Raw genomic sequence first — 56,177 nt, 5'->3', positions numbered from 1 at the left:
AAGGACAACGCGCTCTTCACAACAAATCGCCAGCCGCCGAACCTGCGCAGCAGCCTTGCCGATACGCTGATGGCGCAGATCGAATCCGGCGACCTGAAGCCCGGGCAGCGCCTGCCGACCGAGCAGGCGATCATGGTCGCGACCGGCGTCAGCCGAACGATCGTGCGCGAGGCGCTCGCCACCTTGCGCGCCAAAGGCCTGATCACTACGCATCAGGGCCTGGGCGCTTTCGTTTCGAACGATCCCAATCCGCGTTCCTTCTCCATCATTCCCAACGACCTGCAGTCGATCGACGAGGTTCTGCGCGTGCTGGAGCTGCGCATCGGGGTTGAATATGAAGCCGCCGGTCTTGCCGCGCTGCGGCGCACGCCGGAGGATATCGAGCGCATGCAGGACCGTCTCGATGCCCTCGACACGGCGCTGGAAAAGGGCGGATACGGCGCGCAGGAGGACTACGCCTTCCATCGGTCGATCCTGGTCGCGACACAGAATTCCTATTACAGCCGCCTGTTCGACACGTTCGGCGACATCATGGTGCCGCGCCAATGGGCGCGCCTCGACAAGATGACGAGCTTCGAGCGCAAGCGCCATGCCGCCCGCATGCGCAGGGAACATCACGCCATATTTGCCGCGATCCGCGACGGCAACGAAGCGGCCGCGCGCCGCGCCATCCGCACCCATCTATCGAAGAGCGCCGCGCGCTTCGAAGAACTGCGCGACGCGACAGAGCCATCCTGACCGTCTTCGTTACGTCCGCGGCTTCGGTTTCATCAACCGCCGCCAGGCGGCGTGATCCGTGCTGAGATCGATAGCTGCGTGCGCCGCCGGCAGAAGCGGTTTGCGCCGGCGCCGACCGAAGCGTCGTTTGAAACCGAGGATATTTTCGACGAAGCTCCTGGTGTAGAGGCCGGGCCCGCTTGAATAGATGCGCCATCCGCCGTCTACGGCGACCTTTCCCGCCTTGAGGCGCGCCCAATCGTCCGCCGCCTGATAGCGGTCAGGAAAGGCCGCGTCGCTGCTGCTGAAATAGGTGTTGCGCTGGCGCAGCGACGCATGCGGCAAGGCCGTCGTGACAGCGATCGGATTGACGACGGCAATCGCCTTCCAGAGCGCGTCCGCCGCAGCGTCGAGCGCAAGCGTTTCGCAATAACGCAAATGCGCATGCACATACATCAGTCCGATCTCGCGGCCGAAGAAGGAGGAGGATTCGGCCCGGCGGAACAGCGTTTCAGGCCCGCCGGCGTAGGTCGCGGGCTTTTCCATCAGCCGCACGCCGTCGGGGAAAAGCAGATGCTCCTCGATCAGCCGCATGTGATCGTGCCGCTGCGCCGGCGTGAACAGCTTGCCGAGCATCGCCTGCGTCATCGCGATCAGCGAGAAGGAGAGGCCGGTGCGCGTGTCGCTCGGATGCAGCAGCAATTCGACGCCGTCATGGGCGGGATCGAAGATGCCATAGCCGGCAACGACGCCGTCCCGCACCAGATGGCGGTTGAAATCCCGACGCATCGCCATCGCGATCTTGCTGAAGGACTTTGCCTCCTCGCCTCGGCCGAGGCGACGCACGATGGCGGAATAGCGGACAATCTGCTCGTAGAGCAGGGCGACGGTCCAGCTGCTGACCATCCAGTCGCGCAGATGCGGATCGGCCGGCTGCAGGGAATCGTTCCAGTCGCCCTCGCCATAACGGATCAGATGGGTTCCCGGGATGAAACGTTCGCGGACGGTATCGAGCAGCTTCTCGACATGGATGGCGATGGTATCGGTTTCCGGCGCCTTCTGCATGGTCTTTTCGTCGCGCCAGGATACCTTCTCGTCGAGAACGGCGAGGTCGCCCGTCGCTTCGACATAGTCGCAGAGCGCTTTCAGCGGCCAGACGATGATATCGCCGTGGCTGTCACCCGCCCGGATATTGGCATAGGGCTCCAGCATGAACCATTGCGGCCAGTCGCCTTTCTCACGATATTGCTCGCTGAAGACCGTTTTCAGTACCTCCTTGGCCTCGCGGTCGTGCTCATAGGCGAGCAGGAATTCGATCGGCCCCTGGCAGGCGTCGCGCGTGCCCCAGGCCGCACCGGTATATTGCTCCAGCCCGTGCGGCACGCTGAGATGCACGATGGCGTCATGGGCGAGCCAGGGCAGGAGGGTCGCCTGGGCGGCAAGATCGGGCGACGCGTTGTCGATCCCCATTTCGCGCACGGCCTTGCGCCAGAATGTCGATGCCGGCGCGAGCATGGCCTCATCGCTGACGCCGGCTTCATACCGTTGCGCCAGCCGCTCGGCGTCTTCAGCATCGGTCATCGAACCGACGACGGCGAAGGAGAGGGCCTGCGTCGGCCGGGAACGCAGCGCCACGAAAGCGCCGTTGCGCGCGAGACCATCGGTATAGAGCAGTTCGTCGCCGCCGATCTCGTCGATGGCATCGGGCGTCGAACTCACCAGCCAATAAACGGCATCAGGGTAACGCTCGCCCCAGAGCCAGGCGGCGTCGGGCCGGAAGGAGATGCGTTTGCGCGAAGGGTCGAAGTCGATCTGCCCGCCCGCGTCATATTCACGTTCGCCGAGCACGACATGGCCGAAGACCAGGAAGCGGCACGCCTTGCCGTGAACGGAGACGCTCCATTGCATTGCCGCATCCGCGCCGGAGGCGACGGCCGAGACGATGATCGTGCGCCCCGGGCATTGATAGATCCAGCGGCAGTCGCTCAGCCCCATCTCGAAGGCCGAGGGCACCGCCAGAAGCTGCCAGCCGACGCCGACATCGGCCATGATACGCAGCCCGCTGGCGCGCGTCAGATTGTAGGGATCGCGCGAGACGGAAAAGAGCTTGTGGAAGGAGGTGTTGCCGATCGTCAGCTGCGCGGCGAAAATGCCCTGCATCCAGCAGGTGGCGGCGAGTGTGGCATCATCCAGCAGCATGTTCTGGCCGCTTCGGACGATCGCACCGTGGCGCCGCGCGACGATCAGCTCCTTGTCGCGCAGCACGACGTGGCGGTTGAGCGCACCGTCCTGCACGAAAAACGAAAGCAGCTTTCCGTGGCCGCGCTCTTCCAGGCTGCGCTCGGGATAGAGCCGGTTGATCGTCTTTTTGTCGAGCGGCTCGGCCTCCAGCAGAGAAGCGTCCTGGAGCAGGCTGCGGACCGGTGCTGCCTTCTCCGGATGAGCGGCCGCCTCGTCCGGCAGCGCGATGCCGTCGAGCCGCGCAAGATCGGCATCGCTCGACGCCTCGGGATGATCGGCGGCGAACAGGGCGAAAAAACTCGCCGTCGCGCCATCGGATGCGAGCGAGAGCGGTCTCGATTGCAGGGCAGGGCAGGCCGTCTCCTGCTGCCGCCGTTCGCTCGGCAGCCGCGTGCCGAATGCACCGACCAGCAGGTCGTCGAGCCGATCCTTTGCCTGCACCAGCTGGATCGCATCGGTGGCATAGCCGACAGCCCCGTCGAGGCAGCCTTGCGCGAGCCAGGGGTTGCGGGCGCCTGATTGTTTGAGATTTTGCCGGTTTATCACAACGCAACCATAGGCCTTATGCTCGGCGATGTGGTGATCGACATATTGCGAGGCATAGGCCTCGCTGTTCATCAGAAAGCCGCGGTCGCCGAGGCCGACATCCTGGATCAGCACCAGATCCGCCGGCAGCGTTCCCTCTTTCAGATGCCGGATCGAGGCCCGCCAGAACCATGCCGTTTCAGAGCGGTGAAGCGCGAGGCGGACGTCATAGGCGACATCGCCTGTCTTGCCGCTCCACGAGAAGCTCGTCGCATCATAGGCGAAACTGCCTCTCGCACGCGGCCCGACGATCTCGACGACATCGGGGCGGGCGCCGCCGACGCGCAGGTAAAGGCGGCCGATACCGCCGATGAGCGGCGAGCCCTGGATCTGGTTGATCTGCACCGCTCCCTTGTCGTCGGCATATTCAATGGCAAACAGCGTTCCGTTCGGCAGCGCCGATATCGACAGGCCGGAACCGTTGCTGATCGTAAAGAGGCCAAGCTCTTCACGTCGTGGCATTTGCAAACTGCGCGTCCGGTTGGGGGCCATTGAGATCTCGTCGATTGATCAGAGGGAATCAGAGGATGGCGCAAAAAGATTGAGAGAAATCTTACCGGTGATCGGCAGATCGACAAGCGATCGTGGCGGTCTTCACCCCGGCGCCGGCCGCCTGGCGAAGGGCACCCACAACAGGGCGCAGCCGGTCAGGATGGCGACGACCATCCAGGCTTCGTTGATCGCCTGAACGATTGCCGCGGCTTGGATCAGCGGGTCGAGCAGCGCCGTGGTATCGGCGTCGAAGCTGCCACTATGTCCTGATATCGTCAGAAGCGGTGCGCCGACGAATGTCGCCGCCTCGATGTCGCCGGCCTGAAGGCGCGCCCACAGATCTTGGCCCAGCGGCTCCGAGCGGCTGTAGATGATGGTGTCGATCAGCGCGATGCCGATGGCGCCGCCGAGATTGCGCATCAGATTGAAAAGCCCGCTGGCATCGGGAATGCGGTCGGCCGGTAGCGTGCCGAGCGCCAGCCGCGTCGGCGGCAGCAGGCAGAACATGATGGCGACGCCGCGGACGATCTGCGGCCAGAACATCGCATCGTAATCCGAACGCGGATCCTGAAAGGCGCTCATGCCGACACCGGTCGCAAACAGGGCGAAACCGACAGCCGACAGCAGCCGCGCATCCATGCGCTTCTCCAGCGCGACCGCGACCGGAGCGGTGACCAGCTGCGCGATGCCGGTGACCAACATCGTCATGCCGATTTCGAGCGCATCGTGGCCCCTGACGAAGGCGAGAAAAACCGGCATCAGGTAGACCGAGCCGAACAGGCCGATGCCGAGCACGAAACTCAGGACCGAGCCGACGAGAAAGTTGCGATCGGCGAAATTGCCGAGATCGACGATCGGCCGGCGCCGGCGCAGCGTCCGGCCGATGAACGCGCCTCCCGCCACAAAACAGACCGCCAGCAGGCTCAGCACATAGGCCGACGTCCAGCCGCTGGTCGGCGCCTCTTTCAGGCTGAGTTCCAGGCTCGTCAGCGCCGTCGCCATCAGGAGAAGCGACAGGGCGTCGAGATGCCGGAGTTCGGACGGGTCGGCCGCCTGCCGCGGCAGGAAACGGGCCGCTAGGACCGCCGAGGCAATGCCCGGAAGGATATTGATCAGGAACAGCCAGTGCCAGGAATAGGTTTCGGTCAGCCATCCGCCGACGATCGGCCCGACGGTCGGCGCCAGCACCGCCAGCACGCCGGCGATGGTGGTCGCAAGCGCCTGTCGCTCGTTCGGGAAGAGGATGAACACGGCCGAAAACACCGAGGGGATCAGCGTCCCGCCGGAAAAGCCCTGAAGCACTCGCCAGGCGACGAGCGTGCCGAAACTGCCGCTGGCGGCGCAGCCGGCCGAGGCAATCACGAACAGGATGATGGCGGCAACGAACAGCCATCGCATCGTCAGGAGCCGCGTCAAGAGGCCGGTGAGCGGGATGGCGATCACTTCGGCGATGAGATAGGCCGTCTGTATCCAGCTCATCTGATCCGGATCGATGCCGAGCGCCGACTGGATGGTCGGCAGCGACGTCGCCACCACCTGAACGTCGAGGATGGCCATGAACATGCCGACGCACATGGCCAGGAAGCCGAGCCAGACGATGGCAGGCGTTCCGTCAGGGCGAGCAGCTTCAGGTCGTTCCGCCATGCGATGATCCCGCCAACGCCGCATCTTTCTGCATTGGTGGGAATATCTAGCGCATCGGCTGGAAAACCGGAATTGGTTTTCGGACCAAGGGGGATTGGAAATGTTGCGGCATCCTTGACCCGTCAATACACGCTAAGCGTTTGCATAGTATCAAAACGCAACCGAGCGTGGCCGGAAAGGCCAAGCTCGGTGCTCGACCGCGAATGTGGTCCGGGCGTTCTATGCGCCCGGCTCCCTTTGCATCGACCAGGATCAGCCGCGGAACAGCGACAGGATGTTCTGGGACGAGGAATTGGCGATCGACAGCGACTGGATCGCCAGCTGCTGCTGCGTCTGCAGGGCGGAAAGCTTGCTCGATTCCTCCTCCATATCGGCGTCGACCAGCCGGCCGACACCGGAGTCGATCGAATCCGACAGCGCACCGACGAAGTCTTCCTGCAGATCGATGCGGGTCGAGATCGAACCCAGTTGCGCACCGGCCGAGGTCATCGCCGAGAGCGCGGATTCGATGGTCGTCAGCGCCGACTGGATCTGGCCGGTGGTGAAGTTGGTGATGTCGAGCGAGTAGACGGAATCGCCGTTTGCATCGGCCGTTCCGAGGATACCCGAGGAGGTTTCGATCGACCCGCCGTTCATGCCGAACAGCACGTTGCCGGTGGAGCTGGTATCCAGAACGTAATCCGTCATCTTGACGGAAACGGCGCCGGAGCCGTCACGAACGAAGGAGGATACGACGCTCTTGGTGCCGTCAACGCCGGCGACCCAATTTTCACCCGAGAACGACGCCGACTGGGCAATGCTCATCAGCTGTTCCTGCAGCTGGCTGATTTCCTCCTGGACCTTGGATTTGTCGACGCCGTCTTCGGTCGCCGCCACCAGCTTGGCTTTGATCTCGTCGACGACGTCGATCGCGCTGTCCATCGCCGTGTAAGCCGTATCGACCTTTGCCGCGCCGAGGCCGAGCGCGTCGGAGACGGCAGACAGCGCCTTGTTGTCGGAGCGCATCGTGGTGGCGATCGACCAGTAGGCGGCATTGTCGGATGCGGTGTCGACCCGATAGCCGGTCGAGACGCTGTTCTGTGTCGTTTCGAGATTGGAATTGATGCTGCGCAGCGTCTGAAGGGCAGCCATTGCGGAATTGTTGGTATTGATGCTCGTCATTGGAGTTCGCCTGCTTCGGAGGTTGAATATGGTGAAACCCGGGACACATCCCGGCCGTGGCGAGCAGCCTCATGCTTATTGACCCCATGTTTGCGATCAATTCGCCATCGTTGGATTAATTATCGTACTTAAAAGTACCTTAATGGTTAACGCGGGGGCGCGAGCCGAAATTTTTCGGAATTGCGACACTTCGAAGAGAGGAGCCTGTCTGCCGATCGGCGGCGAGAATTGGTCTCGGGCTCGGCCGCAAAAATTCCGCGCCGCCGATTGACGCCCCGGCGAAAAACCGACTATCAATATTAAATCAATTTGATTGACTTCAAATCGCATTCCGATCCTCGAAGCCTGGTTTTCCCTGAAGGAAGAGTGATGATGTCGACACCGCGACCGAACGCCCTGCGGCTTGAAACCCTTTGGAACCCGCCGGCCGACGGCAAGGAATTCTCCTATGTCCTGCGCCTCAAGAACCTCGGCAGCGAACCGCTTTCGAATTTTTCCCTCTGCGTCAGCGGCCCGGGCCGCGTCGATCCGGCCGGGCGCGTCGAAGGCGCGACGGTCTCAAAGCGGCTTTCCAATTTCACCGAATTCCAGCCGCCGGCCGGTTTCGTTCTCGGCGCCGGCGAGACCTGGACGGTCTCCGTCTATGCGCTGAGCTGGCAGTTCCGCCACTGGACGGACGGGGCGACGAGCGCCTATCTCGCGCTTGCCGACGGCGGCACTATCGTGCTCGGCGTCGAGCCGACGCGCTCTTCGGTCAGCAACGCGACGCTGAAACGCGGCGCCGAGATCTATCCGGTTCCCGCCAACGCGCCCGTCCAGATCTCGGTCATCCCCTGGCCGAACCATGTCACGGTCTCCTCGCGCCGGCCGCTCCCGGCCGGTTTTGCGCCGCGGGCGCAGAGCAGCGAAGGGGAGGCGGCGGCGAAAGGCTTCGCGGCGCTGGTCGACCATCTCTTCGCCGTCGAAGGCATTGTGCGCAGCGAGGCGGAAGGCGCAGTGCCGGTCATCCTGAAGGATGCCGCCGGCTTCGGCCCCGAAGCCTATCGGCTGAGCTTCGACGAGGAGACCCTGACGGTCGAGGCGAGCAGCCGCACCGGCTTTCTCTATGGCCTCGTCACACTCGGCCAGATCTGGCGCGGCGCCAGGCTGCATCCCGGCGTCTTCCAGTTTCCCGCATCCGGCGAGATCGTCGACGAGCCGGCAATGGGCTGGCGCGGCCTGCATCTCGATGTCGCCCGCCAGTTCTATGGCGCCGCCGAGGTCAAGAAGCTGCTGGCGGTGCTCGCCTGGAACAAGCTCAACCGCTTCCACTGGCACCTTTCCGACGACGAAGCCTGGCGCGTCGAGATCGACGCCTATCCCGCCCTGACCGAGATCGGCGCCTGGCGCGGCCACGGCCTTGCCGTGCCGCCGCTGCTCGGGTCTAGCCCGGCCCGGACTGGCGGCTACTACACCAAATCCGTGATCCGCGAGATCGTCGCCCATGCGAAGAGCTTCGGCGTCGAAATCGTGCCGGAGATCGACATGCCCGGCCATTGCTACGCCATGCAGCAGGCGATACCGGAGCTGCGCGATCCGGCCGAGAAGGGCAGCTACTACTCGGTCCAGGGCTTTCCCGACAATTGCATCAATCCGGCCCGCGAGCAGACCTACGAGATCGTCGAGACGATCCTTTCCGAACTGATCGAGCTCTTTCCCTTCAAGGTCATCCATCTCGGCGCCGACGAGGTGCCGCTCGGCGCATGGTCCGGCTCGCCGGCAGCACTCGCGCGCCTGCGGGATGTCGCCGGCGACGCGGTTGCCGATGCCCATGCCAAGCGGCTGAACGTCGTCACCAACACGCACGGCGCCGACGATATCCACGGCTCGGGCGCAGCGATCCTGCAGGCGGCGTTCCTGGAGCGCGTCCAGCGTTTCCTGGCAAGCAAGGGCTGCATCACCGGCGGCTGGGAAGAGGCGGCGCACGGCGATGTCATCGACAAGGAGAAGAGCTATCTCTGCAGCTGGCGCAATGTCGAGGTCTCGGCCGAGCTCGCCGAACGCGGCTATCAAATGGTCGTCTGCCCCGGCCAGGTCTACTACCTCGACATGGCGCTGAGGCCCGATTGGGACGAACCGGGCGCCAGCTGGGCGGGGAATTCCGATGCGGAGAAGCTCTATAAGTTCGATCCGGTCGGCGGTTGGACGGCCGCCCAGAAGCAGAAGCTGCTCGGCATCCAGGCCTGCATCTGGTCAGAACCGATGACGGACCGCGCCGTCTTCGACCGCCTGGTTTTTCCGCGCATCTCCGGGCTTGCCGAAACCGGCTGGACGAAGCCACCCGCCAAGTCATGGGACCGCTTCAAGGCGCTCGCAGGGTTGATGCCGCTGCTTTATGGGCTGCAGGAGTCGTAAGGCATGTCTCGCAAAAGTGTGCTGCGGTTTTGCGATAAAGACATGCGTAAAAGCAAAACCTAAAACGTGACAAGCGAATCTGAAAGATCGCGACACGCTTTAGCACCGGCGTCACTGTCGCTGCCGGTAGGCAGAGGGCGTGAGACCTGTGCCCAGCTTGAAGGCCCGCGTCATGTGGCTCTGGCTGCTGAAGCCGCAGGCCGACGCGATCTGCGCGATCGGCTCCGCGCCTGACAGCATCGATTTGGCGCGCTCAACGCGACGGTGCGCCACCCAGCCATGCGGCGACACACCAAAGCTTGCCCGGAACATCCGCTGAAAATGAAAGGCGCTAAGCTGGCCGATATCAGCCAGATCCTGCAGGCGGATCGTCTCGCCAAGATGGGCCTCGATATAATCCAGGGTTCGGCGCCGCACATGCGGCGCGAGCCCGCCGCTGATCGTACAGGCACGCATGCCTCCATAACGCGGATCGACGAAGAGATCGTGGATCGCCTGCGTCATCGCTTCTTCGGCGAGCAGATGACCTCCCGCCAACATCGCTTCCGTCATCTGCCGAAGCCTGTGAGCCAGGACCGGTGCATCGTCGAAGGTCACTTCGGGAAGAGCCATGAGTCGCGCATCGCGGTCAAAGGTCTCGGCAAACATCCGCCGCATCTGATCGTCGGGAACATACAGATGGACGAATTCGAAGAAGTCGGTGATTTCCCATTCGGACGAGTACCCCTGCGGCATGATGCACAGCACACCAGGACGGCCGCGCGCGTCGGGGCCGCCATCCAGCCGCCGCGTTCCGGCGCCGCCGCTCAGATAAAGACTGAACGTATGACCGTCCGGCCGCTGATAGCTCATCCTGTCATGCGCATTGCTCCAGATGGCAGCCGATCGCCCGAAACCGAGATCGATCGACTGTGACATCCGCGCAGTGGGAGAGGCGGACAAAAACCTGAAAACCGAGAGGCGGCTATCGTTCACTCATTCTTTCTCACAGCTGGCCACGCGCTTAGAATAATACGGGGCGACCGCTGAGATGGCGAGAGGGAAGTCCGGGCACATCGATTTCATAGCAAGAATCTGCAAGAGACCCGCTCACGGTTTGCCTATTCGTGGAGAAAACGAGGATACCTCCATGGCAAATGCCGTTCTTTTCATCGCGACCGTCCTGATATGGGGGACGACCTGGATCGCCATCGCGATGCAGGTCGGTCCCGTGCCGGTGCTGGTCTCGGTCTTTTACCGATTTGCGCTCGCAGCGCTGATCTTCGTCGCCATCCTGGCTGTCATGCGCCGGCTCAAGCTTCCTGCCTTGCGCGATCAACCCTTCATCCTGGCGCAAGCGCTCTGCCTGTTCAGCCTCAATTTCATCTGTTTCTACAATGCCGCCGGCTCGATTCCGTCAGGGCTGATCTCGGTGATCTTCTCGCTCGCAACGATCTACAATGCCGTCAATGCGCGCCTCTTCTTCGGCGACCGCATTACCGGCCGCACGCTCATCGCAGCGGCGCTCGGCGCAACCGGTCTTCTCCTGCTGTTCGGAGAGGAGGTGGTCGTCGATTTCGATATGGGCACGTTGAAAGGGATCGGGCTTGCAGCGCTCGGCACGCTGTTCTTCTCGCTCGGCAACATGGCGTCGCGCCGCAACAGCGCGGCCGGCATCTCGCCGCTGACCGCCAATGCCTGGGGCATGACCTATGGCGCGATCATCCTCCTCGTGCTGATTGCCGTGACGCGGACGCCGATCGTGGCACCACCCGGCATCACCTATCTTGCCGCGCTGCTCTATCTCTCCGCCATCGGATCGGTGATCGGTTTCACCACCTATCTGATGCTGGTGTCGCGCATCGGCTCCTCACGCGCGGCCTACGCCACCGTGCTGTTCCCGATCGTCGCCCTGTCGCTGTCGACGGTCTTCGAGGGCTATCACTGGAGCGGTCTCGGTCTCATCGGCCTGGCGCTGACGCTGCTCGGGAACGTGGTCATCTTTGCGCGCCCTCTCAAGAGGGCTGCCCCTCATCCGGCTGCCGCCACCGACCGGGGTCGAGCCACGGGTCTCGACCCGTCCTTCGGACCCCCGCCCGCGGGGAGAAGGGAAGATGCCGCAACCCCTCCGTCCCTCGCCAACGTCTCGCAGGGCACGTCCCCTCTCCCCGTCATAACGGGGAGAGGGTTAGGGTGAGGGGCATGTCCCGTGGCCGTTGACCTACTCTCTAAGCTAACGGGAAATCGTCAAAATATCGGCCAAGCTTTTTAGCCGACCGGCTTCTGCAGCACGTCGAAGCGCGGATTGGTTTCGGAGAAGATCGGCAGGGCCGCGGCGCCGAGGATGGCGGTATCCTTGCCGGTCATGCCGATCATCACGCGCGGCACCGTCCGCTGTCGGCCGGGGTCGATCGGATCGTGCAGCGGCTCGAGCCGTGCGGCAAGCCGGCGCATCAGCGAGGTCGGCAGGCTGCCGCCGAGCACGATGGCCTGAGGATCGAAGGCGAGTTCGAGGAAATCGACGGTCTGCCGCAACGGCTGGACGGCCTGGTCGAGCCAGGCATCCAGACCTTCGCTGCCCCTTTCGATCAGCGCGTCGAGCGCGTCGGGCGAAAGCTCCCCTGCATCGGCGATGCCCATGAATTCGTAGGCGACCGACGGCGAGACATAACGATCGAGGCAGCCGCGTTTGCCGCAGCTGCAGAGCCTGCCATGCGGCTCGACGATGATATGGCCGATCTCGCCGGCATTGTTGCGGCTGCCCTTGTAGAGATGGCCATCGAGGAACATGCCGGCGCCGATGCCGCCGCCGCCGGCCAGAAACAGATAGACGAAGCTGGCGAGGCCGCGGGCAACACCGTGCAGGCGCTCGCCGATCGCCGCCGCCGTCGCATCGTTCTCGACCAGCACCGGCGCATTGAGCCGCTGTTCCAGCTCGTGGCCGACGGGGAATCCCTGCCAGCCGGGCAGGCTCTGGGGGCTGAGAGAGGTGGTGCCGCCCTCGGCATAACGGCCGGGCAGGGCGATGCCGACGCCGAGCAGCCGCTGCTGATCGAAGGCGAAGGCCTGTCTGAGATGCTCGACGATCGACTGGAGGACCGGCATGGCCCGCTGCGGATCGGGGTGTTCGACCTGGCGCTCGATGCGCGCGCAGACGGCGCCGGAGAGATCGGTCAGCACGCCGCTCGCCCGCTGGCGGCCGAGCTCGAGACCGATCGAATAGGCGCCGGCGGGATTGATGGAATAGGGGATGATCGGCTGGCCGCGCGCCAGCTTCTGCGCCTCGGCGGCGACGAGCAGATGCGACCTCTCCAGTTCCTCGACGATATTCGACACCGTCTGCGGCGTCAGCGCCGTCATTCGGGCGATCGCCGCCCGCGACAGGGAACCGTGCGTGCGGATCAACTCGATCACCACGCGTCGATTGTGAGACTTGGCCTGCTCGAGATTCGTGCCGGAGATCGCCTTCATGTCGCCTTCAAAGGATAAGCCTCACCACCCTTGTCACAAGACAGGTGGCGATGAAAGCCACATTCTTCGTGCCGCCTATTGAACCTCGGCGTCGGCAGGCGCAACGGCATTGCGTCGTTGCAGCAGGCCGAGGAGGGTGATCCCCGAGAGACCGGTGAGGGCACTCAGAATGGCGGTTCCGGAATAACCGATCGCCCAGGTGCCGGCGGCGAAGACCAGCGCACCGATGCCCGCACTCGCAAAGACATTGACGGAGATCAGCGCGCTGCCGAGCCCTGGCCGGTCGCCAATGAGATCCTGCAGGTAGGTGATCGGAATGCTGATGATCGCCGCAGCACCGATGCCGGCAAGCAGGGTCAGCGCATAGAGATGCCATGGAGCGGAGGCAAAGCCGAGCAGGCCGAGAAACAGCGCATAGATGATGGTGCCGGCGGCCAGCGCCGTCATCTGGCCGGTCTGCCGGGCGATCCGCGACCAGACGATGATGAAGATGATCTCCAGCGCTGCGACGATGCCGACGAGAATGCCGACATCGCTGAGCCGGCCATGCGCCGCGCCCGTGGCGATCAACGGCAGAAGCGCATCATTCAGATGCAGCGTGCTGGTGATCAGGGCGACGCCTGCGATATGCGCCGAAACCCGCGGCGACACCACCTGGCGGAGCGCTTCGAAATAGGTGAGACGGCGAACCTCCGCCATCATCGCTCCGGCGCGCTTCGGAAGAGCAAAGAGGATGATGCCCTGGCACAGCACACAGGAGAGGCTGGCGAAGAGATAGGCCGGTAGCATGCTCGACGCGCCGGAGAGGACAAGACCCGTTATGCCGGGGATCAGCACCCAGGAGAGCGAGATCATCGCGCGCACGCCGGAGTTGGCCGTCACCATGTCGCTGCGGCTCATGCCGTGCATTGCCGCGCGCGCATTGGCAAACAGCAGCGAGTTCAGCGCCCCGTAGATCGGCAGCGGCAGCAGCGCACTGACGATGAAGGTCGCCGGGCTCGGAAAGGCATAGACGATGCCGTAGCCGACGATGCCGAACAGACAGGCGCCGATCATCGCCGAACGGTATTCGCCGAGCCGGTCGGCAAGATTGCCGAGCAGGACGCTGATCACCACATTGACCGCCGCCGAGGCAAAGGCGAGGAAGGAATAGAGCCCGTCGCTCAGGCCCAGTTCGCGAATGCCGACGATTGAGCGATAGGGCGCGGTCATCGCCCCCGCCATGCCGAAGGTGAAAATGGCGATCATGCTGGCGCGGATCGCCGGATTGCGGAAGACATCGGGAAAGAAGCGGCTCATCGGATCATCAATCGAATGGGAAGATTCGCGGGCGCGGCCGCGGCGGGCAGTCCTGAAGGTCTGTCATGCTGTCTGTGCGCTCGAAGATCGCAGCGGCTGATCAATAATGCTCTGATTGGGAGAAGGTTCGCGCCAGTTCGGCCTGGCCTGCCGTCAGCCCGCAATCGACCGGCAGGCAGACCCCTGATATGGCGGCGGCGAGCGGGCCGGCCAGGAAGCCCACGGCATTGGCGACATCCTTGGGATCGACGACACGCTGCAGCGGATACCAGCGGCGCGCCTCCTCGAAGACATTAGGATTGGCGGCGGCGCGCGCCTCCCAGGCCTGCGTCTTCACCGTGCCAGGGGCGACGGCATTCGAGCGGATGCCGAACTTGCCGTATTCCACCGCCACCAGCCGGGTGAAATGCAGAAGGCCGGCCTTGGCGGCGCTGTAGGCCGGATGCCCGAAAACGTTCATGCCGTTGACCGAGGCGATATTGACGACAGACCCTTTGGACGCCTTCAGCATCGGTTCGAAGGCGCGGAAGCATAGGAAAGCGGCTTCGAGATTGAGCGCATTGTCGGCCCGCCAGATCTCCGGCGTCGTATCATGCAGGCTGGTCGCCCGCGCCGCGCCGGCATTGTTGACCAGGGTTCGCACCAGCCCGGCATCGGCGGCGCGTTTTGCCACTTCTGAGATGCTCGTCTCGCTGGTCACATCGCAGCCGATGGCGACGAAACGGCTGGCCGGCCCGAGCCTGGAAGCGACGGCGGCCGCGGCCGCGGCATCGATATCGGCGAGCAGCACGACGTCGTGATCTTCGGCAAGACGCGCGGCGATCGCAGCACCGATATCGCCCGCCGCACCCGTGACGATGGCTGCCGATTGGGTCATTTTCCCAGACTCCCGCTCATGGATTTCAGTCTCCAAGCAATTGCCGGTCGTCGCCATCGCGGTGGATGACGAGCTGCTGCTTGATGCGCCGGAGCGTGGTCGTCGCCTTCGGCTGAACGGCATAGGCGACCAGGCTCGAGAGAATATCGACCGTCGCGATATAGGCGATGCGCGTCGAGGTCGGACGGTAGATATTGTTGCCTTCCGGAAGGTCGATCGGCACGACAATTTCGGCCGCCTTGGCAACCGGGCTGTCCGTCTGGGTCAGCGCGATCGTCTTCACCTTGTTCTGGCGGGCAAGCTCGAAGGCGCGCACCAGCTCCATATTGCGCCCGGAGAAGGACGAGCCGATCAGCACGTCACCCGGCCGAGCCGCCGCCGCCATCATCAGCTGCATGCTGTGATCGGAACTGGCGGTGATGCGAAGCCCGAGACGGAAGAGGCGGTTCTGCAGCTCGTCGGCGATCATCGACGAATTGCCGCCCGAGCCGAAGGCATAGATCATCTCGGCCTTGGCGATATGGGCAACGGCCGCTTCGATCGCCGCAAGATCGAGCGAGCGGTGCAGCAGAAACAGCGCGTTCTGCGCCTTGGTGATGATATCCTGGGCGACATCGGCCGGTTCGGTGCTTTTCGATTCCGGCTTCAGGTAGCGCACGCCGATATGGGCGGTGCGGGCGAGCTGCACCTTGAAATCGGAAAAACTCTCGCAGCCGAGCCGCCGGCAGAAGCGGGTGACGGTCGGCGGCGAAACCTCGGCGCGTTCGGCGAGCTCGATGATCGAGGCATTCACCGCGAACTCGAAATCATTGACGATGATCTCCGCGATGCGGTTCTCCGAAGGAGAAAGCCGGCTCTTATCTTCCTGCAATGTCGAAAAGATATCCAAACCGACTCCCACCGATTTTTCCTATGCGTCCTTCTTCTTATAGGCCACGCAGTCGATCTCAACCTTGCAATCGACCATCATCGACGATTGCACACAGGCGCGTGCGGGCGGATGCTCGCCGAAATACTCCTGATAGATCTTGTTGAAGGTCCAGAAGTCGCGCGGATCGTCGAGCCAGACGCCGACGCGCACGACATGCTCGACGCCGTAGCCGGCCTCCTTAAGAATCTCCAGCACATTGGCAATCGTCTTGTGGGTCTGGGCGATGATATTGCCGTCGATGATTTCGCCGTCTTCCATCGCAACCTGGCCGGAAACATAGAGCCAGCCATCGGCTTCGACCGCACGCGCGAATGGCAGCGTCTTGCCGCCGGCGCCCGTTTGAACCGTGCCATAGCGCTTGATGGGCATGCTGAAGTCCTTGCAAATTATTTTCTTGATCCGTTGACAAATGACCATAGAAAGCAGAATTTGACCAGTGAAAAACGCGATTTATGAAAAGAATTTCAATCCGGGGCAGACATGCGCGATCCTTTTCAGAACCCTTTCCCGTCCGACGGCGCCCGGCAGGCGATCTGGGAAATGCTCGTTTCGCGCGATATCGACGCTTTTCTCGCCGCGGACTGGTCGATGGTGGAGGATGATTTCGTCGAAGAGGGCTTCATCGGCATCGACGGCCGCAAGGAGGTGAACCCCGACAAGTGGCGGCTCGCCTTTCCCTCGCTCGCGGCCTATCGCGAGGAATGGCTGCGGCAGGCGAGAGATTTCGCCGGGCAGAGCTTCGCGGAAGATCCGCGCACGGCGATCTTCACCACGACGACGCTCGAAGATATCGAGATCGAAGGCGAGACGGCACTGGTCCGCAAGAAATTCGACGGCGGCATCACCAAGGCCGACGGCACCCGCGATGTCCTGCAATGGCAGACGCTCTATTATTGCCGGCTGCACCAGGGACGCTGGAAGATCTCAGGTTTCACCGGCTACCTGCCGAACCCGATGGGGTGAAGCGGGGCCTGCAACACGAAGGCCACTTTCTTGCGCATATTCACGGCAGCACTGGCGACCGAGACCAACACCTTCTCCCCGATCTGCGTCGATCGTCGCGCATTCGAAGCCTCGCTCTATGCGCCGCCCGGCCAGCACCCTGATACACCGACGCTCTGCACCGCGCCGATCACCGTTGGCCGGCGCGTCGCCAGAGAAAAGGGCTGGGAACTGATCGAAGGCACCGCCACCTGGGCCGACCCGGCCGGCCTCGTCAACCGGACGACCTATGAGGAGCTGCGCGACGAAATCCTTGGCCAGCTCAAGGCAGCCATGCCTGTCGATGCCGTCGTCATGGGCCTGCACGGCGCCATGGTGGCAGCCGGCTATGAAGACACGGAAGGCGATCTTCTCTCCCGCATGCGCGAGATCATCGGCCCCGATGTCCTCATCTGCGCCGAACTCGATCCGCACAGCCATCTCACCGCCAAACGTGTCACCGCGCTCGATTTCGCCGTCTATTTCAAGGAATTTCCGCATACCGATTTCGTCGACCGCGCCGAGGATCTCTGGCGCATCGCCGTCGATACGCTCGAAGGCCGGGTCAAGCCCCTGATGTCGGTGTTCGACTGCCGGATGATCGACGTCTTCCCGACCTCACGCGACCCGATGCGCTCCTTCGTCGACAAGATCATGCGGATCGAGAAGGATGACCCCGAAATCCTGTCGATCTCGGTGATCCATGGTTTCATGGTCGGCGACGTTCCCGAAATGGGAACGAAGCTGCTCGTCGTCACCGACAACCGGCCGGAGAAGGGCGCCGCCCTGGCGCGCGACCTCGGCCTCGAACTGTTTTCCAAGCGCGGCACCTTCATGGTGCCGCAGATCGACGAGAGGCAAGCGGTCTCGCGCGCCATGGCCGCCACTGCATGGCCCGTCGTCATTGCCGATGTCTGGGACAATCCGGGCGGCGGCACGGCGGGTGACGCGACCGTCATCCTCGCCGAGCTGATGGCCCGCGGCGTCACCAGTGCCGCGGTTGGCACCATCTGGGATCCGATGGCGGTGCAGATCTGTTTTGCGGCAGGCGAGGGGGCGGATATTCCGCTGCGCTTCGGCGCCAAATCGGCGCCCGGCACCGGCAATCCGATCGACGGCACCGTCAAGGTCGTCAGGCTGGTGAGGAACGCCGAGATGCAGTTCGGCGAGAGCTTGGCGCCTTTCGGCGACGCCGCCCATATCGTGCTCGACGGCATCGACATCATCCTCAATTCGACGCGCGCCCAGAGCTTCGACCCCAGCCTCTTTTCGGTGATGGGCATCGATCCCACGCAGCAGAAGATCCTGGTGATCAAATCCACCAATCATTTCTTCGCCTCCTTTTCGAAGATCGCCGCGGAAATCCTTTACTGCTCCGCCGGAACGCCCTATCCCAATAATCCGGCGACGACGCCGTACCGGCGGGCGCCGAAGACGATATGGCCGATCGTCGCCGATCCACATGGAAGAGAACGCGGAGCCGCCTGAATGCCTGATCGCAGCTTTGCCGTCGTCGCCAAGGCAGGCGACAGGATCGCCGATCTCTCGACGCCGCGCCCGGTCATCGACGAAGACCGGCTGGCTGCCAACATCGCCCGCGTCCAATCCTATATGGACGAACACGGGCTGAACTTCCGCCCGCATATCAAGACGCACAAGATCCCGGCGCTCGCCGTCGCACAGGTCGCCGCCGGCGCCAAGGGCATCAACTGCCAGAAGGTGACGGAAGCGGAAGTCTTCGCCGAAGCCGGCTTCAACGACATCCTCATCACCTTCAACATCCTGGGGCAGCAGAAGCTCGAGCGCCTCGCCAGGCTGAACGAACGCATTTCCGATCTCAAGGTCGTCGCCGACAGCGAACAGACGGTCGATGGCCTCGCCGCGCATTTCTCCGGCCACAAGCCGCTGACCGTGCTGGTCGAATGCGACACCGGCGGCGGCCGCTGCGGCGTGCAGACGCCTGATGAGGCGGCCTCGCTCGCCAGGCGCATAGCCGCGGCCGACGGCCTCACCTTCGGCGGCATCGTCACCTATCCCAAACCGCAAGCGGCCACCGCCGTCGAGGCCTTTATCGCCGAGACGCTGGACCGCCTGCAAGCGGACGGCATAACCTGCCCGATCGTCAGCAATGGCGGAACGCCGAGCCTGTTCGAGGCGCATCTCGTCCCCTCGGCCACCGAACACCGCGCCGGCACCTATATCTACAACGACCGCCAGATGGTGCGCATGGGCCATTGCAGCGAGGACGATTGCGCCATGCACGTGCTCGCCACCGTCGTCTCCCGCCCGACCGCCGACCGCGCCGTCATCGACGCCGGCTCGAAGGCGCTGACCTCGGACCTCCAGGGCTTCAGCGATTACGGCCTGATCGTCGGCTATCCCCAGGCGCGCATCACCAGCCTCTCGGAAGAACATGGGGTGATCGATCTCTCAAACTGCACCGGCCCGCGGCCGCAGATCGGCGAAAAACTCTTCATCATTCCGAACCACACCTGCGTGGTCTCCAACCTTTTCGACACGATGGTGTTTCATCGGGGCGGCGTGGTGACCCGCGTCGAGGATATCGCGGCCCGCGGTCTCGTCTGGTAGGAACCGATACTGGTTGAGGGCGAAACTGCCCTGATCGCCGAAGAGCGCATTGGTGAATTGCTGGCTTTCGGCAGGAATGCGGTCGCTGATATTGCGAGACGCGCCGCGCTGCGGATGCCTTCGTGGCCCGAGGATTAGAGCTTTTCCATGGGACAATAATCTTCCCATTGGTTTGTGGCCGGGGCTCGGACCTTGGGCGCCACTCTGATGCCGTGGCGATAATCCTTCACTTTCAACGATATCGGTCGCGGGAAAGCCGCTTTAGCAAGCGCCGCCTCATGAGTCCGCCAGAAAGGCATTGACCTGCATCCAGAATGATGTCACTTATGATGACATCAATACACTAAGAGAGACATAATGTCAGGATCGGCTGATACACGAAAATATTCCTCTCCGCTGAGAGAGCAGCAGGCGCTCGAGACGCGCGAGAGGATTCTGCGCGCAACCCTCGACCTCCTGAACGTCAATCCATTCGGCGACATCTCGATGGATGACGTTGCCAAATCCGCAGGCGTCGAGAGGCGGACGGTTTTCCGGCATTTCGCAACGAAGGAAGCCTTGTTCGACGCATTCTGGATTTTCATCAATGAAGGCATGAACGCGCAGACTTTGCCATCAACGCTCGACGAACTCGTTCACGCGCCGATCGATACGTTTCAGCAGTTCGACAAAAACCAGGGCGTCATACGCGCAAGCATTCACACTCCGGCGGGATACGCCATGCGTATGCGTACGATTGCGGCACGCCGGAAGGCATTCAAGGAGTGCTTTGGCGCCGCCGATATGGAACCGGCTTCAGAAAACGGGAAGAGGGCCGAGGCTCTTTTCCACCTCCTGTACAGCGCAGGGGCATGGGAAATCCTCAAAGACTACGCCGGCTTAACCGGTCAGGAGGCCGGAGAGGCGGCGTCATGGGCAATGCAGGTCATTTTGAAAGCCGCAAAGCCCGACCTCCCGTGATCGAATAAGTGATCGAGTTAAACCTATTCAAATGGAGAGTGACATGGGCATGGCATACAAGACACAAGAAAGCGCGGAAGCCCTGTGGGTTATCCGCGACAAGGTGCAGTTTATGGGTGAAGTTCCCGAAATGGGCTTGAGCGTCCTTGAGGTGACAGTGCCTCCCGGTTCCGGAACGCCGCCGCATAAACATCAATCGGTAGAGATATTCCGTGTTGTGAGCGGCGAAATCACCTTCACGCTCTTTGATGCGGCACCGCCTACCCAGATTGTGGCACATGCAGGCGACGTTCTCACACTACGCTCCTACCAGCCGCACAATTACGTCAATACCGGCACTCTACCTGCACAGATGCTGTCGATCGTCGAAAATCCCATGAGCCGATTTTTCCGCGACCTCGGCCAAACGGAGGTTCCGCCCGCCGGCCCGCCCTCGAACGAAGAAATCGAGGCTGTGATGGCCGCCTGCCAGCGCCATGGCATCGAAATCCTGAACATATGATTGGGTGCAGCAACCGGAAACCCGGTTGCCCCTCTTTCTCAAAGGTTGAAACAAATGCTTTCGCGTATTTTTCTGAGACTCGGCGCGAGTTGCGGGCTGGTCGGCATGGCGCTTGGCGTCTACATGGCGGCATCCCACGATCACGTTCTCGCGCCTGTTCATGCCCACGTGAATCTTATTGGTTGGGTCGGCATGTTCCTCGCAGGGCTGTTTTACGCCCAACGACCCGATGCTGCAGGCGGCAAGCTTGCCCGTGCCCACCTTGCCTTCACCGTCGCCGGGTTGCTCATCCTCGCGCCCGGCCTCGCCGGGGTACTCCTCGGCTATCCGTTCGGCGAACTCATGGCAGCACTCGGATCAATCCTCACAATTGCAGCGATGGCGCTCTTTGTCGTGGTGGTGTTTCGATCCGAAGCAAACCCCGTATTGCCGTCTGATCACCGACCGGCCCACCATGGATAGGGCGGAAGGAGGCATTCCCTGCTTCCAAAGTGGTCGCCGACAGCGAGGTGACGGGAGACGGACTCGCCGCGCATTCTTGTTTGACACGATGGTCTTCCAACACTGCGGCGTCGCAACCCGTGTCGCACGCTGGCCTGGAACGACGATGCCCAGCGCCACCTCGGCGGCGCCGGGCAACGGCTTAAGCTTGCGCCATGAATGCCTGCGTCGTGATCGCATTTGCGTAGAAAGGTGCGATGTCGCTCAGGAACGAGGTCTGCTGCTCCCTGGTGAAGGCCGCTGACGCATCGTAGATGACGTTGGTGTGATAGCCGAGGTCGTGGGCGTTGCGCACGGTCGACTCGACGCACTGCCGCAGGGCGAAGCCCATGACGTAGATGTCGAAGATGCGGTTGTTGCGCAGGTAGCTGTCGAGCGTGGTGGCGGCAAAGGCGCTGCTGCCGCCGGTGCGCTCGCTGATGACATATTCGCCGTCGCGAGGCTCGAACCCCGGGAAGAAATCGGTCTGCTCGCCGAGAAACGAGCCATAGTCACGCACCATCTTGCGCAGCCCGTACTTCCCTTCGCCCAGCACCCGGTAGTTCGGTTCGAGCACCATCCTGACATGGATGATCTCGATGTTGCGGCGCCGGGCGTCTTCGAGGACCTTCTTCGAATTGGCGATCGCGGTGTCGATCTGCTCGCGGTCCTGGAACTGGCAATTGATGCCGCCGGTGGGGGCCAGCCAGTCGTTCTGATATTCAATGAGGATCAGCGCGCTCCTGGCGCCGGCTTCGTTGGTTGCGTGGTCGGTCATGATGTTATTCCTTTTTTGATGATGTTCGGGGTGCTCGCCTCTGCGGTCGGCGTCAGGCCGCGAGGAGAGCCTGATGCTGGCGCAGATGCGCGCGGAAGCGGTCGGCATAGTCCGCGACCACCGCATTCCTGACGCTGGCGCGCGCCGCCAGTGCCGCCCGCCACGCCGAGACACGCGGGAAGCCTTCGAAGATCGCCTGCGACACGGCGGGATCGATGATCGAGAAATAGCGGAAGAGCGGGGCGTAGACCGCATCGACCATGCCGAAGGCGGCGCCGGCGAAATACGGTCCCGACCCCAGCTCGGCCTCCAGCTTCCGGAGCCGGTCGCGGAACGCGGCCCGCTTGGCGTCCGCGGTCGCCGGATCGGTGGCGTTGAGAAACTGCCAGCCATCGGCCAGGGTCTGCGTCGCGAACTCGATCCACGCGCGCTGCCGGGCGCGCAGCAGCGCATCGTCGGGATACATCGCCGCGCCGCCCTGCGTTTCCTCCAGATACTCGCAGATCACCACGCTTTCGAAGAGGATGGCGTCCTCGTCGTCGGTCTGGTGCACCTTGAGCAGTGGAACCTTGCCGGTCGGCGACAGCGCCAGGAACCAGTCGGGCTTGGCCGAGAGGTCGACGTTGATCCGCTCGAACGACATGTTCTTCTCGAGAAGGACGATCGCGGCGCGTTGAACGAACGGGCAGAGCGGATGGCTTATGAGTGTCAGGCTGGGGTCGGGCATGATGGCCTCTCGATGTGACGGCAATTCCGGATGAGGGAGCGGCGCGGCGGTCAGATCGCCTGGCCGCCCGAGATGTCGAAGGTGGTGCCGTTCGCCCAGCCCATGTCGTCGGAGAGGATGGCCGCGACCGCGCCGCCGATGTCGTCGGGATCGCCGACGCGGCCGAGCGCGATGGTCCCAGCGACATAAGCGTTGACGTTCGCATCGTCGCGGACCACGCCGCCGCCGAAGTCGGTCGCGATGGCGCCCGGCGCGATCGTGTTCACGCGGATCTGCCGCGCGCCCAGCTCGACCGCCATGAACTTGGTCAGCGTCTGGATCGCCGCCTTCGCCGCCGCATAGAGGCCGTAGCCCGCCATCGTGACGCGCACGAAGCCCGACGAGACGTTCAGGATGCGCCCGCCATCGACGATCAGCGGCAGCAGCTTCTGTGTCAGGAAGACCGGGCCGCGCAGATGCGTGTCGATCAGCGAGTCGAACTGTTCCTCGGTCGCGTCGGTCAGCAGCGCGTACAGGCCATGGCCGGCATTGTTGACCAGGAAGTCGAACTGCTCGCGGCCGAACCGGATCCTCAGCGTCTCGGCAACCGTCTCGGCAAATGCCGGGAAGCTCGCCGCGTCGCTGACGTCGAGCGCGATCATCGCGGCCTTGCCGCCTAGCGCCTCGATCTCCTGGCGCAGCGTATCGGCCTCTGCCGCGCCGCTGCGATAGGTGCCGATGATGGCGACGCCGCGCTTGGCAAGATGCAGCGCCATGCTGCGGCCGAGGCCGCGGCTGGCGCCGGTGATGATTGCAATCTGCTTGGTCATGGTCTGTCCTTCGTGCATGGTTTTTCCGGAAGGCCGCACCGCTGCGGCGTCGTTCCGATGCCAACCAGATAAGCAGAGCGCGCCTCGCCCGCCCGCCCAATGCTCTCAATCTATTGCCTGATTGTCTCAAGCTCTTTGCTTGCTCGAAAAACAATGCCATAGAAGGCTGATGACCGAGCATCTCCAGCCGCATATCGACCTTGCCCTGCGCCACGCACGATCGGGGATGACCGTTACGCCGATCCAGCGACTGGAGATCGGCGTGGGCCAAGCGACATCAGGCACGGCGCCTTGCCTATACCGCTCGATGATCTGCTTCATCCTGCAGGGGTCGAAGGATGTGGTGATCCACGACACGCTGTTGCGCTACGACTCCGCGCAGTATCTCGTCAGCGCGCTGGATCTGCCGCTGAGCGGCCAGATCCACGATGCCGATGGCGGCCGACCCTATGTCGCTGTGTCGCTCGTCCTCGACCCCGCATTGCTGGCCGAGGTCGCGTCCACCATGCCACCGGTGCGCGACGCCGATGCGCCCGGCATCGGGATCGCGATCAATCCGATGACCGCGCCGCTGCGCGACACGCTGCTGCGCCTGCTGGCGCTGCTCGACACGCCGGCCGACATTCCGGTTCTGGCGCCGATGGCGGAACGCGAATTGCTTTATCGTCTCCTGCAAGGCCCGCAGGGACGCCTGCTGCGCCATATCGCCCAGCCCGAGGGGGCGCTCGGCCGGATCCGGCGTGCGGTCGAATGGATTCGCGATCACCAGAACGGGCGGCTGCGGATCGAGGCCCTATGCGACGCCAGCGGCATGAGCCGCGCCAGCCTGCACCGCCACTTCGTGGCACTGACTGGGCTAAGCCCGATCCAGTATCAGAAGCAGCTGCGATTGCAGGAGGCGCGACAACTGCTGCTCTCCGGCGACCGAACCGCTTCGGACGTCGCCTTCGCCGTCGGTTACGAAAGCGCCTCACAATTCAGTCGCGAATATCTCAGGCAATTCGGCGCGCCCCCGGTACGCGACATACGTCAGTTGAGGCAGACGATCGGCAGCCCGGCAGAGGCGTAATCGGCAATCTTGCACCGTCATTTCGCCCCCAAACCCGCCGACCGCGGCGTCATCGACGCCGGCTCGAAAGCGCTGACCTCGGACCTCCAGGGCTTCAGCGATTACGGCCTGATCGTCGGCTATCCCCAGGCGCGGATCACCGGCCTCTCGGAAGAACATGGGGTGATCGATCTCTCGAACTGCACCGGCCCCCAGCCGCAGAGTGGCCCTGATCGCTGAAGGCCGCAGTTATTGGTGGATTGTTCGCGGACTCGATAATAGCAAGGATTCAGTCGTGGTATCACAAGATCTGCGCGCGGCAGAGCATGAGTGTCCGCTTTGGGACCGTGACCGGACCGGGCCGCTTCTGGCGTCAAATTTGACGGAGTATGCAGGCGAAGCTGTGCGTTCGGGCGTGAGCGCGTGCCCGTGGAGATTTATGTGACCTCGGGCTTGCGCCCGCTGTCGCCGCACCAACCCACGACGCCCTTCCTGATCCAGAAATGGGCATATGTGCCGTCGAGCTGACGCACGGACGGATCGATGGTCGGACGGCCGAGCCAGTCCACAGCAACCGTCCAGCGCGGATAGCGCTCCGACATCAGGGAGAGTTGGACAATTTCCTCACGATCCGCGGGGCAGCGGAAGTAGGCCCATTTACTGTAACCGCGGCCGCCAACGATATAGACTCGGCTGTCCGCCATCGCATCGGGATCGGGATGCTCGGCTGTAAATCGCGCGGTGAAGGCAGGACGCGGGACTAGCCGCAGGGCGACGAGAATCTTACAGGCGACCACACGCATCATGCCATTCGCCCGAGGAAAGGATCGGTGTCGCCGCGCCCCCAGACATCGCCCGCTGCGCAGACCGGGCAGGCCGGGCGGGGATCATGGCGCGGGCGACGGTCCTCCCCCAGGTGAAATTTCCTGATGCGGTGCGCGACCGCCCCATCGGGACCACGGAAGCCCTGGAGGCGCTGGATCATCTCGTTGACGGCCATGCAGGCGACCTCTGTCGTGAAGGTGACGACGGCCGGAGCCGGGTTGCCCCCGCTATCCACATAGGCTTCGGCCTTGCGGCGCTCATAAAGTTCGGGCTCGGCTCGCTTCATGGCCTCGCTGCGCGCCGCCTCTCCGCTCACGACGGCGCGGCACATGAGGCAAGTCTCGTGTGGCGCGAGGACAGTGACCCGGCCGTCCAGCCCTCGGAGTGCCGGCGGGTCGCCCTCGCCCACGTCGATCGCAAGGCCAACGTCGATAACCGGGATGAGATAGTAGTAGGCGAGACGGTTCAGGAAGAATCGCCCGTCATGGTCGTCAGTGCAGCCGAATACGATATCGCAGGCGCGCAGCGCGTCGCGGCATTCAGGATCGCCGATCCACGCCTCGACCGGCACGACCCGGACGCCAAGCCCCATCGCGGCGATCGCTTCCGCGACCACGTAGACCTTTGACCGCATCAGGTCAGCATCCTGCTGGCGAGCGCCATGCAGGCGGTTGAGATTCGTGCAATCCACAATGTCGTTGTCGAACAGGGCGACTTGGCCGACGCCGAGCCGCGCCAGCAGCATAGCTACCGCGCTGCCCGTGCCGCCGCAGCCGACTATGCCGACGCGCAGGCGGGAAAGGTCATCGTTGAGCGCCTGGCCGAAGGCGAGCGCCTGGCGCTGGAAGGCGGGCAGGCCCGCCGCAAAGCCCCGGCCGGGATAGTGCAGGGCGTAGCGGCCGCGGCCCCCAAGGACGCGCACCATGCGCAACGGCGCATGCGCGCCGGGCTTCGGCAGCAGCCAGGCGCGGCCCGCCCACTGGCCGTCGCCGGTCAGGATCAGGCTCAGGATCTTCGTACCTTCGCCATTGCGGTTGACCGCGAGCTGCACGAGGTCGGGCTCGTTCCTGTCGTCTTGCGCAGAGAAGGCAACCATTCCCGCAGGATGATTGTGGACGACGGCGACGATCTGATCCTCGCCCGCGGCGGCGCGCAGTGCCCGGACGAACGACGCCGTGCTCCAGGTGATAAGGCCCGGGCCGGCATCTAGGACCTGATCGTCCGGCACCGGGATGACCTGCACGGAGAGGAATTTCTCATGCGCCTCGCGGTCCCAGGGATCGCGCCGGATGGCGGCGCGGCAGCAGAGGACATAGGCGGCATGTTCCAGCCCGTCACCGCGCAGCATATGCGCGCGTAGTGCCGCCTCATGATCTTCGCGGAGTGTCAGGCTGTAGGTCGTCATGCGGCTTTCTCCAGCGCATCCTCGACGCGCTTGATCATAGTCCAGATGCCGTCGATGCCAGGACGCCACTCGTTGTTGTGGCGCGACCAACGCTGCCAGCTCTGGCCCGCGAAGTTGTGCGCGACGTTGGCAGCATTGGGATAGCGTCCGCCATTCTGGAGCTTCACCCACGGCAATAGGTAGAACATGTCGGGCGCCACATCCGGATAGCTGGTCGGGAGCTGGATCAAAATGTCGGCGGCGGCGCTGTCGAACCTACTGTCTGGCAGGCGCCGCCCCTTCAGGATGACGCCTTTTACCACGCCATCCTGCTTTTCTTCGTAAGCGATGCCCTTCTCGACGAGATAGGCGCGGTCCGCGGCGGGCAGGAAACTCATATCCTTAACCCTCCGTCGTGGTCTTCTTACCGGTGAAGAAGCGCTCAACTCGCGAGGGCCTCAGATCGACCTTCGTGTCGTCGGCGATCACCAGGTCTTCAGGGCCGGACACGTCCTGCCAAGCGTCGTACATCGTCTGATCTACGCCCGCGATGCGCTTGATCTGCGCGCCGGTGATAAACGGCTCCGGCCAGTCGTGCGGCTTACGATCGACGATGATCTTGTAGGGCGGGTGGCGCCCGGTGTCGGTGGCGGCTTGGACTTCGGTCATGGCAGTCTCCTTTCAGTCAGCCTTTGGGAGGATGGGGATCGCGGCCGTGTGTGTCGCGCTCGCGGATGCGGCCATCGCGGCCGTGGATAAGCAGCTCGCTTTGCTGGTTGCGGGCCACTTCGCGGCCGCGAGCGATAGCCTCGGCCTGGGTGTCGTGGACGGATGAGGCGCGCGCGCCGCCGGCGGGCTGGACGGCCCACCCGCCATTGCGGGGAACGATGTGTTGGTTGCGGCCTTTGCTCATGGTGCGGTCCTTTGTTGTTTCAGCGAACCGGCTTATCCGCCGATCCGCTAATTAGCGTAACAAAACGGCACTGAGAGTCAAGTAGGACATGGCCCTCGGAATCAGACGGCGTCGAACAGGGAGGGGCCGGCGCTCGCAGCGCCAAGGATTCCAAGCTTTGTGAGCCGGATGCGCGCCGCGTTGGCGGACACGTCGAAGGCGACGCGGACGGCCTCGATCAGGGCACGTCCGTGCGAATCGCTTTGGCCGATGATGCCGAACAGATTGCGCGATTCGCAGTATGCGGTGACGAGGGCGCGCACCCGGCTGATCGGCATCAGCAGCGCGCCGCCGGCATAGCCCGCCTGCCACTCCATCCAGTCCGTCTGCGCCGCGTCAAGAATCTTGTCGCGGAAACAAACCTGGATGTTGGCCCGTGGATTAATCTTGAGGAGGTCCGGGCTGGGCGGCTCGACATCCCACAAATAGGCATGGAATTTCACATGACCGTATTCATGCGCCAACGTCATACGCAGGCGGTTCTGCCGGTTATCAGTCGCCGACAGAATTTCCGAAATCAGCACCTTCGGCTTGCGGCCGGGCTGGAATAGCGTTGCGCCTTCAACGTCCGGGCCATAGCCGCTGAGATCCGCGTACTGGTCGAGCGATTCAGCGTCGCGTTCAATCAGCACCGTCAGGTCGTCTGTGGAAATAGGATAGTCTGCCGTGCCGTGACGGTCCTTCAGGAAGCTGCAGACGGTCGCCTCGCACTCCCGGTCGAGTTCCTTCGGGTCATAGTGCGGCCGCTGCGTGAAGCGTCCGGTGCGGTCGGCGACGTATCGGACCATCAGGAACCTGCCCCCTTGTCGAGTTTGCGGCGAAACGCGACCATCATCTCGGAGACCTGTTTCTGCGACAGCTTCTTGTCCCGTATGTCGTCGGGAAATCGCCCAGCCAGATAATAGAGCCAATCGCGGTCGATGCCCAGCGCGTCGGCGAATTGTTGGACCATGCGGTCCGAGGACGGGCTTCGCCGGTCATGCTCGATATCGTTGAGGTACTGCGGCGAGATCGGCTCATCATCCTCGCGTCGCACGCGCGCGGCGAGGTCCTTCAAAGCCCATCCCTTGGCCTTGCGGGCGACGCTAATCGCGCTGCCGAAGGTCTTTTCGTTCGGTCCCATATGCTCCTCAATAACGCTGATACGCAGATCAGCGTAATTTTAACGACTGGAATCGTCAAGCGTCCGGTTTGCAACTTGTTACTAAATTTCGACATGTTCCACGGGCTTAGCAAAACACCAAGGATGGCGGCCGACTACCGATCCGGCTCGAGGTCGAAACCAACCGTGAAGTCGAAGCCTATGATGGCCAGTGGCATTGCGGACGAAAAGCCATGGTTCAGCGGCACCGCCGAAACCGGGCCAGCCGCTTCAAGCCGCCGTCGGATTGATCACGTTCATATCGATTTCGGTCAGCTCCACACGCCGCTCAAACGCAATACCCGCCTCATCGAAGAGATGGCAATCGGCGGCGTTGATGCCGGTCGCAACCGGCGCATCCGGGCGGATGCCGACGCTGCCGGGGAGCATGGCGCAGAAATTCTCGGCCTCGCCGTTGAGCGAGGCATAGGCGACCGTATTGGCGCCGAGGCGTTCGATGACGGTCGGGGTCACGGTGAAGACGATATCGCCGCCGTTCAGCTGGATATGCTCCGGGCGGATGCCGAGCGTCAGGGTCTTGCCTGATATGCCGTCGCGCGGCGTCACCGGCAGGACGGCGGACTGGCCGAGATAATCGACTTCGACGCCGGCGGCGCTGACGGCCTTGCAGGTGACGGGGAGAAAATTCATTTTCGGGTTGCCGATGAAACCGGCGACGAATTTGTTGGCGGGCTTGTGATACAGCTCCAGCGGCGCGCCGGTCTGCGAGATATTGCCGGCGTCGAGCACGACGATGCGGTCGGCCATCGTCATCGCTTCGACCTGGTCGTGCGTCACATAGATCATCGTCGCCTTCAGCTGCCGGTGCAGCTTGGCAAGCTCGATGCGCATGTCGGCGCGCAGCGCCGCGTCGAGGTTGGAGAGCGGCTCGTCGAACAGGAAGATCTTCGGTTCGCGCACGATGGCGCGGCCGATCGCGACGCGCTGGCGCTGGCCGCCGGAAAGCATGCCGGGTTTCTGCTGCAGCCGCTGATCGAGATGCAGGATGCGCGCGGCGTTTTCCACCCTGGCCTTGAGCTTTGACTCTTCCATCTTCTCGACGCGCAGCGGGAAGGCGATGTTCTCGAACACCGTCATGTGCGGATAGAGGGCGTAGGACTGGAACACCATGGCGATGCCGCGCTTGACCGGCGGCAGATCGTTGACCCTGATACCGTTGATGACGATGTCGCCCGCCGTCGTCGCGTCGAGGCCGGCGATCATCCGCAAAAGCGTGGACTTGCCGCAGCCTGACGGCCCGACGAAGACGACGAATTCGCCGTTCCTGACCTCGAGCTGCACGCCCTTCAGAACTTCGTAGTCGCCGTAGAATTTCTGAACGTTGTTGAGAAGGAGCTGTCCCAAAAATCTGTCTCCGCCGGCGGTCTTCGTCGCACATTCGATAGAGGGGAGGGGCCGCAGCTTGCGCCGCGACCCCAGGGAGCTTCAGGAGGGCTTACTTGAAGGCTTCGATTTCGCCGGCAGCCTTCTTCAGCGCGGCTTCCGGTTCGGCCTTGCCTGTGACGACCGACTGGATCATCTCGATCATCGAGTTCTGGAAGCCCTTATAGTCGGTGAAGAGCGGCTCGGGACCACCATAGCTGATGCCCTCGATGAGCGGCTTCCAGGAGGGATCCTTGGCGACGAAGTCGTCGACCTTCTTCGAGGGACGCAGCGGCGTGAGGCCGGCGCCGCCCTGCAGCTCGTATTCCGCCTGCACATCCGGCGAGGTGATGAACTTGGCGAATTCGGTCGCCTTGTCCTCGACGCCCGAGCCCTTGAAGATCGCCAGGCTGTCGGTGATCAGCAGCGTGCCGGGACCCTTTGCATCGGGGCCGAGCGGCAGCGTGGTGATGCCCCAGCTGATCTTCGTCTCCTTCAGGCGGGAGGCCGCACCCGAGCCGGCCTGGATCATGGCGACCTTGCCGTCGAGGAAGATGGCGCGGACTTCGTTCTGCTCATAGGCCGTCGGGCCTTCCTCTGAGTAGGGGACGATATCCTTGTAGGCCTTCAGCGCGGCGAGAATCTGCGGGCTGTCGAGGGTGACCTTGCCATCGGCATCGATCACGCTGCCATTGTTGGTGTAAACCCAATGCATGAACTGGTGCATCGTGTTGTCGAAGGTCTTGGCCGAGAGACCGAAGCCCGGAATGCCGGTCTTTTCCTTGATGGTTTTGGCCATCTCGATTTCTTCGGCCCAGGTCTTCGGCGGCTTCTCGGGATCGAGGCCCGCCTGCTTGAAGAGGTCCTTGTTCCAATAGAGCGCCTTGGTGGAGAAGGCGATCGGAACGCCCCACTGGGTGCCCTCGAAGGTCACCGTGTCGACGATGTGGGGATAGTAAGCCTTCTTTTCCTCATCGGTCATCGGCACCTTGACGATGAGGTCGTTCTGGGCGAACTCCTTCAGCGTGCGCGAGCCGACATAAGCCATGGCAACCGGCGTGCCGGCGGCGGCCAGCGTCGTCGCCTTGTCCTGGCACTGCGCCCAGCCGACGACTTCAGGCGTGACCTTCCAGCCGGCGTTCTTTTCTTCCCACTGCTTGATGTATTTGGTGTGGACCGGGTCGATCGTGTCGCCGCAATAGATCCAGCTGATTTCCTTGTCGGCGGCATGGGCAGTGACCGCGGTCAATGCCGTCGAACCGAGCAAGGCGAGCGCCATAAGGCCTGTCTTGATTGTTATGCTCACGTCGTGACTCCCGTTTGGTTGTTAGCTGTTCACTCGTTTTTTTAGTCTTATTGTTTCACCGCACCGGCGGTCAGGCCGCCGACGAGGTACCGCTGAAGGAAGAAGATGACGACCATCGCCGGCGCGATGCCGACGAAGGAAGCCGCCATCAGTTCGTTCCAGATGACCTCCTGCTTGCCGAAGTAAGCAAAGAGCCCCACCGGCAAGGGCATGTATTCGCTCTTCGAGTTGAAGGTCAGCGCGAAGATGAATTGCTGGGCGTAAGCGCCGATGAAGGTGGTGATGGCGACGACGATGATTCCCGGCATCGCAATGGGCAGGATGACGCGGCGAAGCGTGTAGAAGTGGCTGGCGCCATCCATGAAGGCGGCTTCGTTGAGCTCCTGGGGAATGCGGATCATATAGGTGCGCAGCAGCCAGATCGCCGACGGGATGAGGAAGGCGACTCCCGGCACGATCATGGCGAGATAGGTGTTGAGCACGCCCATGCTGCGCATCAGCCGGAAGAGCGGGATCAGAAGCACCGCGCCGGAGAACATGTTCACCGTCAGGAAAGCGCCGAGCAGGATGCCCATGCCCTTGAATTCGAACTTGGCGAAGGCATAGGCCGCCGGAATGACGAGGCAGAGCACGATCAGCGTGACGATGATCGAGATGAAGAAGGAGTTGAAGATATAGCGCCCGAAGCCCGGCACGCTGACCCACATCGTCCGGTAGGCTTCGAACGAGCCGTTTTCCGGCCAGAAGCGATAGGGCGAGGAGAAAAGCTGGGCGAGCGGTTTCAGCGACACCAGGAAGCCCTCGACGAAGGGCGCCAGAACGAAGAACAGGAAGACCGCGATGCCGCAATAGATCAGGATGATCTCCCACCAGCGGTAACGGTCGATCATGGCAGCACTGCTCATGCGCGCTTCTCCGGGTTGAGGCGGCGGGTGACGCGGAAATAGGCGAAGCAGAAGAGCGACAGGAAGATGCAGATCAAGACGGCGCGTGCCGCACCTTCCCCGTATTTCTTCGAGCCGATCGCCGTCTGATAGGTATCGATGATCATCGTCGTCGTCTCGCCGCTCGGGCCGCCCTGCGTCAGGATCCAGATGATGTCGAACGAGTTGAAGGTGGCGATCAAGGACAGCATCGACATGGTGATGATCGCGGGCACCATCAGCGGCAGGGTGATGCGGCGGAAGCGGTACCAGCGGCCGGCGCCGTCGGTCCAGGCGGCCTCGTAGAGATCCTTCGGGATCGACTGGATCGCCGCCAGGAAATAGATCGTCACCAGCGGCACGCCGATCCAGACATCGGTGACGATGGTCGCCCAGAAGGCGGTGCTGCCATAGGCGAGGAAGGCGACCGGACCATCGACGAGGCCGAAACGCTGCAGCAGGCCCGAGATCATCCCGAACTGGCCATTATACATCCAGCCCCACATGAAGATGCCGATCGCCATCGGCACGATCCAGGGCGGCATGGTCAAGAGCCGGAACAGCGAGCGGCCGGGCACGGCGGCGTTCAGCATGCAGGCGCCGAAGGTGCCGATCACCATTTTCAGGGCGACCGAGAAGAAGGTCCAGACGAAGGTGCGCAGGATCACCTCGGCAAAGGTGGCGTTGAAGATCTTCTCGTAATTGATCCAGCCGACCCAGTTGGTGGTTTTCTTCAGCGACGCGTCGGTGAAGGAGAGAATGAAGGTATCGACGAGGGGATAGGCGACGATGGCGAGAACATAGAGAACGGCCGGGAGAAGAAGGATCCAGGCAAAGATGAAGGCGCTTCGTTGGACACTCATCTTGCCGCCGTCCTCAAGCCGCTCTTGCGTGAAGGGCCTCGTCGAAGCGGTCCCAGATGGGTCTGAGGTCGACAACGGTTTTCTTCATCCTCGCTTCGTCCATCGCCAGCGCCAGGATGCCGGCTTCGAGCGCGTTCAGCGTGGACACCGGCAGTTCGAGCCCGGTGCGCACGCTCTCCAAGAGGTCGCTCGCCATCTGTTCATCGGCGCCGTAATGCTGGGAGAGCTCGGTGGCGGCATATTTGTTTTCCACCACCTTCTTGCCGGTCAGCTGCTCGTGCACGTCGAGATAGCCGCGGACGAAATCGCCCTCGGCCATGCCGCGCGAGCCCATGATGGCGAAGCGGCGGAACTGGTCGGGCACGTTGAGATTGGTGTGGAAGTTCATGCCGACGCCGTTTTCATATTCGACGATCGCCACCTGGTAATCGATGATGTCGGCGTCGCTGTCGAACACCTTGTCGGAGCCCATCCAGCCGCTCGGTTTGCGGTGGAAAAGCTCGAGGTCGTTGATGCCTTCGCGGGCCGGGTCGTTGGCCGGAATGAAGCTCTTGCGGCCGCCGAAACTGGCGACCCGCTCCGGCCGCGCGCCGACGACGCCATTATAGAGGTCGAGGTCGTGGCAGCATTTCTCCAGCATGAAGCTGCCGGAATAACGCTCGTAGCGGCGCCAGTCGCGCATGAAGAAGGCGCCGTGATAGGGCTCGATATGTTCGGATGCCTCGATCGAGACGATCTGGCCGAGCTTGCCCTCTGCCTGGATGGCGCGCAGGTCCTTGTAAAGCGGGGAGTAGCGCAGCACCAGGCCGACCATCAGCCGCTCATGGCCGAACTTCGCCATCAGATGGGCAAGCTCGATGCTTTCGGCGATCGTCGTGACGATCGGTTTTTCGCAGAAGACCTTGAGGCCGGCCTGCAGCCCGAGCCTGATATGGCCGAGATGCATGTGATTGGGAGAGCCGATCATCAGCAGATCGAGCTTTTCGGAGGCGAGCAGCTCTTCCGGCGAGCCGTAGGCCTTGCCGGCCGAAATGCCCTTTTCCGCCAAACCGGGAAGGCCGGCGGGATCGGGATCCACGTAGCCGACGATATCGAAGCTGCTATCGATCGCTTTGAAGACGTAACCGAGGTAGCCGAGCCGGAATCCGAGCCCGATGATGCCCACTTTCATGCCGATCCAGTTCCCGATTTAAGTAATTTATTTTCTTTAAGTTGGGACAAAAATCGGAAGGCGTCAATAGAAAACGGGCCGCAAGACGCAAGCATGAAATTAATTTTCATAATACGATAGGCAGCTGCCGGATAGGTGCTGCAACCGGCGGCATAAGGACTTGCCCGATCGAAAGCGCTCCCCGTGGAGGCTGGAATCTCGCAGGCAAACGCGTGGCTGCAGACCGCTTTTGCGCCGGCAAGCTCACGGAAAACTCGCGAAAGATTGAAAAGAGCCGCGCGTTTCCCTGTGTAGGATGCAGCGAGAACCCGAGGCCAGGAGGAGCCATCATGACCCGCATGACCGCCAAGGATTTCCCACAGGAACTGCTCGAACTCTACGATTATTACGCGCATGGGAGGATCACCAAGCGCGAGTTTCTCGATCGCGCGGCCAAATTCGCCGTCGGCGGCGTCACCGCGGCCGCAATTCTGGCGTCGCTGAGCCCGAATTATGCGCTGGCGACCCAGGTCGAGGCAACCGATCCCGACATATCAGCCGAATACATCACCTATCCCTCGCCAAAAGGAAACGGCGATGTCCGCGGCTATCTCGTCCGCCCCAAAAACGCCACCGGCAAGGTCGCCGCCGTCGTGGTCGTGCATGAGAACAGGGGACTGAACCCCTATATCGAGGATGTGGCGCGGCGCGTGGCGAAGGCCGGTTTCATTGCGCTGGCGCCGGACGGCCTCACTTCGGTCGGCGGCTACCCCGGCAATGACGAAAAGGGACGCGAGCTGCAGCAGAAGGTCGATCCGGAAAAACTGATGAACGACTTCTTCGCGGCGGTCGAATATCTGATGAAGAGCGACCTCACCACCGGCAAGGTCGGCATTGTCGGCTTCTGCTATGGCGGCGGTGTCGCCAACGCGGCGGCGGTCGCCTATCCCGAACTGGCCGCCGCCGTGCCGTTCTACGGCCGGCAGCCGCGCGCCGAAGACGTGGCGAAGATCAGGGCGCCATTGCTTCTCCACTATGCCGGGCTGGACAAGGGCGTCAACGAGGGCTGGCCGGCCTATGAAGCGGCGCTGAAATCGGCGGGCAAAACCTACGAGGCCTATATCTATCCTGACGTCAATCACGGCTTCCACAATGATACGACGCCGCGCTACGACGAGGCGGCCGCCAAGCTCGCCTGGCAGCGAACGGTCGACTGGTTTACCAAATATCTCGCTTGAGAATGCAGCGACCGGACGCGGCGGGGAGGCATCCCCGCCGACCTATTGCGAACGGTCGGCCTTGCGCCGTCCCCGGCTGACCATCATCCCGCCGATGATGAGAGCAATTCCGCCGGCGTTCGCCCAGAAGGACGCCGGAACGCCGCTGATATAATCAAACGCCACCCCCGTGACCATCTGCCCGCCGATGATCAGCAGAGCCGAGTTGACCGCGCCGATCCGCGCAATTGCCCAGCTGCCGGCGGCCACGAAGACAACGCCGAGCGGACCGCCGAGATAGGCATACCAGGGCGCCTCGGCGGCACCCGCGGGAAGCAGGCCGCCGACGAAGACACCGAGGCAGGTGAGGGCGGCAAAGCCGATGGCGTGATTCCAGAAGGACGCGATCAGCGGCGTCGTCGAGACGCTCAGCCGCCCATTCAGCTGGCGGCTGAGGCCGACGAGCACGCCGCCGAGGCAAGCAAGCAGAATGAAGAGCGTCATGCCGCACCTCGCCCGAACAGGATGATCAGCGCCGCTCCCGCAACGACCAGGCCGAGCGCCACGATGTCGCGGGTATCGGGATGCCGTTTCTGCAGGCCGAACAGTCCCCAGCTGTCGGCGGCGACGCTGAAGACGACCTGGCCTGCGAGCCCGAGAGCCAAGGTGCCGGAGAGCCCGAGCGGCGAATTGACCGTCGTCGAGGTCAGCATGACGGTTGCCGCGCCGGAGAGTCCGCCGAGATAGGCCCAGAGAGGCGCCCGCAAGCCTCGTTCCGGCTTTGACCTGCGCCGCCGGTGGACCAGCAGGAGAAGAATGACGGCCGCGACCATGCCGGTGCCATGCGCGGTCCAGGACGAAAACAGCGGGCTCCCATAGCGTGCCAGCTCGCCGTTCAGGTGCACCATGAACGTCAGGAGCCCGCCCGTGGCAAAAGCCCCGGCAAAATAGATCGGATGCGGATTTCGTGCGGCGTCGATGGTCATTGGAGATCCCGTCAGCGAATCGGTTGCGGCGGCGTTCTTCATAGCGCGCCCTCCCATCAAAATCCGCGATGCAACCGCAAAATAGGGCGATTGCCGTAAATCGCTTCCGCTTTCGACAATTGTGCGCTAGCCTGTGCGTTCGTTCACATCGAGCGACAATTTCGCTGCCGCCCCAGAGACGCCAGGGGACGGACGACGTTGCGACCGTCCAGAGTTCCGCAACAGTTTCCGTCGGCCGTGATACGGCCAAAAAATGCGATGTGGACGGAACAAGCATGCCTGCGATTGGGTTTCGAACCTTAGCGTTCAAAAGGAGGAGCATTATGCCTACGGTTGCTGCGACACCCATCACGCCGCCCGATCAGCACGTCGTCACCGCCCGCGAGGCCCTCGAGCCGCTCTATGAAAAGCTCGAACTTCAAACGGAGTCGCTGCTTCTCTCCGCAGCACTGGAGGCCGGATGGTCCCCCGATGAGGCAACGAAGGCACTGGCTGCGCTCAGGCTGCAGGACGCGCTTTCCACTCTGGACGAACAGTCTGGCCAGTAAGTTCGTCAGGAGTGGCGGCTCCGTCATGGCGACAGATCTACCTGTCTCTGCTTCTGAGGTCCCACACACCAGGTGGGATGCGTGAGTGCTTTGCGCCGTGACCGCGGCACCGGCCTTCGGAGCGATCCTTCAATAATCAATTATCCCAGGCAAGTATCGCGGGCGCCCGTTCTATCCTTCAAGGCCGGGCACGCCCGAAATGTCACGATAGCCCCGCAGAATGTTCCCTGTGCGGACGTGGCGGGCGATGAGGGAACTTTCGAGAATGGCAGCTTGGCGAATGGCTGCGGCCGAACGGGGCCGGAAAACAGACACATTCTCAGCCGGCGGCTGATGCATGCGCGAAGACGCCACGCAGGCCCTCATGAGCCGGACTACAACGTGCGCGTTCGTCCGAATGACCGCAGCAACAGATTGAGAGAGACGGCAACCTTGTCGATGTCGCGAATGTCACGCGAATAATGGCCGGTGTAGAGTTTGACAATCATGCTGTCGCGAGCAGAGCCGCTGAGCTCGAAATAGAGGTGCAAGTAATAGGCCTGCCTGTCGCCGCTACGACTGATGCTGCTTCGTCGTTGGGTGACCTGTCCGAGCTCCGCTTTGATCGGGTCGAAGCCGGCGATTTTCAGCATCACCGATTTGGATTGAAATCTGGCCATGTTGTGGACGGCCACGACCGCCTTGTCCAATGCCAGACTGACGATCTGGCCCGGGACATCGTCGACGACAGCGGGCTCATCGAGCTTGAAGGCATGAAACAGGCGTCGGGGTTTTTCAAAGCAGATCAGCGACGCGATGAGCAGGACGACGATGTTGATGCCTGACCACCAGGCTGCGACCGGCGAAAACTGGCCTTGCACATGCGAGGTTTCCGGCACGACGTTGACCAGCAGGCCAAGGACGGTGACCGTGACGATGCTTGCGATCCAGGTGAAGCTGTAGCGGTCGAACTGGTTGGCCTCGTTACCGCTGCCCTTCGGCGTCACCCTGAACGGCTTGCCGAAGGGTCTTACCAGGCTGGAGACCACGGTCGGCAACATGCGGAATGTCGCAAAGGTCCCGACGGCGCTGGAAACCACAGGCAGATAGCGGGTCGGCGTGATCCACAGCATCAGCAGGAAATACGCCGCCAGCAGCGGCACCTGATGCGCGACATAATCGGCGATATCGGTGAAATAGAGCGGGAGCAGGCCGAACCAGAGATAGACGATGGGGACGAGCAAGACCGCGAACCGAACCAGATACTGCACCAGCCATGATGCCGGCAGGAACATGATCCGTTGAAAGAGCGTCAATCCCGGGCCGCGCAGCGGGCCATTGTAGAGATAAAGGGTTTGAATACCCCCCTGACACCACCGTTCGCGCTGCACAAAATAACCGGTCAGGTTTTCGGCGGCCAGCCCCATCGACAGCCGCTCGTTCAGATAGCGCGTCTTGTAGCCCTTGTTGAGCATCGAAAGCGTTGTCAGCAGGTCTTCCGTGATCGACTCCGTCGGAAACCCGCCGATTGCGTCGACGGCCTTGCGGCGGGCGATCGAGCATGAGCCGCAGCAGAAACTGACGTCCCAGGCGTCTCGGCTGGGGGCGATCTCGTCGAAGAACAGGCGCTGCTCGTCCGGCCAGATATTCTCCAGGCCGAGGTTTGATTGCACCGGATCGACATTGAAGAAATGTTGCGGTGTCTGGACGATGCCGATGCTGTCATCGGAAAAGAAGGGCAACGTCCGGCGAAGGAAATGGCGATAGGGAACAAAATCGGCGTCGAAGATCGCAATGAATTCGCCCGAGCTGACCTTCAGCCCATTGTTCATATTGCCGGCCTTGGCATGGCTGTTGTCGCCGCGCGTGACGTGAATGACGTTCTTCTCCTGGCAATAGGCCTTCAGCCAATCGCGGCGTTGATCGTCAAGCACATACACATTCAATTTGTCGGCAGGATAATCCAGCGAGCGGGCGCCGATGATGGTGCGCTCGAGCACGTCGAGCGGCTCGTTATAGGTGGGAATGAAAACATCGACAGTCGGCAGCTCACGCTGGTCCCGCGCGAAGAAAATACGACCCAGCCTGTCGGCTTCCGCGCTGCGGTCGACGTAGCGGCTCATCAATATCAGAAAAAGGATGACTTCGACGCAGGCCAGGACTTCGACGATAAAGAGGATCCAGACCCAATAGAAACTCGGACCGCCGTCGGGATAGGGAAGCACCGTCTCCGTCAGGCGCCAGTACATGTATCGCAACGCGACTGCAGCGACAAAGGCGCAGGTCACCGCCCGTGTCCAGGTATGACGGCGCGACCAATTGAACGGCCCCAGGAAAAAGAAGGCCAGAACGGCAAAGGTCGGAACCAGCGCTACAAGATACTGAACCACAGGTTTTTGACCCAGTTGGTTAAGTTGATGCCGTGTTTGGAGAACCGAACCTGCACTGTGCGCCCCACCTGGCAGAAGTTCGCAAAGTCGTCATTCATGAAGGATGGATCGAGGCGAACCCGAATGCGGGCATTGCGCTGCGTCGAGGGCGGCAAACTGGCGGCAAAGGAATCGGTTTCGACCAAAGCCGAACTGCCTCTGACCGAGATGACCGTGCCCTTGAAGAGATCGCTGCGGCCGAACAAGCGCACCTGGGCGACAAGTCCCGGATAGATCTCGTCATAATTGACCTCGGGAACAAGGATATCGACGAACAGCTCCCGACAGTCGAGCAGGCGTATCAGCTCGTTGTTCAGCACGACGTTGGACCCGTTGACGATACTCCTGCTCCAAACGACGCCGTCGAACGGCGCCGTCGCGGTTGCGGATTCAAGGCTGCTGACGCGATTGCTCTCCTGGACCAGCTGCTTTTGCACTTCGCCGGCTCGTGTCTCGTTTTCCGCGATGCGTGAGTTCAAGTCGTTGATGCGAACGACAACCTCGTCTTCGCGCTGTCGCGAATAGGGCACGTCATTCTGGCCGTCGCCGAAGACAAAGATTCCCTGGCGGACCGCATTGAGCCTTTGTTGCAATTGATCGACGGTCAGATTGCTGATTTCGACCTCGCCGCCGGTCGCAGCGCCGGCGGCACGCGCGGCCTCGACCAGCTTCTGCGTCAGAATGCCTTTTGACTCGAGGGCCATCCGGCGGTCGAGGTCGACCTGCGCGACCAGATCCTGGGCTTGCGACACCTCGACTTTTTTCCTGAGGATCTCGACTTCGCGTTCGAGATTGGCAATGGTCGTCTGCCTGTAGACTTCCAGTCTGGCAGACAATTCCTCGCGAAGCGCGGAGAGCTCGTCCCGTTCCTTCTTAAGCGCCGCGACACGGTCGAGCGCCGTGTTGCGATCGGCCTCGAGCGAGGCGAGGATGGCGCGATTGACGCGCGTATTTTTGATTTCCGCGAGCGATTGTCCCGCGTTGACCGGGCTGCCGACCTTGATGGGTTCTTCCGCAATCGTCCCGTCGATTGGGGCATTAACGACAGCAAACCGTGCGTTGACCGTGCCATCGAGGCTGGTAAAGCCGGTAATCGTCGGCAACGAGACGACAGTCACGAGTGTCAGCAGCAGCAGGCCGACAACGATGCGCGTAATGCGATGATTCCAGATCATATTGGCATCCGAAGGTATCGCTTTGCAGCCATCCGTCCCTATCGAGGCGGCACAAACGGATGCAACTCATTCTTGCATAATTTAGCGCATCGAAAATTAGTAGACAAGTGATGGTCGCATCGCTGTGGCAGAAACCGTTCGGATCTGGAGAAGATGCCGCGCTCTGGCGGCTTGGCACCCGCATCAAGGCGGTGCTCGGGGAAGATGCTCAAGCCATCTGTGGCGCAGCGACTGAGGTGATCGTGTGCTGGAAATCACTCCCCGCGCCTGACAGTGCTGCCGTCGCATCCGGACGGAAAACAGCAGAATTCCACGCGATCTCTTTGCTAATGCGCGTCGCATGAAACTTAATTCATGCGATGCGCTTTGGTTCTTTGCATGTCGCTATCCCCGAACCCGCATACGTCCTGATGACATGCATCAATGCGGTCGAAGCTTTTTGGTGGCGATCAGCATGACGAGATCTTCGGAAGCATCGGCGAGCTCCAGTGCCAATTCCGCAGCCGACCATCCGCGTTTCTGCAAACCGACGAGCATTTCCACCATCGCGACTTCGACCTCTCGTCTGCAGTTCGAAATCGGCTTCATTTCGGTATGTTTCTCATCACATGCAGTGGTCATGGTAGCCTCCATTCTGCCGTTGGATCGGCAGGGGTCGCAAAATTTCGCCAATGGGTGGATATGGTAAGGGTTGCGCGCAAGCCTCGGCCTATTACGCAGCGACACAGGCGGCTCCGGCCCGCGCGCAACCCTTGGCGCCCTTATTTGCCGGTGTCCGGCCTCAGGAGCGTCTCGCATGAAGGTGAGCAGGGGAAACCCGCACGACCGGCGAAAAGAATTGTTCCTGGCGCCTGGCGGTTGTGCGGAGAAGAACTCCTGTCGTAGGCCGATGCCTTCGCAAAGCGCGCACGAATATAGTCCCGATAGGTCACGGCCTATCCTCCTCTGCTTGCATATTTTGTTTTGATTAGTGCCGTTTCACGTTGAGGGTGCTTTGAAATTACATTGCACCGGCAAGTGAGAATCTGGAATTCCGAACGTCCCCCGGAATTGACCATTGCTTATTAGATACAGGAACAGGAGGCGATTGTCGTTATCGCCGCATCCTGAAAATTATCGGCGCGTCCATTTCTGCTCGTTAGGGAATATGATAAGTAACTTATGCACGCCTTGGAGGAGTGGATGGTTACCGAGTCTGGAGATGACCCCGCTGCTGGACGCGCATGGCCGCCCCACCTGGAGCGGCGGCGCTGGCCGCGCGAACCGGCCCCGCAGAAAGAACATCGGGCCGACGTTCCGCCAGCACTGGTGCCCTTGCGATTTTCGACGCATGACCTGCCACCGAACGAACAGTTTCGGTCCTGGCGATCGCATATGGCGCCGCTTGTGGACGTTCATCTGCCGGACAGAAAATCAGAGGAGGACGGTTTTCTTGCGGAACAGACCGGCTGGCAACTCGGCGATATCCTCATCGTCCAGCAGCGCGCGCAGGCATGCAGTTATATTCGCGATCAGGCCATGCTGCGTTCGAGCCCGATCGATCACTGGAATGTCGGCGTATTGCGCAGCGGCCGGACTTGGACCGAGGCCAATCGCCATGTGACGGAGACCGGCCCGGGGGAGATATTTTTCAGGTCTCTTGGTTACCCGTATCGCGGGCGGATGACCGATTCAGCAGCCGTGCTCGTCTTCCTGCCCTATGAACTGCTGACCCGTGATGCGCCTCTTCTGCAGAACGCCCACAACATCGCCCTCTCCGGGAGCTTGGCCGAATTGCTCGTCAGCTATATCAACGGCCTGGAAGCGAACCTCGGCAATCTGACGGTGGAGGAGGTGCCGCGGATCGTCCGGACGATCGGCGACATGGTCGTTGCATGCGCTGCCTCGTCCGCAAGTTCGGATCGCGGCCAGGAACAGACCAATATGGGGCTGATGGAGCGGGCGCATCGTTATATTCACCTCAATCTTCATTCCGACAACCTGACGCCTGACGTCATGTGCCGTGCACTGGGCATCTCGCGGACGCGGCTCTACCAATTGTTCGAAACGAGCGGCGGCGTCTTCAACTACATTCGCAGACGTCGGTTGCTGCAGGCCTATGCGGATCTTACCAATCCGACCGACAACAGGCCGATCTCGGAGATTGCCGAGGCCGCCGGCTTTGACGTCGCGGCCAATTTCACGCGCGCATTCAACCATGAATTCGGCCTCAGCCCGCGCGAAGTTCGAAAGACCATAGCAACCGAGCACCCGGCCATGCCCCCAACACGTGCCATGCAACGTTTTGGCACAACGATCGGCGATTGGCTGACGCGCGCACGGTGATGCAGGTGAATGGTGAAGCTTTCCCGGTAAGTCCTCTGACAGGTTCTATCGAGACGGTCGCGAAGCGCGACGACAGATGATTGTCACTGCGGCCCTCCAATAAGTTGAGCCGAAGCAGGTAAACGCCCGGATGCCGGAGAAATGCTGACGTTAACCAAGTGATTGAAATCCGGTAGTGAATCACCGCAACTCTGAGTATGAGCGCTCTCAGGAGAGGGCATCATGCGAAAAATTCTTTTCATCCTACTGGGCGCTGTCGTTTTCTGCGGGACTGCAAACGCTCAAGCCAGAGTAACCGCAACCCATCGAGACGGACTGATTGAAAGCTACCGTGCCTATATCGGTGAGGCAGATCTGTATAACTCGAAGGGCGCGAGGCTGACCCAGCCTTGGCAGATCATCCGACAAGACAGGGCAAATTTCCATCAGTACGGCGTCCGAGACCGAGACGATCAATCAGACTCGTTCTTCGCGGATCCGGCCAATCGCCAGGCGCTCGAACAGATGCTGCGCAACGGCTCGATGACGCGCGATGCCGCCAACATGATCGTTCGCGGCAATGTCTGGATCGACGTCGATATTTACGGCGGCCAGGGCACTGGTCGCTGGATCGATGTGACCGTATCCGACTGATTTGCCACGAGGAAAATGTGTTCTGCTAGTTAGTCGCCATCAAGTTCCATAAGACAGATTACGCCACTTTTGCACTTTGAAATTGCATATAACTTATGTTAGGTTGTGGCGCCTACCCTGCGCCGCGTTTCATGGCGATAGAGACCGCAGGCGCGCGCCGCGTCCGTCGTTTCCTATCGCACCTCGAATTCCGGATCGGGCGGAACCTGCATGGCGAGAGCCAGATGATTTGTCTGCGCGGCAAGCCCGATGACCGTCAGGAGTTCGCCATGCTGGGCATCGGTCATGCCGCGGGCGCGAGCGGCCGCGGTATGGGATTGAATGCAGTACTGGCAGGCATTGGCCGTCGACACGGCGATGTAGATCATCTCCCGCGTCAGCGGATCGATGGCGCCTTCGACCGTCATGACCGATTTGAGCGTCTCCCATACCCGCTTGAGATTGGCCGGGTCGTTGGCAAGAGCACGCCAGAAATTGTTGATGAAATCGGTCTTGCGTGTCGCCCTGATGTCATCGAACACGGCTTGCACGGCTGGAGTGGCCGCGGCCTCTTGATCCGACAGAAGTTTGACGGTTGCCATCGAAGTTCCTTTCCGGGCGCCGATCCACGGCCTCAAATATGATTTGCTCGGCGATCCCACGCCGCCGTCGGACGATACGAAGAAACGGCAATGGCCGCCAGCCTCCCCGTCGGCGAGGAAATCGAAGCGGCTGTTTTACGAAAACAGGCAAAATTAGAAATTATTGTCTACAGATTTTGTAGATTATACGGTTCCATAGCCCTGTCGACTTCAGCGCTGACAATTCGAACGCCCAATGGATGCGATCCTTGGGCGCATGTGACCTGCCGACTTCTTCCAAATCAACAGGAGATTTCCATGAGCAATCCGGTTCTCGTCCATCAGATCATTCCCGAGTCCGATGTCGTCCCGCTGACCGGCCGTGTCGGAGCCGAAATCAAAGGTATCCGCCTTGGCGGAGAGCTTTCGGATGCAACGGTAGCAGCCATCAACCAGCTTCTGCTGAAGCATAAGGTCATCTTCTTCCGCGATCAGGGACATCTCGACGATTCCGAACAGGAAGCTTTCGCGCGCCGCCTCGGCGATCTCGTGCCGCATCCGACCCAGGGACCGGTCTCCGGCACGGCTTCCATTCTCAATCTCGATTCCAGCCGCGGCGGCGGCAGGGCCGACCAATGGCACACCGACGTCACCTTCGTCGATGCCTATCCCAAATTCTCCGTGCTTCGCGGCGTCGTCATTCCGGCGGCCGGCGGCGACACGATCTGGTCCAACACCCATGCCGCCTATGAAAGCCTGCCGGCGCCGCTGAAATTGCTGGCGGACAATCTGTGGGCCATTCACAGCAATGCCTATGACTATGCCGCCGTGCGCCCTCGCGCTACCGCCGAAGAGAAGAGGCATTTCGAGGAGGTTTTCACCTCGACCATCTACGAGACCGAGCATCCGGTCGTGCGTGTCCATCCGGAAACCGGCGAAAGATCGCTGCTGCTCGGCAATTTCGTTCAGCGCCTGGTCGGCGTTTCGAAGAGCGACTCCGCCAAACTCTACGAAGTGTTCCAGTCCTACGTCACCGCCCCGGAAAATACCGTGCGCTGGCGCTGGCGAGCCGGAGATGTCGCGATCTGGGACAACCGCGCCACCCAGCACTATGCCGTCAACGATTATGGCGACCAGCACAGGGTCGTGCGCCGCGCCACCGTCGACGGCGATGTTCCCGTCAGCATCGACGGTCGCCGCAGCATAACCCATGTCAAGGCTGCCAAGCCGCAAGCAAAAGCGGCGTGATCGCCCACAAATGAGTGTCGCCCGGAAGCAAAATGCGCCGCATGCCTTACGAGAAGGACAGCTTCTCGCTCGGCCGGGTCAGCGTTTCCGGGCGCAGCACCGCATCGAGATGCTCCTTTTGCATCAGGCCGCGCTCGAGAAGGATTTCGTAGACCCCCCGTCCGGAATGATGCGCTTCCAGCGCAACCTCGGTGGCGTTGCGATAGCCGATATAGGGGTTCAACGCCGTCACGATGCCGATCGATTGCTCGACCGTCTGTCGCAACCTCTCGCGATTGGCGGTGATGCCTTGAATGCAATTCGCCTCGAGCGTCAGGCAGGCATTGGTCAGGTGGCTGAGACTGCGATAAAGGCTGTAGAAAATCACCGGCTCGAAGGCATTCAGCTGCAGCTGGCCGGCCTCGGCGGCCATGGTGATCGTCACGTCGTTGCCAATCACTTCGAAGGCGACCTGGTTGACCACCTCCGGGATCACAGGGTTGACCTTGCCGGGCATGATCGAGGAGCCGGCCTGGCGTGCCGGCAGATTGATCTCGTTGAAGCCGGCGCGCGGTCCTGAGGACAGAAGCCGCAGGTCATTGCAGGTCTTGGAAAGCTTGACCGCCACGCGCTTGAGAACACCCGAAAGCTGGACGAAGGAGCCGCAATCCTGCGTCGCCTCCACCAGGTCAGGTGACGTCACCAGATCGACGCCGACGATTTCAGACAGCCGCTCGCGCACCAGCGCCGCATAACGAGGATGGGCGGTGATGCCGGTGCCGATCGCGGTGGCGCCGAGATTGATCTCGCGGATCAGCGAGACGGCTTCCGAAAGCCGTGCCTCGTCCTCCGCCAGCATCAGGGCGTAGGTTCCGAATTCCTGGCCGAGCGTCATCGGCACGGCGTCCTGCAACTGGGTGCGGCCCATTTTGAGGACGTCGGCAAACTCGACCGCCTTGGCCTCGAATGCCCGGCGCAGGATCGCCATGGCGTCGACGAGACGGTGAACGCCGATCCATGCGGCGAGCTTCAGCGCCGTCGGATAAACGTCGTTGGTGGATTGCGAGAGATTGACGTGCTCGTTCGGATGCAGGTGCTGGTACTCGCCGCGGCGATGGCCGAGGATTTCGAGCGCGCGGTTGGCGATTACCTCATTGGCGTTCATGTTGGTCGAGGTTCCCGCCCCGCCCTGGATCAGATCGACGACGAACTGGTCGTGCAGCGCCCCGTCGCGGATTTCGACGCAGGCCGCGATAATCGCGTCGGCGCGCTCCTGATCCAGAAGGTCGAGGCTGGCATTGGCCTGAGCCGCCGCCTGCTTGATCGCCGCCAGGGATGCGATCAGATCCGCTGATTCCTTCAGCGTCTGACCGGTAATCGGAAAATTCTCGACTGCGCGCAGCGTATGCACGCCGTAATAGGCCGAGGCCGGGACGTCGCGATCGCCGATCAGGTCGTGCTCAACGCGAATTGTGGTCATATCGGATGTGGTCATGGCAGGGGCTTTCGAGTGGGGCGCTGCGGGCACGCATTGCGCGACAGGCTGAAGACGAGAATGGCTTGTGACGCGGCAGAATAACCGCGTCCGGAAGCATCATCGGGCAAGGGCGGCAAGGCGAGGATCCTCCCCGTCCGCCTTCGATCCGCGCAGCTTGAACGGAAAAGACACGCCGCCTGTCGTGACACCCATCGTGTTCACGCGCTGAGGATGATGGAACGGCGCGAGCTGACTGCGGATATCAGCTGAACCGATCCCGAGCCGCTCGAGGATCTCCGTCACGACAGCGTAAAGAATTTCGAGATTGCCGTCCTCGATCTTGACCGAGATGCCGAGTGCACCGTCCGTCCCCGATCGCCGGGTTTCGTCCGAGGCCCGGACGCCGATCGCGTAGCTGGCATCGGCCCCGAGCTTGCCGATGAGGGCGCCGTTATACGCACGCATCAGCGCCGTGCAGTAGCGCCCCTCGCCCGCAACCATGTCGGGGTGGCGCGCCATTGCATGGAAGATGCGGGCCATTGCCGCACCCCGCGCCGACGGCCCCTCGCCCGACCCCTCCCCGTCCGCCGCCGAAGCAAGCTTGGCATAGAGGCGGGCCAGGCGGTCCAGAGGAAATGCGGGGGTCGGGAGATTGCATCCGTCGATCCCCCATTCGACGTCCCGGAGGTCCAGATCGCAGAGTTCGGCGACGGTGCGCTTGACCCTCCCCTGCACCGGATGATCCGGCAGGTGGTAGCCTTCCATGCCGGCGCCGATCGCCCGGGCGCCGGCAAGCATGCCGACGTGCTTGCCCGAACAATTGCTGCAGACGGCTGTCGGGACAAAGTCCTGCCTGATCCAGGCGCGGTTCACCGTTTCCGACAGCGAAGGATGGCCGCCGCAGCGAAGATCAGCCTCCTCCGCCTTGATCTTCGACAGCATGGCCCGTGTGCGCGCGATATGCCGCTCTTCGCTGCTGTGGGACGCACACATCAGCGCAATATCCGCATCGTCGAAGCCGAAGCGCTCGACGCCCTCTGCCTCCAGGATAGCAAGCGCCTGGGCCGGCTTGGCGGCGGAGCGGGCAAGCGTCGTGCGCTCGGGATTTCCCAGCGCGTAGAGCAGCCTGCCCTTTGCATCGACGACAGCCGCGTGGACGCGATGGCTGTTCTCGACAATGCCGCCACGATCGGTGACGACGAAATCCTCACTCGAGGTCATGTCTCTCTCCATTCATGCCGCACCCCGGCGGCGACATGCGCCGCCGGAGAAAGCTTGGATTGTCGATCGGTATCAGGCGAGATCGAAACCGCCGCGATCCTCGCCCTGTTCGGCGGCGAGCATGTAGATGCGCTCACGCATCAGCAGCCAGCCGACCACCAGCGCCGGAATGATCAGCGCCAGAGAGGCGACCGTGTAGGTTCCGACCGGATAGTCGAGGGCCATGAGGATCACGACGACAGCAAGGAAACCCAGGGTCAGCAGGCCGGTGTAAGGCGCGCCGAACATCCGGAATTCAGGCCGCGCCAGCTTGCCCTGCCGCGACAGCTGCCACAGCTTGAGCTGGCACAGCACGATCACGCCCCATGCGGCGATGATGCCGAGGGCGGCGACATTCAGGCCGATCTCGAAGGCTTCTGCCGGAACGACGGCGTTCAGCACGACGCCGAAGGCAGTCACGACAGCCGTCACCGCAATGCCGACATAGGGCACGCCGGATCGGTTCATCTTCGCCAGCGCCGCCGGCGCCGAGCCTGATATCGCCATGGAATGCAGAATGCGGCCGGTCGAATAGAGGCCGGCATTGAGCGACGACAGGACCGCGGTCAGCACGACCAGGTTCATGACGACGTCGGCGCCCTGGATGCCGATCTTGCCGAAGAAGGTCACGAACGGGCTCTCGCCGCCCTTATAGGCGGTATAGGGCAGCAGCAGCGACAGCAGCAGGACCGAGCCGACATAGAAGACCACCAGGCGCAGCACGACCGTCCGGATCGCCCGCGGCATGACCTTGCGGGCATTTTCGGTTTCACCGGCGGCAGTGCCGATCAGCTCGATCGAGGCATAGGCGAAGACCACGCCCTGTATCACCACCAGGGCCGGCAGGACGCTGTTCGGGAACATGCCGCCGAAATCGGTGATCGTATTCAGGCCCGGAACATGGCCGTCGATCGGCGTGCCGGTGACGACGAAGTAGACGCCGACGATCAGGAAGACGACGAGGGCGAGGACCTTGACGAGGCTGAACCAGAATTCCAGTTCGCCGAAGACCTTCACCGACAGAAGGTTCATCGAGAGGACGAGGACCAGCGCCGCGAGCGCAAAGACCCACTGGTCGATCATCGCGATCCAAGGGACATAGGCCTTGAAGAAATTCATGTAGAGGGCGACCGCGGTGACGTCGGCGACCGCCGTCATCGCCCAGGTCAGCCAATACATCCAGCCGACCGCGAAGGCGAGCTTTTCGCCGTAAAATTCCCGGGCATAGGAGACGAACGAGCCCGAGGTCGGGCGATGGACGATTAGTTCGCCGAGCGCCCTCAGAACGAGAAAAGCGAAAAAGCCGCACAAGGCATAGACCAGCACAAGTGCCGGACCGGCAGCGGCAAGCCGGCCGCCGGCGCCGAGAAACAGCCCCGTGCCGATGGCGCCGCCAATGGCGATCATCTGGATCTGCCGCGGCTTCAACGCCTTGTGGTAGCCGAGATCCTCCTCGGCAAAAACCTGGCCATCGGCCTCGCTTCTGTTGGATTGCATGACTGTCATTTCTCCTCCCTATCCCTGGGTTCGGCAACCTCCCGGCCGCCCCTCCGCGCAAATGCCATAAAGATGTTAATCTGCTATGCGGTCTGACAGGTTTGTCGGATAAAGGAAAAACCACCCTGCAGTCAAGGATTTTCCGTCTGCTATTTCTGGATGCGTCGCGGGCAGCCTGGAGAAAGGCAGTCTTTGGCGACGGGATTGGATCGATGTCCTAGGCTTCCGTCAAAAGCGCCAATATCAGCGCAGCTCGATGCCGATGATGCGGCTGACAGCCGCCGCGACCTTCCTGAGATGGATTTCCATCGCCGCCTGGGCCTCGGCCTCCGCCCCTTTGCGGATGGCTTCGACGATGGCGCGATGCTCTTCATTCGATTCCTGACGCCTTGGCCCCAAGGCGGTCAGCAGCCCGGATTGCTGCGCCATCGCCTCGCGGACATCATCGACGATGTCGCGAAAGACGGCATTCTTCGATGCCTCGGCGATCAGCCCGTGAAAATCCGAATCCAGCCGCACCCAGGCTTCGGTATTTTCTTCCTCCTCCATCTGGTCGCGAAGGTGAAGCAGCCGGGACAGCTCGTCATCGCTCCGGCGCAGCGCTGCCCAGCCGGCAGCGGATACTTCGACGAAGGGCCGCGCCTCCATCAGATCACGCGCCGAATAATCGCCGTAACGGATATCTCCGCCGCCGCCAGCCGCGAGCACATAGGTTCCGCTTCCCGTTCGCGTCTCCGTCAGCCCCAAAATCTGCAGCGAGCGCAGCGCTTCCCGCACGATCGGACGGCTGACACCGTATTTCGCCGCGAGCTTGGCTTCCGACGGCAGCTTGGAACCTTCGGCAAACCGGCCGGAGACAATGAGATTGCGCAACTCCTCGAACACCAGTTCCGAGGCGCTTTTTCGACTGAGGATTGCGGAGTCGGAAAGCCAGTTTTCTAAATCGTTCATCGCTTTGCATTCGATGGGCAGCGACCCGGATATCCGGGCGCGACATTGGAAATCATATCGTCAGCGGCGCTCTCTCTTCACCGGCAATGCCGATGATGGACCGCTTGACCTCCAGCAGGTGCTCCGCCATGGCGGCGCGCGCATCCGCCTCGCTGCCTGCGGCGATTGCCTCCAGAATGCGGCGGTGCTCGGCATTGGAGGCTTTGCGCCGTCCGCGGACATGCTCCACCAGTTCCGATTGCGTCGAAAGCGCGCCGCGGACATCGGCGACGACTTTCCTGAAGATCGTATTGCCCGAGGCTCCAGCGATCTCTCCATGAAACTCGGCGTCCATCCGCACCCATGTCTGGACGTCCTCCTCGTCATCCATTCGGTCGCACAAGGATGAGAGCGAAGCCAGCTGCTCGTTCGAGCGCCGTAATGCCGCCCAGCCCGCCGCCGGGATCTCGATGCAGGGGCGGGCCTCCATCAGATCGCGGGCTGAATAGGCGCCGCCGCCGAGCCGCCGCGCCGGGCTTTCCGAAACGACGAAGGTGCCCCGGCCGGTCCTGGTCTGCGTGAACCCCAGCGTCTGCAGCGAGCGGAGCGCCTCACGCACGATCGCCCGGCTGATGCCGTAACGTTCGGCGAGTTGCACCTCCGCGGGAAGACGGGTTCCGAGCGCCAGTTTCCGACTGACAATCGCCGTGCGGATATCTTCGAAGACCGCTTCGGCAGCGTTTCTCCGGCCTATCTCTTTCTTCTCCGACAGCCATGAATCCATATCCTGCATTCAGGGACGATGCGGGCATTCGAAAGAGCTGTCAAGCAACCGGACAGGTGCGCGCAGACGCGCCGGCGGAATGCCGGCGCGGGGCCTACCAGAGCTTCATGTGACGGTTGACGTCCTTGTAGAGCAGGTAGCGGAAGCGGCCGGGGCCGCCGGCGTAGCAGGCCTGCGGGCAGAAGGCGCGCAGCCACATGAAGTCGCCGGCTTCGACCTCGACCCAGTCCTGGTTGAGGCGATAGACGGCCTTGCCCTCCAGCACATAGAGCCCGTGCTCCATCACATGGGTCTCCATGAAGGGGATCACCGCGCCCGGCTCCAGGGTCACGATGTTGACGTGCATGTCGTAGCGCACGTCGGCGGGATCGATGAAGCGAGTCGTTCCCCAGCGTCCGTCAGTGTCTGGCATGGCGCGGATCGGATGGTCGTCCTCATGCGTGACGATCGCCGGCGGCGGCTCCAGCCCCTCGACCTCCTGAAAGGCCTTTCTGACCCAGTGGAAGATCGCCGCGGCCGAGCCGTCGTTCTTGAGGCGCCATGCCGAACCGGCGGGAATATAGACGAAGGAGCCGGCGCGCAGGGCGTGGCTGACGCCTTCGAGTTCCACCGTCATGCCGCCTTCGACGACGAAGAGCACCGCTTCCGCCCGCTTGTCCGGCTCCGGCCGGTCGCTTCCGCCGCCCGGCTGAACTTCCATGACATATTGCGAGAAGGTTTCGGAAAAGCCGGAGAGCGGGCGGGAAAGAATCCATGCCCGCGTTCCCGTCCAATGCGGCAGGAGGCTCGTGACGATATCGCTCATGACGCCGCGGGGGATGACCGCGTAAGCCGTGGTGAAAACGGCCCTGCCGGAAAGCAACTGGGTCTGCGGCGGCAAACCGCCGAGCTTCGAAAAATACTCTGTCTTGTCCATTGATGCAGCCTTCCAAGCAGGTGTCTCTACATCCGCTTTATGCGCCGCCGGTCCGTTAGGCAACTGCCATTGGGCCAAGCCAATCTATCGATCGGCCATCACCAGATGGCCCGGCCCGACTTCACGATAGAAGGTGGCCGGAGGCTGGTAGTCGACGGGGCGCATCGGGCTCTTGATTTCATCATTCGCCACCATGCGTTTTTCGTGGCGGCGGTCGGGATCGGGCACCGGCACGGCCGAAATCAGCTTCTTCGTATAGGGGTGCTGCGGATTTTCGAAGACGGCCGCGCGCGGGCCGATCTCGACGATCTCGCCGAGATACATCACCGCCACCCGGTGGCTGACGCGCTCGACCACCGCCATGTCGTGCGAGATGAACAGGAAGGCGAGGTTGAGGCTCTGCTGCAGGTCGAGCATCAGGTTGATAACTTGCGCCTTGATCGAAACATCGAGCGCCGACACGCTTTCGTCGGCGACGATGACCTTCGGCTGCAGGGCGAGCGCCCGGGCGATGCAGATGCGCTGCCGCTGGCCGCCGGAAAACTCATGTGGGTAACGCGAAGCCATGTCAGCGGACAGGCCGACCTTGATCAGCAGGTCCGCCACGACCTGCCTCGCCTGTTTCGCATTGCCCATGTGGTGCTCGAGATAGGGCTCGGCGATCGCAGCGCCAACCGTCATGCGCGGATTGAGGCTTGCGAAGGGATCCTGGAAGATCATCTGCACGGATTTGCGCATCTCGCGCAGATCCTTCCTGTCGAGGCCGAGCACCTCCCTGCCCTCGACGAGAACGGAACCCGCCTGCGGCTCGATGAGACGCATGATGGCGCGCCCGGTCGTCGATTTGCCGCAGCCGGATTCACCGACGAGCGACAGGGTTTCGCCGGCGTGCAGATCGAAGGAGACGTTTTCGACAGCATGCACGCGGCTAGTCAGCCGGCCGAACAGGCCGGAATGAATGTCGAAACGCTTGGTGAGGTTCCTCACCTGCAAGACCGGCGTTGCGGCGACGGTATCGGCAGCCTCGGCCGGTATGTTCGATTCGCCCGTCGCGGTATTGACCACCGGAAAACGCAGCGGCCGCCGCCGGCCCTGCATCGAGCCGAGTACCGGCACGGCCGAGAGCAGCGCCCTGGTATAGGGATGTTTGCCGCGATGGAAGATATCGGCGGTGGGACCACTCTCGACCTGTTCGCCGCGATACATCACCACCGTCCTGTCGGCGATCTCGGCGACGACGCCCATGTCATGGGTGATGAAGAGAACCGAGGTCCCCTCCTCTTCCTGCAGCATCTTGATGAGATCGAGGATCTGGCCCTGGATCGTCACGTCGAGCGCCGTTGTCGGCTCGTCGGCGATCAGCAGTTTCGGCCGGCTGGCGAGCGCCATGGCGATCATCACCCGCTGGCGCATGCCGCCGGAGAAACGATGCGGATATTCGTCGAAGCGCGAGGCGGCAGAGGGAATGCGGACCTTCTCCAGGAGCCTGATCGTTTCGGCCCTGGCATCGGCCTTGCTCATCGCGGAGTGGCAGAGCAGCGCTTCGGAAATCTGGTCGCCGATGGTGAAGAGCGGATTGAGCGAGGTCATCGGCTCCTGGAAGATCATCGCCACCTCGTTGCCGCGCACCTGCCGCATGGCCTGTTCCGGCAGGGCCAGCAGATCGCGGCCGCCGAGGATCACATGGCCTTCGATGCGGCTCGTATCCACCTGCAACAGCCGCATGATCGACAGCGACGTGACGCTCTTGCCCGAGCCGGATTCGCCGACGATCGCCACGGTTTCGCCGGGCGCCACGGTGAAGTAAACGTCGCGCACGACAGGCTTCCAGGCGCCGTCGGCCAGAAAGGACGTCGTCAGCCCCTCGACGGAAAGAACGGGGATGGCGGTCTCGATCGATTGTGCTTGGACGCTGCCCATGTCGGCTCCTCTTGCGGCGGATGAGAACGGCGGATCAGTCCGGCCAGCGCAGCAAGCCGTCGAAGCGGTGCCTGCTGCGGTTTTCGATGGGCGTTGCGATGATCTCGTTGGAGGCGCGCGCCTTATCGAGTTCCTCGGCGAGGCGGTTTGCGACGATGACCTCCTGGCCCGGATGCAGGTTGCACGGGTCGAGATAGAAGTAGCGATGCTCCACCTCATGGTCGCGCACGATGATCGGCGGATTGCCCCTCGCCAGCGCATCGGCGAGATCCCAGGCGGTGATATGCGCCTGTTCGGTATCGATTATCAGGCGCAGCCGGTCGAGCGGATTGTTGGTCGGGTCGGGTTCGATCAGCGCGGTGACGCCGGGGCGGCCGTCGAGCGTACGTTTCCACAAATTGAGATAGCCGGTCTCGCGCTCCCGGATGCCGGCATGGTCGCGGCGTTCCCAGGCTTCGAGTGCGGCCATGACGCCGAAGATGCTTTCCTTGCCGACCTTCATGCCGCGGCCGATGCCCATGTTCTGCAGGAAGGCATGGCGCACCAAGTCCTTCCGGCCGGCGACAATGCCCGAGGTCGGGCCGCCGAGGAACTTGTGGCCGGAATAGAGGGCGATATCAGCCCCCTGCTCCAGGAAAATCCTCAGATCATATTCCGAGGCCGCATCGACGATGACGGGCACACCCCTGGCATGGGCGATCTCGACGAATTCCTTCAGGTTCAACAGCCCGTAATCGACAACATGGTGGGAGACGACATAGACGGCGGCGGCGGTTTTGTCGGTGATCGCCTTCTCCATGTGAAAGCGATGGGTGGAGGTCGCCTGCCCCACGAGCACGACCTTGCCCCCGGCCAGCCGGATCGCCTGATCGACCGGCGCGCCGTAGCTCACCACATGCCCCATCTGCACCAGCACTTCGTTCTTCTCGGGCACGGCATCCGGCAGCTTCTCGATCGCCAGCAGATTGTCACCGGTAATGGCGCCGGCGACGGCGAGCGAAATGCCGGCCGAGCAGGAGGCGGTGACGAAGCCCGCCTCGCCGCCGGTCAGCCGGGCGATGACGCCGCTTGCCTTGCGCTGCAGATCGTTGATCTCGACGAAGTGCGGCAGGATGGATGCCATCGCTTCGATCGCCTCCAGCACGACGATCGAGGCGCCGAGGCTGGTCATCGTGCCGGATACGTTGATGACGGGGCGAAGGCCGAGCGAAGGTCTGATGTCATTGGGCATGAAGGTCTCCGGAAGTCTGGGGCGAGGAACGGGCCGTAGGTGGACGCTGCTCCAAATATGCAAGCTCTCGTCAGCCATTCAAGGCGACGATCGCCTCGATCTCGACGGTGATGTTGCCGGGCAGTGAGCCGAAGCCGACGGCCGAGCGGGCATGTTCGCCGGCCGCGCCGAAGACCGCGATCAACAGATCCGAGCAGCCGTTGATGACGCTCGGATGATCTTCGAACTCAGGCACGGCATTGACCATGCCGAGCAGCTTGACCACCCGCTTGACGCGGGAGAGATCGCCGAGCGCCTCCTGCATGACGGCAAGCAGGTTGATGCCCGTCAGCCGCGCATGCCGGTAGGCCTCCTCGACACCGACGCCGCCGCCGACCTTGCCCGCATGCAGGAAGCCGTCGGCCTCGCGCGGCCCCTGGCCGGAGAGGTAGAGCATATTGCCCTCCACCACATGCGTCACGAAATTGGCGATCGGCGGCGGCGGCGGCGGC

General features: G+C 62.4%; 55 protein-coding genes and 1 pseudogene (2 of these 56 only partly in view). 17 read left to right on the top strand and 39 right to left on the bottom strand.

The window, feature by feature from the left end; translation table 11 throughout:
- Positions 1-738: the 3' portion of a FadR/GntR family transcriptional regulator gene (locus AMC88_RS24955; protein WP_064826256.1), read on the top strand. It extends 9 nt beyond the left edge of the window; 738 of the gene's 747 nt are visible here — the last part of the coding sequence; its start codon lies off the left edge, out of view; its stop codon occupies positions 736-738.
- A gap of 9 nt (positions 739-747) precedes the next feature.
- On the opposite strand, the gene AMC88_RS24950 is transcribed toward AMC88_RS24955, so the two are convergent.
- The 3 genes from AMC88_RS24950 to AMC88_RS24940 form a co-directional block, all read right to left on the bottom strand.
- Positions 748-4,035, bottom strand: coding sequence for a GH36-type glycosyl hydrolase domain-containing protein (locus AMC88_RS24950; protein WP_064826255.1), 3,288 nt, complete (start codon positions 4,033-4,035; stop codon positions 748-750).
- A gap of 102 nt (positions 4,036-4,137) precedes the next feature.
- Complete coding sequence (locus AMC88_RS24945; protein WP_064826254.1) at positions 4,138-5,679, bottom strand: DHA2 family efflux MFS transporter permease subunit; 1,542 nt, start codon at positions 5,677-5,679, stop codon at positions 4,138-4,140.
- A gap of 252 nt (positions 5,680-5,931) precedes the next feature.
- On the bottom strand, positions 5,932-6,840 hold the full coding sequence (locus AMC88_RS24940) for a flagellin N-terminal helical domain-containing protein (protein WP_064826253.1): 909 nt from the start codon (positions 6,838-6,840) through the stop codon (positions 5,932-5,934).
- A 372-nt stretch (positions 6,841-7,212) separates the two neighbouring features.
- Between AMC88_RS24940 and AMC88_RS24935 the strand changes: the two genes are divergently transcribed.
- On the top strand, positions 7,213-9,234 hold the full coding sequence (locus AMC88_RS24935) for a beta-N-acetylhexosaminidase (protein ID WP_064826308.1): 2,022 nt from the start codon (positions 7,213-7,215) through the stop codon (positions 9,232-9,234).
- 111 nt (positions 9,235-9,345) lie between these two features.
- On the opposite strand, the gene AMC88_RS24930 is transcribed toward AMC88_RS24935, so the two are convergent.
- Complete coding sequence (locus AMC88_RS24930; RefSeq protein ID WP_064826307.1) at positions 9,346-10,086, bottom strand: helix-turn-helix domain-containing protein; 741 nt, start codon at positions 10,084-10,086, stop codon at positions 9,346-9,348.
- 277 nt (positions 10,087-10,363) lie between these two features.
- On the opposite strand from AMC88_RS24930, the gene AMC88_RS24925 reads away from it, so the two are divergent.
- Positions 10,364-11,410, top strand: a complete 1,047-nt coding sequence (locus tag AMC88_RS24925) for a DMT family transporter (RefSeq protein WP_064826252.1) — start codon at positions 10,364-10,366, stop codon at positions 11,408-11,410.
- A 71-nt stretch (positions 11,411-11,481) separates the two neighbouring features.
- Here the strand turns inward: AMC88_RS24925 and AMC88_RS24920 are convergent, their stop codons facing one another.
- The 5 genes from AMC88_RS24920 to AMC88_RS24900 form a co-directional block, all read right to left on the bottom strand.
- A complete protein-coding gene (locus AMC88_RS24920) occupies positions 11,482-12,684 on the bottom strand; it encodes an ROK family transcriptional regulator (protein ID WP_064826251.1) in 1,203 nt (400 codons plus the stop codon).
- Positions 12,685-12,759: 75 nt separating this feature from the next.
- Complete coding sequence (locus tag AMC88_RS24915; RefSeq protein ID WP_064826250.1) at positions 12,760-13,983, bottom strand: MFS transporter; 1,224 nt, start codon at positions 13,981-13,983, stop codon at positions 12,760-12,762.
- Between the two features lie 100 nt (positions 13,984-14,083).
- Positions 14,084-14,860 carry an SDR family oxidoreductase gene (locus tag AMC88_RS24910; RefSeq protein WP_064826249.1) on the bottom strand — a complete coding sequence of 259 codons (777 nt, stop codon included), beginning with the start codon at positions 14,858-14,860 and terminating at the stop codon, positions 14,084-14,086.
- A 25-nt stretch (positions 14,861-14,885) separates the two neighbouring features.
- Entirely contained in the window at positions 14,886-15,749 is an 864-nt protein-coding gene (locus AMC88_RS24905; RefSeq protein ID WP_042119901.1) for a MurR/RpiR family transcriptional regulator, read from the bottom strand.
- A gap of 21 nt (positions 15,750-15,770) precedes the next feature.
- Positions 15,771-16,160: a RidA family protein gene (locus AMC88_RS24900; protein WP_012490676.1), complete on the bottom strand. Its 390-nt coding sequence runs from the start codon at positions 16,158-16,160 to the stop codon at positions 15,771-15,773.
- A gap of 111 nt (positions 16,161-16,271) precedes the next feature.
- Here AMC88_RS24900 and AMC88_RS24895 point away from each other — a divergent pair, with 111 nt between their 5' ends.
- From AMC88_RS24895 to AMC88_RS24870, 6 genes are all read left to right on the top strand, one after another.
- Positions 16,272-16,754 carry a hypothetical protein gene (locus AMC88_RS24895; protein WP_012490675.1) on the top strand — a complete coding sequence of 161 codons (483 nt, stop codon included), beginning with the start codon at positions 16,272-16,274 and terminating at the stop codon, positions 16,752-16,754.
- A gap of 30 nt (positions 16,755-16,784) precedes the next feature.
- The gene (locus AMC88_RS24890) at positions 16,785-18,260 is read left to right on the top strand and encodes a M81 family metallopeptidase (protein WP_064826248.1); all 1,476 of its coding nucleotides are present in this window, start codon (positions 16,785-16,787) and stop codon (positions 18,258-18,260) included.
- Complete coding sequence (locus AMC88_RS24885; protein WP_064826247.1) at positions 18,261-19,361, top strand: D-TA family PLP-dependent enzyme; 1,101 nt, start codon at positions 18,261-18,263, stop codon at positions 19,359-19,361.
- Positions 19,362-19,718: 357 nt separating this feature from the next.
- Positions 19,719-20,321 carry a TetR/AcrR family transcriptional regulator gene (locus AMC88_RS24880; protein ID WP_064826246.1) on the top strand — a complete coding sequence of 201 codons (603 nt, stop codon included), beginning with the start codon at positions 19,719-19,721 and terminating at the stop codon, positions 20,319-20,321.
- 43 nt (positions 20,322-20,364) lie between these two features.
- Positions 20,365-20,823: a cupin domain-containing protein gene (locus AMC88_RS24875; RefSeq protein ID WP_064826245.1), complete on the top strand. Its 459-nt coding sequence runs from the start codon at positions 20,365-20,367 to the stop codon at positions 20,821-20,823.
- A 54-nt stretch (positions 20,824-20,877) separates the two neighbouring features.
- Positions 20,878-21,285, top strand: coding sequence for a hypothetical protein (locus tag AMC88_RS24870; RefSeq protein ID WP_064826244.1), 408 nt, complete (start codon positions 20,878-20,880; stop codon positions 21,283-21,285).
- A 181-nt stretch (positions 21,286-21,466) separates the two neighbouring features.
- On the opposite strand, the gene AMC88_RS24865 is transcribed toward AMC88_RS24870, so the two are convergent.
- From AMC88_RS24865 to AMC88_RS24855, 3 genes are read right to left on the bottom strand one after another with little or no spacing between them, the layout of a single operon-like run.
- The gene (locus tag AMC88_RS24865) at positions 21,467-22,081 is read right to left on the bottom strand and encodes a cysteine hydrolase family protein (protein WP_064826243.1); all 615 of its coding nucleotides are present in this window, start codon (positions 22,079-22,081) and stop codon (positions 21,467-21,469) included.
- Between the two features lie 52 nt (positions 22,082-22,133).
- Positions 22,134-22,808, bottom strand: a complete 675-nt coding sequence (locus tag AMC88_RS24860) for a glutathione S-transferase family protein (protein ID WP_064826242.1) — start codon at positions 22,806-22,808, stop codon at positions 22,134-22,136.
- Between the two features lie 50 nt (positions 22,809-22,858).
- A complete protein-coding gene (locus AMC88_RS24855) occupies positions 22,859-23,617 on the bottom strand; it encodes an SDR family NAD(P)-dependent oxidoreductase (protein WP_064826306.1) in 759 nt (252 codons plus the stop codon).
- A gap of 169 nt (positions 23,618-23,786) precedes the next feature.
- On the opposite strand from AMC88_RS24855, the gene AMC88_RS24850 reads away from it, so the two are divergent.
- Positions 23,787-24,686: an AraC family transcriptional regulator gene (locus AMC88_RS24850; RefSeq protein ID WP_064826241.1), complete on the top strand. Its 900-nt coding sequence runs from the start codon at positions 23,787-23,789 to the stop codon at positions 24,684-24,686.
- 13 nt (positions 24,687-24,699) lie between these two features.
- Positions 24,700-24,893 (top strand): annotated as a pseudogene (locus AMC88_RS24845) (D-TA family PLP-dependent enzyme); the annotation flags it as partial.
- A gap of 209 nt (positions 24,894-25,102) precedes the next feature.
- On the opposite strand, the gene AMC88_RS24840 reads toward AMC88_RS24845, so the two are convergent.
- The 12 genes from AMC88_RS24840 to AMC88_RS24785 all read right to left on the bottom strand — a co-directional run bounded on the left by AMC88_RS24840 (position 25,103) and on the right by AMC88_RS24785 (position 34,613).
- Positions 25,103-25,471 (bottom strand): ubiquitination-like system serine protease family protein, encoded by a 369-nt coding sequence (locus AMC88_RS24840; RefSeq protein ID WP_081277773.1) that lies wholly within the window; start codon positions 25,469-25,471, stop codon positions 25,103-25,105.
- Entirely contained in the window at positions 25,468-26,895 is a 1,428-nt protein-coding gene (locus AMC88_RS24835; RefSeq protein WP_064826239.1) for a ThiF family adenylyltransferase, read from the bottom strand. The genes AMC88_RS24840 and AMC88_RS24835 overlap by 4 nt, the downstream gene beginning before the upstream one ends.
- Positions 26,892-27,272 carry an E2/UBC family protein gene (locus AMC88_RS24830; RefSeq protein WP_064826238.1) on the bottom strand — a complete coding sequence of 127 codons (381 nt, stop codon included), beginning with the start codon at positions 27,270-27,272 and terminating at the stop codon, positions 26,892-26,894. The genes AMC88_RS24835 and AMC88_RS24830 overlap by 4 nt, the downstream gene beginning before the upstream one ends.
- 4 nt (positions 27,273-27,276) lie before the next feature.
- A complete protein-coding gene (locus tag AMC88_RS24825; RefSeq protein WP_064826237.1) occupies positions 27,277-27,543 on the bottom strand; it encodes a multiubiquitin domain-containing protein in 267 nt (88 codons plus the stop codon).
- 16 nt (positions 27,544-27,559) lie between these two features.
- Positions 27,560-27,787: a DUF2188 domain-containing protein gene (locus tag AMC88_RS24820; RefSeq protein ID WP_064826236.1), complete on the bottom strand. Its 228-nt coding sequence runs from the start codon at positions 27,785-27,787 to the stop codon at positions 27,560-27,562.
- Positions 27,788-27,888: 101 nt separating this feature from the next.
- Positions 27,889-28,614, bottom strand: a complete 726-nt coding sequence (locus AMC88_RS24815; RefSeq protein WP_064826235.1) for an ImmA/IrrE family metallo-endopeptidase — start codon at positions 28,612-28,614, stop codon at positions 27,889-27,891.
- Positions 28,614-28,949 carry a helix-turn-helix domain-containing protein gene (locus AMC88_RS24810; RefSeq protein WP_064826234.1) on the bottom strand — a complete coding sequence of 112 codons (336 nt, stop codon included), beginning with the start codon at positions 28,947-28,949 and terminating at the stop codon, positions 28,614-28,616. Before AMC88_RS24810 ends, AMC88_RS24815 begins: the two co-directional genes overlap by 1 nt.
- A gap of 249 nt (positions 28,950-29,198) precedes the next feature.
- A complete protein-coding gene (locus tag AMC88_RS24805) occupies positions 29,199-30,332 on the bottom strand; it encodes an ABC transporter ATP-binding protein (RefSeq protein WP_064826233.1) in 1,134 nt (377 codons plus the stop codon).
- Between the two features lie 91 nt (positions 30,333-30,423).
- Entirely contained in the window at positions 30,424-31,629 is a 1,206-nt protein-coding gene (locus tag AMC88_RS24800; protein WP_064826232.1) for an ABC transporter substrate-binding protein, read from the bottom strand.
- Positions 31,630-31,703: 74 nt separating this feature from the next.
- Complete coding sequence (locus AMC88_RS24795) at positions 31,704-32,561, bottom strand: carbohydrate ABC transporter permease (protein ID WP_064808680.1); 858 nt, start codon at positions 32,559-32,561, stop codon at positions 31,704-31,706.
- On the bottom strand, positions 32,558-33,442 hold the full coding sequence (locus tag AMC88_RS24790) for a carbohydrate ABC transporter permease (protein WP_011428222.1): 885 nt from the start codon (positions 33,440-33,442) through the stop codon (positions 32,558-32,560). The genes AMC88_RS24795 and AMC88_RS24790 overlap by 4 nt, the downstream gene beginning before the upstream one ends.
- Before the next feature lie 13 nt (positions 33,443-33,455).
- Positions 33,456-34,613, bottom strand: coding sequence for a Gfo/Idh/MocA family protein (locus AMC88_RS24785; RefSeq protein ID WP_064826231.1), 1,158 nt, complete (start codon positions 34,611-34,613; stop codon positions 33,456-33,458).
- Positions 34,614-34,942: 329 nt separating this feature from the next.
- Between AMC88_RS24785 and yghX the strand changes: the two genes are divergently transcribed.
- Complete coding sequence (gene yghX / locus AMC88_RS24780) at positions 34,943-35,830, top strand: YghX family hydrolase (RefSeq protein ID WP_064826230.1); 888 nt, start codon at positions 34,943-34,945, stop codon at positions 35,828-35,830.
- Positions 35,831-35,872: 42 nt separating this feature from the next.
- On the opposite strand, the gene AMC88_RS24775 is transcribed toward yghX, so the two are convergent.
- Both AMC88_RS24775 and AMC88_RS24770 read right to left on the bottom strand, forming a co-directional pair.
- Entirely contained in the window at positions 35,873-36,313 is a 441-nt protein-coding gene (locus AMC88_RS24775; protein WP_064826229.1) for a DMT family transporter, read from the bottom strand.
- Positions 36,310-36,795 carry a DMT family transporter gene (locus AMC88_RS24770; RefSeq protein WP_064826304.1) on the bottom strand — a complete coding sequence of 162 codons (486 nt, stop codon included), beginning with the start codon at positions 36,793-36,795 and terminating at the stop codon, positions 36,310-36,312. The genes AMC88_RS24775 and AMC88_RS24770 overlap by 4 nt, the downstream gene beginning before the upstream one ends.
- 323 nt (positions 36,796-37,118) lie before the next feature.
- On the opposite strand from AMC88_RS24770, the gene AMC88_RS24765 reads away from it, so the two are divergent.
- Positions 37,119-37,343: a hypothetical protein gene (locus tag AMC88_RS24765; protein ID WP_004672431.1), complete on the top strand. Its 225-nt coding sequence runs from the start codon at positions 37,119-37,121 to the stop codon at positions 37,341-37,343.
- Between the two features lie 374 nt (positions 37,344-37,717).
- Here AMC88_RS24765 and AMC88_RS24760 read toward each other — a convergent pair whose 3' ends face one another.
- Complete coding sequence (locus AMC88_RS24760) at positions 37,718-39,712, bottom strand: glycosyltransferase (RefSeq protein ID WP_064826228.1); 1,995 nt, start codon at positions 39,710-39,712, stop codon at positions 37,718-37,720.
- Positions 39,694-40,926: an HlyD family secretion protein gene (locus AMC88_RS24755; RefSeq protein WP_012490659.1), complete on the bottom strand. Its 1,233-nt coding sequence runs from the start codon at positions 40,924-40,926 to the stop codon at positions 39,694-39,696. Before AMC88_RS24755 ends, AMC88_RS24760 begins: the two co-directional genes overlap by 19 nt.
- Before the next feature lie 110 nt (positions 40,927-41,036).
- Here AMC88_RS24755 and AMC88_RS24750 point away from each other — a divergent pair, with 110 nt between their 5' ends.
- A complete protein-coding gene (locus tag AMC88_RS24750) occupies positions 41,037-41,270 on the top strand; it encodes a hypothetical protein (protein WP_041683991.1) in 234 nt (77 codons plus the stop codon).
- A 76-nt stretch (positions 41,271-41,346) separates the two neighbouring features.
- On the opposite strand, the gene AMC88_RS24745 is transcribed toward AMC88_RS24750, so the two are convergent.
- Entirely contained in the window at positions 41,347-41,547 is a 201-nt protein-coding gene (locus AMC88_RS24745) for a hypothetical protein (RefSeq protein WP_004672428.1), read from the bottom strand.
- Between the two features lie 561 nt (positions 41,548-42,108).
- Here AMC88_RS24745 and AMC88_RS24740 point away from each other — a divergent pair.
- Positions 42,109-43,251, top strand: coding sequence for a helix-turn-helix transcriptional regulator (locus AMC88_RS24740; RefSeq protein ID WP_012490657.1), 1,143 nt, complete (start codon positions 42,109-42,111; stop codon positions 43,249-43,251).
- Positions 43,252-43,473: 222 nt separating this feature from the next.
- Entirely contained in the window at positions 43,474-43,884 is a 411-nt protein-coding gene (locus AMC88_RS24735; protein WP_012490656.1) for a hypothetical protein, read from the top strand.
- Positions 43,885-44,057: 173 nt separating this feature from the next.
- Here AMC88_RS24735 and AMC88_RS24730 read toward each other — a convergent pair whose 3' ends face one another.
- Positions 44,058-44,465, bottom strand: a complete 408-nt coding sequence (locus tag AMC88_RS24730; protein ID WP_012490655.1) for a carboxymuconolactone decarboxylase family protein — start codon at positions 44,463-44,465, stop codon at positions 44,058-44,060.
- A 297-nt stretch (positions 44,466-44,762) separates the two neighbouring features.
- Between AMC88_RS24730 and AMC88_RS24725 the strand changes: the two genes are divergently transcribed.
- Positions 44,763-45,692 carry a TauD/TfdA dioxygenase family protein gene (locus AMC88_RS24725; protein WP_064823616.1) on the top strand — a complete coding sequence of 310 codons (930 nt, stop codon included), beginning with the start codon at positions 44,763-44,765 and terminating at the stop codon, positions 45,690-45,692.
- A 46-nt stretch (positions 45,693-45,738) separates the two neighbouring features.
- Here AMC88_RS24725 and aspA read toward each other — a convergent pair whose 3' ends face one another.
- The 9 genes from aspA to AMC88_RS24680 form a co-directional block, all read right to left on the bottom strand.
- Entirely contained in the window at positions 45,739-47,166 is a 1,428-nt protein-coding gene (aspA, locus tag AMC88_RS24720) for an aspartate ammonia-lyase (RefSeq protein WP_012490653.1), read from the bottom strand.
- A gap of 99 nt (positions 47,167-47,265) precedes the next feature.
- Entirely contained in the window at positions 47,266-48,369 is a 1,104-nt protein-coding gene (locus tag AMC88_RS24715; RefSeq protein ID WP_064826226.1) for an asparaginase, read from the bottom strand.
- Positions 48,370-48,441: 72 nt separating this feature from the next.
- Positions 48,442-49,914, bottom strand: coding sequence for an amino acid permease (locus AMC88_RS24710; RefSeq protein WP_064826225.1), 1,473 nt, complete (start codon positions 49,912-49,914; stop codon positions 48,442-48,444).
- A 234-nt stretch (positions 49,915-50,148) separates the two neighbouring features.
- Positions 50,149-50,856 (bottom strand): FadR/GntR family transcriptional regulator, encoded by a 708-nt coding sequence (locus tag AMC88_RS24705; protein ID WP_064826224.1) that lies wholly within the window; start codon positions 50,854-50,856, stop codon positions 50,149-50,151.
- A gap of 52 nt (positions 50,857-50,908) precedes the next feature.
- Positions 50,909-51,628 (bottom strand): FadR/GntR family transcriptional regulator, encoded by a 720-nt coding sequence (locus AMC88_RS24700; protein ID WP_064823612.1) that lies wholly within the window; start codon positions 51,626-51,628, stop codon positions 50,909-50,911.
- An 85-nt stretch (positions 51,629-51,713) separates the two neighbouring features.
- Entirely contained in the window at positions 51,714-52,535 is an 822-nt protein-coding gene (locus tag AMC88_RS24695; RefSeq protein ID WP_064823611.1) for a bifunctional allantoicase/(S)-ureidoglycine aminohydrolase, read from the bottom strand.
- 84 nt (positions 52,536-52,619) lie between these two features.
- Positions 52,620-54,455 (bottom strand): ABC transporter ATP-binding protein, encoded by a 1,836-nt coding sequence (locus AMC88_RS24690; RefSeq protein ID WP_064823610.1) that lies wholly within the window; start codon positions 54,453-54,455, stop codon positions 52,620-52,622.
- A 34-nt stretch (positions 54,456-54,489) separates the two neighbouring features.
- On the bottom strand, positions 54,490-55,686 hold the full coding sequence (locus AMC88_RS24685; RefSeq protein ID WP_064823609.1) for an aminotransferase class V-fold PLP-dependent enzyme: 1,197 nt from the start codon (positions 55,684-55,686) through the stop codon (positions 54,490-54,492).
- Positions 55,687-55,756: 70 nt separating this feature from the next.
- Positions 55,757-56,177, bottom strand: the 3' portion of a protein-coding gene (locus tag AMC88_RS24680) for a RidA family protein (protein WP_037144659.1). The gene runs 92 nt beyond the window's last position; the window shows 421 of its 513 coding nt (coding positions 93-513); its start codon lies beyond the right edge, outside the window; the stop codon is at positions 55,757-55,759.

Source organism: Rhizobium phaseoli (genome assembly GCF_001664385.1).
GTDB lineage: Bacteria > Pseudomonadota > Alphaproteobacteria > Rhizobiales > Rhizobiaceae > Rhizobium > Rhizobium phaseoli.
The sequence above is the reverse complement of the archived record's forward strand: the minus strand, read 5'-3'. Positions and strand labels throughout refer to the sequence as shown.

Excerpts from the sequence above, each read along its gene's own strand:
- AMC88_RS24950 (WP_064826255.1), bottom strand. The coding sequence starts at position 4,035 with ATGGCCCCCAACCGGACGCGCAGTTTGCAAATGCCACGACGTGAAGAG.
- AMC88_RS24945 (WP_064826254.1), bottom strand. The coding sequence starts at position 5,679 with ATGGCGGAACGACCTGAAGCTGCTCGCCCTGACGGAACGCCTGCCATC.
- AMC88_RS24940 (WP_064826253.1), bottom strand. The coding sequence starts at position 6,840 with ATGACGAGCATCAATACCAACAATTCCGCAATGGCTGCCCTTCAGACG.
- AMC88_RS24935 (WP_064826308.1), top strand. The coding sequence starts at position 7,213 with ATGTCGACACCGCGACCGAACGCCCTGCGGCTTGAAACCCTTTGGAAC.
- AMC88_RS24930 (WP_064826307.1), bottom strand. The coding sequence starts at position 10,086 with ATGAGCTATCAGCGGCCGGACGGTCATACGTTCAGTCTTTATCTGAGC.
- AMC88_RS24925 (WP_064826252.1), top strand. The coding sequence starts at position 10,364 with ATGGCAAATGCCGTTCTTTTCATCGCGACCGTCCTGATATGGGGGACG.
- AMC88_RS24920 (WP_064826251.1), bottom strand. The coding sequence starts at position 12,684 with ATGAAGGCGATCTCCGGCACGAATCTCGAGCAGGCCAAGTCTCACAAT.
- AMC88_RS24915 (WP_064826250.1), bottom strand. The coding sequence starts at position 13,983 with ATGAGCCGCTTCTTTCCCGATGTCTTCCGCAATCCGGCGATCCGCGCC.
- AMC88_RS24910 (WP_064826249.1), bottom strand. The coding sequence starts at position 14,860 with ATGACCCAATCGGCAGCCATCGTCACGGGTGCGGCGGGCGATATCGGT.
- AMC88_RS24900 (WP_012490676.1), bottom strand. The coding sequence starts at position 16,160 with ATGCCCATCAAGCGCTATGGCACGGTTCAAACGGGCGCCGGCGGCAAG.
- AMC88_RS24895 (WP_012490675.1), top strand. The coding sequence starts at position 16,272 with ATGCGCGATCCTTTTCAGAACCCTTTCCCGTCCGACGGCGCCCGGCAG.
- AMC88_RS24885 (WP_064826247.1), top strand. The coding sequence starts at position 18,261 with ATGCCTGATCGCAGCTTTGCCGTCGTCGCCAAGGCAGGCGACAGGATC.
- AMC88_RS24880 (WP_064826246.1), top strand. The coding sequence starts at position 19,719 with ATGTCAGGATCGGCTGATACACGAAAATATTCCTCTCCGCTGAGAGAG.
- AMC88_RS24875 (WP_064826245.1), top strand. The coding sequence starts at position 20,365 with ATGGGCATGGCATACAAGACACAAGAAAGCGCGGAAGCCCTGTGGGTT.
- AMC88_RS24870 (WP_064826244.1), top strand. The coding sequence starts at position 20,878 with ATGCTTTCGCGTATTTTTCTGAGACTCGGCGCGAGTTGCGGGCTGGTC.
- AMC88_RS24865 (WP_064826243.1), bottom strand. The coding sequence starts at position 22,081 with ATGACCGACCACGCAACCAACGAAGCCGGCGCCAGGAGCGCGCTGATC.
- AMC88_RS24860 (WP_064826242.1), bottom strand. The coding sequence starts at position 22,808 with ATGCCCGACCCCAGCCTGACACTCATAAGCCATCCGCTCTGCCCGTTC.
- AMC88_RS24855 (WP_064826306.1), bottom strand. The coding sequence starts at position 23,617 with ATGACCAAGCAGATTGCAATCATCACCGGCGCCAGCCGCGGCCTCGGC.
- AMC88_RS24850 (WP_064826241.1), top strand. The coding sequence starts at position 23,787 with ATGACCGAGCATCTCCAGCCGCATATCGACCTTGCCCTGCGCCACGCA.
- AMC88_RS24840 (WP_081277773.1), bottom strand. The coding sequence starts at position 25,471 with ATGATGCGTGTGGTCGCCTGTAAGATTCTCGTCGCCCTGCGGCTAGTC.
- AMC88_RS24835 (WP_064826239.1), bottom strand. The coding sequence starts at position 26,895 with ATGACGACCTACAGCCTGACACTCCGCGAAGATCATGAGGCGGCACTA.
- AMC88_RS24830 (WP_064826238.1), bottom strand. The coding sequence starts at position 27,272 with ATGAGTTTCCTGCCCGCCGCGGACCGCGCCTATCTCGTCGAGAAGGGC.
- AMC88_RS24825 (WP_064826237.1), bottom strand. The coding sequence starts at position 27,543 with ATGACCGAAGTCCAAGCCGCCACCGACACCGGGCGCCACCCGCCCTAC.
- AMC88_RS24820 (WP_064826236.1), bottom strand. The coding sequence starts at position 27,787 with ATGAGCAAAGGCCGCAACCAACACATCGTTCCCCGCAATGGCGGGTGG.
- AMC88_RS24815 (WP_064826235.1), bottom strand. The coding sequence starts at position 28,614 with ATGGTCCGATACGTCGCCGACCGCACCGGACGCTTCACGCAGCGGCCG.
- AMC88_RS24810 (WP_064826234.1), bottom strand. The coding sequence starts at position 28,949 with ATGGGACCGAACGAAAAGACCTTCGGCAGCGCGATTAGCGTCGCCCGC.
- AMC88_RS24800 (WP_064826232.1), bottom strand. The coding sequence starts at position 31,629 with ATGGCGCTCGCCTTGCTCGGTTCGACGGCATTGACCGCGGTCACTGCC.
- AMC88_RS24795 (WP_064808680.1), bottom strand. The coding sequence starts at position 32,561 with ATGAGCAGTGCTGCCATGATCGACCGTTACCGCTGGTGGGAGATCATC.
- AMC88_RS24790 (WP_011428222.1), bottom strand. The coding sequence starts at position 33,442 with ATGAGTGTCCAACGAAGCGCCTTCATCTTTGCCTGGATCCTTCTTCTC.
- AMC88_RS24785 (WP_064826231.1), bottom strand. The coding sequence starts at position 34,613 with ATGAAAGTGGGCATCATCGGGCTCGGATTCCGGCTCGGCTACCTCGGT.
- yghX (WP_064826230.1), top strand. The coding sequence starts at position 34,943 with ATGACCCGCATGACCGCCAAGGATTTCCCACAGGAACTGCTCGAACTC.
- AMC88_RS24775 (WP_064826229.1), bottom strand. The coding sequence starts at position 36,313 with ATGACGCTCTTCATTCTGCTTGCTTGCCTCGGCGGCGTGCTCGTCGGC.
- AMC88_RS24770 (WP_064826304.1), bottom strand. The coding sequence starts at position 36,795 with ATGACCATCGACGCCGCACGAAATCCGCATCCGATCTATTTTGCCGGG.
- AMC88_RS24765 (WP_004672431.1), top strand. The coding sequence starts at position 37,119 with ATGCCTACGGTTGCTGCGACACCCATCACGCCGCCCGATCAGCACGTC.
- AMC88_RS24755 (WP_012490659.1), bottom strand. The coding sequence starts at position 40,926 with ATGATCTGGAATCATCGCATTACGCGCATCGTTGTCGGCCTGCTGCTG.
- AMC88_RS24750 (WP_041683991.1), top strand. The coding sequence starts at position 41,037 with ATGGTCGCATCGCTGTGGCAGAAACCGTTCGGATCTGGAGAAGATGCC.
- AMC88_RS24745 (WP_004672428.1), bottom strand. The coding sequence starts at position 41,547 with ATGACCACTGCATGTGATGAGAAACATACCGAAATGAAGCCGATTTCG.
- AMC88_RS24740 (WP_012490657.1), top strand. The coding sequence starts at position 42,109 with ATGGTTACCGAGTCTGGAGATGACCCCGCTGCTGGACGCGCATGGCCG.
- AMC88_RS24735 (WP_012490656.1), top strand. The coding sequence starts at position 43,474 with ATGCGAAAAATTCTTTTCATCCTACTGGGCGCTGTCGTTTTCTGCGGG.
- AMC88_RS24730 (WP_012490655.1), bottom strand. The coding sequence starts at position 44,465 with ATGGCAACCGTCAAACTTCTGTCGGATCAAGAGGCCGCGGCCACTCCA.
- AMC88_RS24725 (WP_064823616.1), top strand. The coding sequence starts at position 44,763 with ATGAGCAATCCGGTTCTCGTCCATCAGATCATTCCCGAGTCCGATGTC.
- aspA (WP_012490653.1), bottom strand. The coding sequence starts at position 47,166 with ATGACCACATCCGATATGACCACAATTCGCGTTGAGCACGACCTGATC.
- AMC88_RS24715 (WP_064826226.1), bottom strand. The coding sequence starts at position 48,369 with ATGACCTCGAGTGAGGATTTCGTCGTCACCGATCGTGGCGGCATTGTC.
- AMC88_RS24710 (WP_064826225.1), bottom strand. The coding sequence starts at position 49,914 with ATGACAGTCATGCAATCCAACAGAAGCGAGGCCGATGGCCAGGTTTTT.
- AMC88_RS24705 (WP_064826224.1), bottom strand. The coding sequence starts at position 50,856 with ATGAACGATTTAGAAAACTGGCTTTCCGACTCCGCAATCCTCAGTCGA.
- AMC88_RS24700 (WP_064823612.1), bottom strand. The coding sequence starts at position 51,628 with ATGCAGGATATGGATTCATGGCTGTCGGAGAAGAAAGAGATAGGCCGG.
- AMC88_RS24695 (WP_064823611.1), bottom strand. The coding sequence starts at position 52,535 with ATGGACAAGACAGAGTATTTTTCGAAGCTCGGCGGTTTGCCGCCGCAG.
- AMC88_RS24690 (WP_064823610.1), bottom strand. The coding sequence starts at position 54,455 with ATGGGCAGCGTCCAAGCACAATCGATCGAGACCGCCATCCCCGTTCTT.
- AMC88_RS24685 (WP_064823609.1), bottom strand. The coding sequence starts at position 55,686 with ATGCCCAATGACATCAGACCTTCGCTCGGCCTTCGCCCCGTCATCAAC.